The sequence below is a fragment of the Pseudomonas sp. A2 genome, assembly GCF_023100865.1.
In the GTDB taxonomy this organism is placed as follows: Bacteria; Pseudomonadota; Gammaproteobacteria; order Pseudomonadales; family Pseudomonadaceae; genus Aquipseudomonas; species Aquipseudomonas asiatica.
Genome location: NZ_CP039127.1, coordinates 5,930,309 through 5,987,979 on the forward strand (window position 1 = coordinate 5,930,309; position 57,671 = coordinate 5,987,979).

General features: G+C 60.9%; 49 protein-coding genes and 2 pseudogenes (2 of these 51 running past the window's edge). 27 read left to right on the forward strand and 24 right to left on the reverse strand.

The window, feature by feature from the left end; all coding sequences use genetic code 11:
* A protein-coding gene (locus E5221_RS27390) for a class I adenylate cyclase (protein ID WP_247846708.1) crosses the window boundary here: on the forward strand, positions 1-1,461 show its 3' portion. It extends 1,395 nt beyond the left edge of the window; only the last 1,461 of its 2,856 coding nucleotides appear in the window; the start codon falls outside the window, past its left edge; the stop codon is at positions 1,459-1,461.
* A gap of 117 nt (positions 1,462-1,578) precedes the next feature.
* Here E5221_RS27390 and rnk read toward each other — a convergent pair whose 3' ends face one another.
* The 3 genes from rnk to cyaY all read right to left on the reverse strand — a co-directional run bounded on the left by rnk (position 1,579) and on the right by cyaY (position 2,694).
* Positions 1,579-1,989, reverse strand: a complete 411-nt coding sequence (rnk, locus tag E5221_RS27395; protein WP_023661830.1) for a nucleoside diphosphate kinase regulator — start codon at positions 1,987-1,989, stop codon at positions 1,579-1,581.
* Positions 1,990-2,135: 146 nt separating this feature from the next.
* The gene (locus E5221_RS27400; protein WP_013974742.1) at positions 2,136-2,360 is read right to left on the reverse strand and encodes a DUF1289 domain-containing protein; all 225 of its coding nucleotides are present in this window, start codon (positions 2,358-2,360) and stop codon (positions 2,136-2,138) included.
* A 1-nt stretch (position 2,361) separates the two neighbouring features.
* A complete protein-coding gene (gene cyaY, locus E5221_RS27405; protein ID WP_004375540.1) occupies positions 2,362-2,694 on the reverse strand; it encodes an iron donor protein CyaY in 333 nt (110 codons plus the stop codon).
* 410 nt (positions 2,695-3,104) lie between these two features.
* Here cyaY and E5221_RS27410 point away from each other — a divergent pair, with 410 nt between their 5' ends.
* Genes E5221_RS27410 through E5221_RS27435 form a run of 6 tightly spaced genes read left to right on the forward strand, consistent with a single transcriptional unit; the run spans position 3,105 to position 7,727 of the window.
* Positions 3,105-3,320, forward strand: coding sequence for a lipoprotein (locus tag E5221_RS27410; RefSeq protein ID WP_004375542.1), 216 nt, complete (start codon positions 3,105-3,107; stop codon positions 3,318-3,320).
* 9 nt (positions 3,321-3,329) lie between these two features.
* Positions 3,330-4,577, forward strand: a complete 1,248-nt coding sequence (gene lysA / locus E5221_RS27415; RefSeq protein WP_015272250.1) for a diaminopimelate decarboxylase — start codon at positions 3,330-3,332, stop codon at positions 4,575-4,577.
* Positions 4,578-4,581: 4 nt separating this feature from the next.
* Entirely contained in the window at positions 4,582-5,412 is an 831-nt protein-coding gene (gene dapF, locus E5221_RS27420) for a diaminopimelate epimerase (RefSeq protein ID WP_013974744.1), read from the forward strand.
* A gap of 13 nt (positions 5,413-5,425) precedes the next feature.
* Positions 5,426-6,136: a DUF484 family protein gene (locus E5221_RS27425; RefSeq protein ID WP_013974745.1), complete on the forward strand. Its 711-nt coding sequence runs from the start codon at positions 5,426-5,428 to the stop codon at positions 6,134-6,136.
* Positions 6,136-7,035 (forward strand): tyrosine recombinase XerC, encoded by a 900-nt coding sequence (gene xerC, locus E5221_RS27430; protein WP_247846709.1) that lies wholly within the window; start codon positions 6,136-6,138, stop codon positions 7,033-7,035. Before E5221_RS27425 ends, xerC begins: the two co-directional genes overlap by 1 nt.
* Positions 7,032-7,727 (forward strand): HAD family hydrolase, encoded by a 696-nt coding sequence (locus tag E5221_RS27435; RefSeq protein WP_013974747.1) that lies wholly within the window; start codon positions 7,032-7,034, stop codon positions 7,725-7,727. Before xerC ends, E5221_RS27435 begins: the two co-directional genes overlap by 4 nt.
* 231 nt (positions 7,728-7,958) lie before the next feature.
* Here E5221_RS27435 and sutA read toward each other — a convergent pair whose 3' ends face one another.
* From sutA to glnK, 3 genes are all read right to left on the reverse strand, one after another.
* A complete protein-coding gene (gene sutA, locus E5221_RS27440; protein WP_013974748.1) occupies positions 7,959-8,288 on the reverse strand; it encodes a transcriptional regulator SutA in 330 nt (109 codons plus the stop codon).
* Between the two features lie 429 nt (positions 8,289-8,717).
* Entirely contained in the window at positions 8,718-10,049 is a 1,332-nt protein-coding gene (locus E5221_RS27445) for an ammonium transporter (protein WP_015272254.1), read from the reverse strand.
* A gap of 46 nt (positions 10,050-10,095) precedes the next feature.
* On the reverse strand, positions 10,096-10,434 hold the full coding sequence (gene glnK, locus E5221_RS27450; RefSeq protein WP_002555808.1) for a P-II family nitrogen regulator: 339 nt from the start codon (positions 10,432-10,434) through the stop codon (positions 10,096-10,098).
* A gap of 402 nt (positions 10,435-10,836) precedes the next feature.
* On the opposite strand from glnK, the gene E5221_RS27455 reads away from it, so the two are divergent.
* From E5221_RS27455 to E5221_RS27480, 6 genes and pseudogenes are all read left to right on the forward strand, one after another.
* Positions 10,837-11,103, forward strand: coding sequence for an accessory factor UbiK family protein (locus tag E5221_RS27455; RefSeq protein WP_015272255.1), 267 nt, complete (start codon positions 10,837-10,839; stop codon positions 11,101-11,103).
* Positions 11,104-11,457 carry a gamma-glutamylcyclotransferase family protein gene (locus tag E5221_RS27460; protein ID WP_023662910.1) on the forward strand — a complete coding sequence of 118 codons (354 nt, stop codon included), beginning with the start codon at positions 11,104-11,106 and terminating at the stop codon, positions 11,455-11,457.
* A gap of 162 nt (positions 11,458-11,619) precedes the next feature.
* Positions 11,620-12,528, forward strand: a pseudogene (locus tag E5221_RS27465) (YifB family Mg chelatase-like AAA ATPase); the annotation flags it as partial.
* Between the two features lie 175 nt (positions 12,529-12,703).
* Positions 12,704-13,507, forward strand: a complete 804-nt coding sequence (locus E5221_RS27470) for a hypothetical protein (protein ID WP_247846710.1) — start codon at positions 12,704-12,706, stop codon at positions 13,505-13,507.
* A gap of 117 nt (positions 13,508-13,624) precedes the next feature.
* A complete protein-coding gene (locus E5221_RS27475; RefSeq protein WP_247846711.1) occupies positions 13,625-14,761 on the forward strand; it encodes a hypothetical protein in 1,137 nt (378 codons plus the stop codon).
* Positions 14,762-14,764: 3 nt separating this feature from the next.
* Positions 14,765-15,901, forward strand: coding sequence for a hypothetical protein (locus E5221_RS27480; protein WP_247846712.1), 1,137 nt, complete (start codon positions 14,765-14,767; stop codon positions 15,899-15,901).
* Positions 15,902-15,967: 66 nt separating this feature from the next.
* On the opposite strand, the gene E5221_RS27485 is transcribed toward E5221_RS27480, so the two are convergent.
* Positions 15,968-16,534: a hypothetical protein gene (locus tag E5221_RS27485; RefSeq protein WP_247846713.1), complete on the reverse strand. Its 567-nt coding sequence runs from the start codon at positions 16,532-16,534 to the stop codon at positions 15,968-15,970.
* Positions 16,535-16,630: 96 nt separating this feature from the next.
* Between E5221_RS27485 and E5221_RS27490 the strand changes: the two genes are divergently transcribed.
* Positions 16,631-16,900 (forward strand): helix-turn-helix domain-containing protein, encoded by a 270-nt coding sequence (locus tag E5221_RS27490; protein ID WP_247846714.1) that lies wholly within the window; start codon positions 16,631-16,633, stop codon positions 16,898-16,900.
* On the opposite strand, the gene E5221_RS27495 is transcribed toward E5221_RS27490, so the two are convergent.
* Genes E5221_RS27495 through E5221_RS27510 form a run of 4 tightly spaced genes read right to left on the reverse strand, consistent with a single transcriptional unit; the run spans position 16,897 to position 21,879 of the window.
* A complete protein-coding gene (locus E5221_RS27495; protein ID WP_247846715.1) occupies positions 16,897-17,304 on the reverse strand; it encodes a helix-turn-helix transcriptional regulator in 408 nt (135 codons plus the stop codon). The genes E5221_RS27490 and E5221_RS27495 overlap by 4 nt on opposite strands.
* A 1-nt stretch (position 17,305) precedes the next feature.
* Positions 17,306-19,174: a hypothetical protein gene (locus E5221_RS27500; protein ID WP_247846716.1), complete on the reverse strand. Its 1,869-nt coding sequence runs from the start codon at positions 19,172-19,174 to the stop codon at positions 17,306-17,308.
* A complete protein-coding gene (locus tag E5221_RS27505) occupies positions 19,174-20,757 on the reverse strand; it encodes a hypothetical protein (RefSeq protein ID WP_247846717.1) in 1,584 nt (527 codons plus the stop codon). The genes E5221_RS27500 and E5221_RS27505 overlap by 1 nt, the downstream gene beginning before the upstream one ends.
* Positions 20,758-20,760: 3 nt before the next feature.
* The gene (locus E5221_RS27510) at positions 20,761-21,879 is read right to left on the reverse strand and encodes a tyrosine-type recombinase/integrase (RefSeq protein ID WP_247846718.1); all 1,119 of its coding nucleotides are present in this window, start codon (positions 21,877-21,879) and stop codon (positions 20,761-20,763) included.
* 38 nt (positions 21,880-21,917) lie between these two features.
* Between E5221_RS27510 and E5221_RS27515 the strand changes: the two are divergent.
* Positions 21,918-22,502, forward strand: a pseudogene (locus E5221_RS27515) (ATP-binding protein); the annotation flags it as partial.
* A 127-nt stretch (positions 22,503-22,629) separates the two neighbouring features.
* On the opposite strand, the gene E5221_RS27520 reads toward E5221_RS27515, so the two are convergent.
* Positions 22,630-22,998, reverse strand: coding sequence for a response regulator (locus E5221_RS27520; protein ID WP_170977510.1), 369 nt, complete (start codon positions 22,996-22,998; stop codon positions 22,630-22,632).
* Entirely contained in the window at positions 22,995-23,987 is a 993-nt protein-coding gene (locus tag E5221_RS27525; protein ID WP_085721337.1) for a response regulator, read from the reverse strand. The genes E5221_RS27520 and E5221_RS27525 overlap by 4 nt, the downstream gene beginning before the upstream one ends.
* 238 nt (positions 23,988-24,225) lie before the next feature.
* Here E5221_RS27525 and E5221_RS27530 point away from each other — a divergent pair, with 238 nt between their 5' ends.
* Positions 24,226-29,274 (forward strand): ATP-binding sensor histidine kinase, encoded by a 5,049-nt coding sequence (locus tag E5221_RS27530; protein WP_247846719.1) that lies wholly within the window; start codon positions 24,226-24,228, stop codon positions 29,272-29,274.
* 117 nt (positions 29,275-29,391) lie between these two features.
* On the opposite strand, the gene ycaC (E5221_RS27535) is transcribed toward E5221_RS27530, so the two are convergent.
* Positions 29,392-30,018: an isochorismate family cysteine hydrolase YcaC gene (ycaC, locus tag E5221_RS27535; protein WP_004375560.1), complete on the reverse strand. Its 627-nt coding sequence runs from the start codon at positions 30,016-30,018 to the stop codon at positions 29,392-29,394.
* A 73-nt stretch (positions 30,019-30,091) separates the two neighbouring features.
* Positions 30,092-30,454, reverse strand: a complete 363-nt coding sequence (locus E5221_RS27540) for an AraC family transcriptional regulator (protein ID WP_013974756.1) — start codon at positions 30,452-30,454, stop codon at positions 30,092-30,094.
* 180 nt (positions 30,455-30,634) lie between these two features.
* Here E5221_RS27540 and E5221_RS27545 point away from each other — a divergent pair, with 180 nt between their 5' ends.
* The 3 genes from E5221_RS27545 (at position 30,635) to E5221_RS27555 (ending at position 34,621) form a co-directional block, all read left to right on the forward strand.
* On the forward strand, positions 30,635-31,609 hold the full coding sequence (locus E5221_RS27545) for a GlxA family transcriptional regulator (RefSeq protein ID WP_182329546.1): 975 nt from the start codon (positions 30,635-30,637) through the stop codon (positions 31,607-31,609).
* A gap of 242 nt (positions 31,610-31,851) precedes the next feature.
* Positions 31,852-33,639 (forward strand): monovalent cation:proton antiporter-2 (CPA2) family protein, encoded by a 1,788-nt coding sequence (locus tag E5221_RS27550; RefSeq protein ID WP_025341083.1) that lies wholly within the window; start codon positions 31,852-31,854, stop codon positions 33,637-33,639.
* 688 nt (positions 33,640-34,327) lie between these two features.
* On the forward strand, positions 34,328-34,621 hold the full coding sequence (locus E5221_RS27555; RefSeq protein ID WP_015272306.1) for a hypothetical protein: 294 nt from the start codon (positions 34,328-34,330) through the stop codon (positions 34,619-34,621).
* Between the two features lie 177 nt (positions 34,622-34,798).
* Here the strand turns inward: E5221_RS27555 and ycaC (E5221_RS27560) are convergent, their stop codons facing one another.
* Entirely contained in the window at positions 34,799-35,428 is a 630-nt protein-coding gene (gene ycaC, locus E5221_RS27560) for an isochorismate family cysteine hydrolase YcaC (RefSeq protein WP_247846720.1), read from the reverse strand.
* A 280-nt stretch (positions 35,429-35,708) separates the two neighbouring features.
* Between ycaC (E5221_RS27560) and E5221_RS27565 the strand changes: the two genes are divergently transcribed.
* The 3 genes from E5221_RS27565 to E5221_RS27575 all read left to right on the forward strand — a co-directional run bounded on the left by E5221_RS27565 (position 35,709) and on the right by E5221_RS27575 (position 39,686).
* Positions 35,709-36,620 carry a LysR substrate-binding domain-containing protein gene (locus tag E5221_RS27565; protein WP_075046740.1) on the forward strand — a complete coding sequence of 304 codons (912 nt, stop codon included), beginning with the start codon at positions 35,709-35,711 and terminating at the stop codon, positions 36,618-36,620.
* 203 nt (positions 36,621-36,823) lie between these two features.
* Complete coding sequence (locus tag E5221_RS27570; RefSeq protein ID WP_061550258.1) at positions 36,824-38,086, forward strand: OprD family porin; 1,263 nt, start codon at positions 36,824-36,826, stop codon at positions 38,084-38,086.
* 1 nt (position 38,087) lies between these two features.
* The gene (locus E5221_RS27575) at positions 38,088-39,686 is read left to right on the forward strand and encodes an MFS transporter (protein WP_061550257.1); all 1,599 of its coding nucleotides are present in this window, start codon (positions 38,088-38,090) and stop codon (positions 39,684-39,686) included.
* Between the two features lie 87 nt (positions 39,687-39,773).
* Here E5221_RS27575 and E5221_RS27580 read toward each other — a convergent pair whose 3' ends face one another.
* The 4 genes from E5221_RS27580 to ycaC (E5221_RS27595) all read right to left on the reverse strand — a co-directional run bounded on the left by E5221_RS27580 (position 39,774) and on the right by ycaC (E5221_RS27595) (position 43,903).
* A complete protein-coding gene (locus E5221_RS27580; RefSeq protein WP_015272310.1) occupies positions 39,774-41,615 on the reverse strand; it encodes an amidohydrolase in 1,842 nt (613 codons plus the stop codon).
* Between the two features lie 377 nt (positions 41,616-41,992).
* Complete coding sequence (locus E5221_RS27585) at positions 41,993-42,811, reverse strand: alpha/beta hydrolase (protein ID WP_061550256.1); 819 nt, start codon at positions 42,809-42,811, stop codon at positions 41,993-41,995.
* A 39-nt stretch (positions 42,812-42,850) separates the two neighbouring features.
* The gene (locus E5221_RS27590; protein WP_247846721.1) at positions 42,851-43,159 is read right to left on the reverse strand and encodes a hypothetical protein; all 309 of its coding nucleotides are present in this window, start codon (positions 43,157-43,159) and stop codon (positions 42,851-42,853) included.
* Between the two features lie 114 nt (positions 43,160-43,273).
* Positions 43,274-43,903 carry an isochorismate family cysteine hydrolase YcaC gene (ycaC, locus tag E5221_RS27595; protein ID WP_015272313.1) on the reverse strand — a complete coding sequence of 210 codons (630 nt, stop codon included), beginning with the start codon at positions 43,901-43,903 and terminating at the stop codon, positions 43,274-43,276.
* A 320-nt stretch (positions 43,904-44,223) separates the two neighbouring features.
* Here ycaC (E5221_RS27595) and E5221_RS27600 point away from each other — a divergent pair, with 320 nt between their 5' ends.
* Positions 44,224-45,651 carry a mechanosensitive ion channel family protein gene (locus E5221_RS27600; protein ID WP_123085534.1) on the forward strand — a complete coding sequence of 476 codons (1,428 nt, stop codon included), beginning with the start codon at positions 44,224-44,226 and terminating at the stop codon, positions 45,649-45,651.
* A gap of 108 nt (positions 45,652-45,759) precedes the next feature.
* Here E5221_RS27600 and E5221_RS27605 read toward each other — a convergent pair whose 3' ends face one another.
* Both E5221_RS27605 and E5221_RS27610 read right to left on the reverse strand, forming a co-directional pair.
* The gene (locus E5221_RS27605) at positions 45,760-47,046 is read right to left on the reverse strand and encodes an FAD-binding oxidoreductase (protein WP_013974769.1); all 1,287 of its coding nucleotides are present in this window, start codon (positions 47,044-47,046) and stop codon (positions 45,760-45,762) included.
* Between the two features lie 167 nt (positions 47,047-47,213).
* Positions 47,214-48,704, reverse strand: a complete 1,491-nt coding sequence (locus E5221_RS27610; protein ID WP_003253547.1) for an aldehyde dehydrogenase family protein — start codon at positions 48,702-48,704, stop codon at positions 47,214-47,216.
* Between the two features lie 136 nt (positions 48,705-48,840).
* Here E5221_RS27610 and E5221_RS27615 point away from each other — a divergent pair, with 136 nt between their 5' ends.
* Together E5221_RS27615 and E5221_RS27620 are read left to right on the forward strand one after the other, a co-directional pair.
* Complete coding sequence (locus tag E5221_RS27615; protein WP_182329520.1) at positions 48,841-49,731, forward strand: LysR family transcriptional regulator; 891 nt, start codon at positions 48,841-48,843, stop codon at positions 49,729-49,731.
* A 221-nt stretch (positions 49,732-49,952) separates the two neighbouring features.
* A complete protein-coding gene (locus tag E5221_RS27620; protein ID WP_061550250.1) occupies positions 49,953-51,347 on the forward strand; it encodes a VOC family protein in 1,395 nt (464 codons plus the stop codon).
* 153 nt (positions 51,348-51,500) lie between these two features.
* Here E5221_RS27620 and E5221_RS27625 read toward each other — a convergent pair whose 3' ends face one another.
* The gene (locus E5221_RS27625; protein WP_015272317.1) at positions 51,501-52,427 is read right to left on the reverse strand and encodes a LysR substrate-binding domain-containing protein; all 927 of its coding nucleotides are present in this window, start codon (positions 52,425-52,427) and stop codon (positions 51,501-51,503) included.
* A 156-nt stretch (positions 52,428-52,583) separates the two neighbouring features.
* Between E5221_RS27625 and E5221_RS27630 the strand changes: the two genes are divergently transcribed.
* Positions 52,584-53,972 (forward strand): NorM family multidrug efflux MATE transporter, encoded by a 1,389-nt coding sequence (locus E5221_RS27630; protein WP_024087906.1) that lies wholly within the window; start codon positions 52,584-52,586, stop codon positions 53,970-53,972.
* A 100-nt stretch (positions 53,973-54,072) separates the two neighbouring features.
* Here E5221_RS27630 and E5221_RS27635 read toward each other — a convergent pair whose 3' ends face one another.
* Positions 54,073-55,740, reverse strand: coding sequence for a bifunctional diguanylate cyclase/phosphodiesterase (locus tag E5221_RS27635; protein WP_061550249.1), 1,668 nt, complete (start codon positions 55,738-55,740; stop codon positions 54,073-54,075).
* A 253-nt stretch (positions 55,741-55,993) separates the two neighbouring features.
* Here E5221_RS27635 and rep point away from each other — a divergent pair, with 253 nt between their 5' ends.
* Positions 55,994-57,671: the 5' portion of a DNA helicase Rep gene (gene rep, locus E5221_RS27640; protein WP_015272320.1), read on the forward strand. Its footprint extends 332 nt past the window's final position; 1,678 of the gene's 2,010 nt are visible here — the first part of the coding sequence; its start codon is at positions 55,994-55,996; its stop codon lies beyond the right edge, outside the window.

The window sequence follows — 57,671 nt, forward strand, 5'->3', positions numbered from 1 at the left end:
CTGGTACAAGCGCCTAATCGCAAGGAGCCCGGCAGCCATCACTGGGAGCTGTACACCGGCAACCTGAGCCCCCATGAGGTGGACCACTTCAGCCCGCTCAAACGCTGCCGCGAGGTGCTCGAGTTGCTGACCTGGGCTTATCGCAATGGAGTGATCGACAGCAGCACGCGCCTGGCGCTGCACCCAGGTGTCAGCGACCTCAGCGAATTCGAGCTATTCAACCTGATCGGCTGCCTGCAGCAGAGCATTCCCCTGCCCTTGCCGACCGTCAGCGAGGTGCGCTTGTTGCAGCCGAGCGTTGCCGACGAGGTGCTGTTGCTGGTCAACGTCGCCATCGACCCGCTGCGCCACCACCGCGACCTGAACATCCTGATGACCACCGAGCGCACCGACTCTTTGAGCTACGCAGGCGTGCGCGAAAACCTGGTCCTGACCCTGGACCAGGTCATCCTCAACAGCTGGAACGAAGTACTGGTCCAGCGCTATGACGGCGAGCACGCACTGGTGCGCTGCCTCCGCGACTTCCTCAACAGCCCCGTGCCGCGCGGACACCGGCCGAAGGTGCGGGTGCGTTGCTTCTGCCAGAGCCGCGCCCAGGCCATCGGCCAACGCGTGGAGGAAATATTCGACACCGTACAACTGCTGCTGGACCAGGGCCTGAACCACCGCTACCTGCTACAGGTGGCCCAGCACACCCATGTGCTGGAGCTGATGGCCGGGCATGTCGGCCTCACCACCTTGGCCGAGCATGAGGCACTGCTGAACCATCTGGGCGAAGAACGCAGCGCCTACAGCCCACTGTACCTGGACGCCAACGCCCTGCAGGACCACGACCTGCCCCTGGTGCTGGAGCAAGGCCGGCCGTCCTGCATCCAGGTGTTCTACCGCCTGCAGGGTGGCTGGGCCGAGTTGTATGTGCTGGATGAATACAATGCCCTGTGGCAGCAACGCCTGCCGCTGCACGACGAAGCTCACTTGCTGTTGCCGCTGCAGCGTTTTCTGCGCTCGGTGGTGATGCGCCGTGATGCCCGGCTACCGCTGGACACCCAGCGCGCGGCTTCACTGGACATCCACTACGCGCAACTGTTGCCTTCCGGGCCAGGCAAGGCGCGCAGCATCGAGCCGCGCCAGGCGCCGGTCGAGGGTAGCGACCAGCCTTACTATGAGGTGCAGGCGATCATCCAGGCCGGGGTGGCAGGCGCGGCGCACGTGACGCTGTATTGCGACCAGCAGGAGTTTTCCGAACTGGAGCATGGTGAGCAGTTGTATGCGGTGGTGGCCCGGCAGATCATCGGGCAGCGACGTGGTGCAGGGCAGTACCGCTGCTACATCACGGACCTGGATTTGTCCGAGTTGCTGGATGACCAGCTGGGGTCGACGCAGCTGTATCTGCGCTACAAGCGGGAGCTGGAGCAGGCTTTGAACGAGGGGTTGGAGCAGGTTTTGGCAGAAGGATCCTGAGTTGCCGGGGGACACATGTCGGAGCGGGTTCACCCGCGAACACCGGCGAAGCCGGTGCCATACACCGCGTCGCCTTCTTCGCGGGTAAACCCGCTCCCACAGCGGCCCCCCTGGCCCTTACAGGTCGAAATCCCCCGCCGCTTCCGGCTGGTATTCCACTTCCAGCAGCTTCAGCTTGAGGGTCTTGCCCCCCGGGGCCGGCCAGTCGATCTGTTCGCCCACCGACAACCCCAGCAAGGCGCAACCGATCGGTGCCAGGATCGAGACCTTGCCTTCCGGCCCGGCATCCTTCGGGTACACCAGGGTCAGGTGGTAGTCCTTGCCGCTGGCTTCCTCACGGCAGTGCACGCGCGAGTTCATGGTCACCACACCAGCCGGGACTTCCTCGTGACCGACCACCTGCTCGGCGCGGTCCAGCTCGCCCTGCAGGGCGAGCACACCCGGCGTACTCTCGTCGAGGCTGTCGATCAGACGCTCCAGACGTTGTACGTCCAATCGGGTGAGGATGAGGGAAGGCTTGGTGCTCATGATCCAGTCAGACTCCTTTGAACAGGCGGTTTTCATCGTGCAGATAAAGCAAAACCCCGCCCAAGGGCGGGGTTTGTGAAGGCTTTGGCGTCACCGACGCAGAACCCGACGTTACCACAGCCGGGTAAATACTCAAGCCCCTGCGATCAGTGTGCCTTAGCCTGGTCGCGCAGGGCCTGGGCCTCGCGGCAAATCTGCCGGCGCCGTTCGTCATCGGCCGAACGCCATTCACGGATATGCTCGACATGCCGGTGGCAACCTGTGCACACCCGCTGTTCGTCCAGCCGGCAAACGCTGATGCACGGCGACGGCACGGCGGGGCTGACGTTGCTGTAGAGCGGTTTGGGCGGCCGGGCCTGGGTACTGCTCATGTCAGATCTCGTCGAAGTCCAGCTTCTCGCCGGCCCGCTCCCAGACGATGCGCTCGAGCATTTCGCCCAGCAGCTCCTCGCTCTTCTCGCACACCCACTTGCCGCTTTCTTCGTCGTAGTCGAAGTGGAAACCGCCGGAACGGTCGGCCAGCCACAGCTGGCGCAGCGGCTCCTGGCGGCTGAAGATCAGCGTGCTGCCATTGTCGAACTTGATGGTCAGGACACCAGCGGAGTTCTCCATGTCCAGGTCCAGGCCGCTCTCGTCGAACAGGTCTTCCAGGGCCTGTTGGGTCGCGTCGACCAGATCATGGAAACGCGCTTCACTCAAACTCATTGCAGGAACCTCGAAATTGGCTGCGTTACAGGCAAGCCCGGCAAGATACGGGCGCTTGCCGCCGAATGCAAAGGTTTAGCCGCTACCTTCACTTGCCCCTTCGCGGCTAAAGCCGCTCCTACAGGGCCCGAGACCAGTGCAGTACTGTAGGAGCAGCCTTGTGCTGCGAAGAGGCCGGCAAGGCTGCGATATGTGTTGCCAGTACCGGCCTCTTCGCAGCACAAGGCTGCTCCTACGGTACTGCACATGGCGTGAGGCCAATGCGGTCGAGGTGGGAGCGGCTTCAGCCGCGAAAGGGCCCTTGCAGGCGGTAAGAATAGCCCGCCCGGCGGGCCGGCCCTTGCATAGGCAAGCCGTCGGTCGCTCGGTATACTCGGGCGCAATACTGCATATTTCTAAGGATTTCACCCATGAAGCGCCTGATTTCCTCCCTCGCGGCGCTGGTCGCTGTTGCCTGCCTCGTTTCGGCCTGCGGCCAGAAAGGCCCGCTGTACCTGCCTGAAGATGGCAAGGACGGCAAAGCCAGCCACAAGTCGCACCAGTACCAGCCAAAAGCCAAGCCGGCCCCGACGCAGGAGCAGCAACCCGAGCTGCAGTCCGAGCCCGAGCAGTCGCCAGCGCAGTAAGGAAACCAGATGAACGCTTTCAACTACCGCGACGGCGAGCTGTTCGCGGAAGGCGTGGGCCTGTCGGCCATCGCCGAACGCTACGGCACCCCGACCTACGTGTATTCGCGCGCCCACATCGAGGCCCAGTACCGTAGCTACGCCGATGCACTACAAGGCACCGAGCACCTGGTGTGCTTCGCGGTCAAGGCCAACTCCAACCTTGGCGTGCTCAACGTGCTGGCGCGCCTGGGCGCAGGCTTCGACATCGTCTCCGGCGGTGAGCTGGAGCGCGTGCTGGCCGCTGGCGGCCGTGCCGACCGCGTGGTGTTCTCCGGTGTCGGCAAGACCCGCGAGGACATGCGCCGTGCCCTGGAAGTCGGGGTGCACTGCTTCAACGTCGAATCCACCGACGAACTGGAGCGCCTGCAAGTGGTGGCCGCCGAGATGGGCAAGGTTGCCCCGGTCTCGCTGCGGGTCAACCCGGACGTCGACGCCGGCACCCACCCGTACATCTCCACCGGCCTGAAAGAGAACAAGTTCGGCATCGCCATCGCCGACGCCGAGGCCATCTACGTGCGGGCCGCGCAGTTGCCGAACCTGGAAGTGGTCGGCGTCGACTGCCACATCGGTTCGCAGCTGACCACCGTCGAGCCTTTCCTCGATGCCCTTGACCGCCTGCTGGTGCTGGTAGACCGCCTGGCCGAGTGCGGCATCCATCTGCGCCACCTGGACCTGGGTGGCGGCGTCGGCGTGCGTTACCGCGATGAGGAGCCGCCGCTGGTGGCCGACTACATCAAGGCGATCCGCGAGCGCGTCGGCGACCGCGACCTGGCCCTGGTGTTCGAGCCGGGCCGCTACATCGTGGCCAACGCCGGCGTCCTGCTGACCCGCGTGGAATACCTCAAGCACACCGAACACAAGGACTTCGCCATCATCGATGCGGCGATGAACGACCTGATCCGCCCGGCCCTGTACCAGGCCTGGATGGGTGTCAGCGCGGTCAAGCCACGCGCAGGCGAAGGCCGTGCCTACGACCTGGTCGGCCCGATCTGCGAGACTGGCGACTTCCTCGGCAAGGACCGCGTGCTGAACCTGGCCGAAGGTGACCTGCTGGCCGTACAGTCCGCGGGCGCCTATGGTTTTGTCATGAGCTCCAACTACAACACCCGTGGCCGTTGCGCTGAAATCCTGGTCGACGGCGACCAGGCCTTCGAAGTACGCCGCCGCGAGACCATCGCCGAATTGTACGCTGGCGAAAGCCTGCTGCCGGAGTAAGCCCATGCTGCTGCGTTTTACCAAGATGCATGGGCTGGGCAACGACTTCATGGTCCTCGACCTGGTCAGCCAGCACGCGCACATCCAGCCCAAGCACGCCAAGCAATGGGGTGACCGCCACACCGGCATCGGCTTCGATCAGTTGCTGATCGTCGAGGCGCCGAACAACCCGGAAGTGGACTTCCGCTACCGCATCTTCAATGCCGACGGCTCCGAGGTCGAGCAGTGCGGCAACGGTGCGCGCTGCTTCGCCCGCTTCGTGCTGGACAAGCGCCTGACCGCGAAAAAGCGCATTCGCGTGGAAACCAAGAGCGGCATCATCGAGCTGGACGTGCAGAACGACGGCCAGATCAGTGTCGACATGGGCCCACCGCGCTTCATCCCTGCCGAAATCCCCTTCGTCGCCGACGAGCAGGCGCTGAACTACCCACTGGAAGTCGACGGCCAGGTGCATTCGATTGCCGCCGTGTCCATGGGTAACCCGCATGCCGTGCTGCGTGTCGACGACGTGCGTACCGCCCCTGTGCATGAGCTGGGCCCGAAGATCGAAAACCACCCACGCTTCCCGCAGCGGGTAAATGCCGGCTTCCTCCAGGTCATCGACCGCCACCGCGCCAACCTGCGGGTGTGGGAACGTGGTGCGGGCGAAACCCAGGCCTGCGGCACCGGCGCCTGCGCCGCCGCCGTGGCGGCGATCAGCCAGGGCTGGATGGACTCCCCGGTATCCCTCGACCTGCCCGGTGGCCGCCTGCACATCGAATGGGCCGGCCCCGGCAAGCCCGTGCTGATGACTGGCCCAGCCGTACGCGTCTACGAAGGACAGGTTCGTCTCTAAGCGAGTAACCGCCATGACCGATCAGCCCCAGGTTGTACCCCAGCAGTCCGCCGAGCTCGATGCCGAAGCGGTGGTCGCCTACCTGCGCGCCCACCCCACCTTCTTCGCCGAGCACGACGAGTTGCTGATCGAACAGCGCATCCCTCACCAGCGTGGCGACAGCGTGTCGCTGGTGGAGCGCCAGCTCAGTTTGCTGCGCGACCGCAACATCGAGATGCGCCACCGCCTGTCGCAACTGATGGACGTGGCCCGCGACAACGATCGGCTTTTCGACAAGACCCGCCGGCTGATCCTCGACCTGCTCGACGCCGGCAGCCTGGAGGAAGTGGTGATGGCAGTCGAAGACAGCCTGCGCCAGGAATTCCAGGTGCCCTTCGTCAGCCTGATCCTGTTCGGCGAAAACGTCGCGCCGGTCGGGCGCTGGGTGAGTAACGCCGAAGCGCAGCAGGCCATCGGTGCCCTGCTGGGCGGCGGCAAGACGGTCAGCGGCAACCTGCGCGAGCACGAGCTGGCCTTCCTGTTCGGTGAAGAACAGCGCCGGGAAGTGGGCTCCAGCGCCGTGGCTGCCCTGGAATACCAGGGCCTGCACGGGGTGCTGGCGATCGGCAGCCGCGACCCCCAACACTACAAGAGCAGCGTCGGCACCTTGTTCCTTGGCTACATTGCCGAGGTGCTTGGCCGCGTTGTGCCACGCGTTACCCAGACCCTGCGCCCGGTACGCTGATGGAACGCCAGCTGGAGGCTTATTGCGCACACCTGCGCAACGAGCGCCAGGTGTCCGAGCACACCCTGCTGGGCTACCGTCGCGACCTGGACAAGGTGGTCGCCTACTGCAAAGAACATGGCATTACCGGTTGGCAGGCGCTGCAGATCCAGCAGCTGCGCCAGCTGATCGCCCGCCAGCACCACCACGGCCAGTCCTCGCGCAGCCTGGCCCGGCTGCTGTCGGCGGTGCGTGGCCTGTACCGCTATCTCAACCGCGAAGGCCTGTGCCAGCACGACCCGGCCAGCGGCCTGAGCGCGCCCAAGGGCGAACGCCGGCTGCCCAAGGTGCTGGACACCGACCGCGCCCTGCAACTGCTTGATGGCGGTGTCGACGATGACTTCATCGCCCGTCGTGACCAGGCCATCCTCGAACTGTTCTATTCGTCGGGCCTGCGCCTGTCCGAGCTGACCAACCTCGACCTCGATCACCTGGACCTCGCCGCCGGCCTGGTGCAGGTGCTGGGCAAGGGCGGCAAGGCCCGCGTGCTGCCGGTCGGCCGCAAGGCCCGCGAAGCCTTGCAGGCCTGGTACCGCCTGCGCGGCATCGGCAACCCGCGCGACCGCGCGGTTTTCATCACCCGCCAAGGCAACCGCATCAGCCCACGGGCCGTTCAGCAACGGGTGAAGGCGGCCGGTGAGCGCGAGCTGGGCCAGCACCTGCACCCACACATGCTTCGCCATTCCTTCGCCAGCCACGTGCTGGAATCGTCCCAGGACCTGCGCGCGGTGCAGGAGATGCTCGGCCATGCCGACATCGGCACCACGCAGATCTATACCCACCTGGACTTCCAGCACCTGGCCGCGGTGTACGACAGCGCCCACCCTCGGGCCAAACGCAGCAAAGGCACAGACTCATGAGCATCAAGCTGATCACCTTCGACCTCGACGACACCCTGTGGGATACCGCGCCGGTGATTGCCAGCGCGGAAGTCGTGCTGCGCGACTGGCTCGAAGCCAACGCCCCGATCCTTGGTGGCGTACCGGTGGAGCACCTGTTCGCCATTCGCGAGCGCCTGGTACAAGCCGAACCCGGCCTGAAGCACCGTATCAGCGCCCTGCGTCGACGGGTGCTGTTTCATGCCCTGGAAGAAGTCGGCTACAGCGAAAAACATGCGCAGGAGCTGGCCAACGAAGGTTTCGAAGTATTCCTGCATGCCCGCCACCAGGTGGAGATTTTCCCGGAGGTGCAGCCGGTGCTGGAGATCCTGCGCCATCACTACACCTTGGGCGTGGTCACCAACGGCAATGCCGACGTAAGCCGGCTGGGGCTGGCGGACTATTTCCGCTTTGCCCTGTGTGCCGAAGACCTCGGCATCGGCAAGCCGGACCCGGCGCCGTTCCTCGAAGCCCTGCGCCGCGGTGACGTGGAGGCCAGCGCAGCGGTGCACATCGGTGACCACCCGGGCGATGACATTGCCGGCGCCCAGCGCGCCGGGCTGCGGGCGGTGTGGTTCAACCCCCAGGGCAAGGCGTGGGTAGGCGAACAGGCGCCGGACGCCGAGATCCAGCGCCTGTCGCAGTTACCCGACATCCTTGCGCGCTGGCGCTGACAGGTACTGCACAGCCCTCGAGGCCTGCGCGGCCCTTTGTAGGAGCGGCCTTGTGTCGCGAAAGGGCTGCGAAGCAGCCCCAGGGTTTTCGCGTAGATGCACGAATTGCTGGGGCTGCTTCGCAGCCCTTTCGCGACACAAGGCCGCTCCTACAGGGACCGCGTCAACCTGGCCTGAACAGCAGGCACAAAAAAGCCCGCAGCGACGGCGGGCTTTTTTTCGATCAGCCACTCAGATAGGGCGGCTGCCGTACTTGTTATCCGGCTTCTTGGGCGGATCGGCGACCACGTTGGCCTCGACTTCCTGAACCTTGCCGCCGCGAGCGAGGAACTCTTCCATGGCCTTGGCCAGGGCGTCACGCTCCTTCTGCTTGGCTTCCATGCTCGGCATCTCGTCTACCGAGACCGCGGCCTTGGATTTGCCCTTGGCAGCGGGTGCCGGGCTGCTGTCGTCATCGCCAGCGTCTTCGGCGCCATCATCAGCTGCCGCTTCGAGGCCTTCATCGCCCTCGTCTTCGTCGCCTACTTCGAGGTCATCATTTTCCAGATCGTCGTCGCTCATGTTCTACCTCATGACTTGCGAAAAGCAGGTTAGTTATAGACCAGTGCAGCCGTAGACCGGCAGCCACCAGTGAAAATTCAACTGGCCGTGGGTTAGGCCACTGCCCTAGGGTCGGCGCTCCTGATGGGAGGCGGCACCCAGCAGACCCTGCTCCTGGCAGGACCTGACAAATCCTTTAGCCCCTGCTGGCCACACGCTATTGGCAAGCCTAGCAAAGGCTGGCGAAGCGTGTGGACTACTCGTCAAACACCCTTCGGCGCGCATTCTAGCGCGCCAGCAGAAAAAGCAAAGCACCATGAATGCTCTGCGTTTTGTAAGATTTCCGCCTACGTCGCGAACGTGTCGGATAAACCGTTTGCCGTGCGGGAAATGCTAAAAATCTGGCAAAAAAATGCCCGGCAAGCCGGGCAAGTTTTTACCGCGTCGCAGTTACAGGTTGTAGCCGCGCTCGTTGTGCTGAGCCAGGTCGAGGCCGACAGACTCTTCTTCTTCGCTTGCCCGCAGGCCCATCACCACATCAAGCACCTTGAGAATCACGTAGGTGACGATGGCGGTGTAGACCACGGTGAAGATCACGCCCTTGGCCTGGATCCAGACCTGCATGCCGATGTCGGTGACGGCACCGAAGCCGCCCAGCGCCGGAGCTGCGAACACACCGGTAAGGATGGCGCCGACGATACCGCCGATGCCGTGCACGCCGAAGGCGTCCAGGGAGTCGTCATAGCCCAGCTTGCGCTTGAGGCTGGTGGCGCAGAAGTAGCAGACCACACCCGAGACCAGGCCGATCACCAGGGCACCCATGGGGCCTACGGTACCGGCAGCCGGGGTGATGGCGACCAGGCCGGCGACCACACCCGAAGCGATGCCCAGGGCGCTCGGTTTACCGTGACCGATCCACTCGGCGAACATCCAGCCCAGGGCCGCGGCGGCGGTGGCGATCTGAGTCACCAGCATGGCCATGCCGGCGGTGCCGTTGGCAGCCGCGGCAGAGCCTGCGTTGAAGCCGAACCAGCCGACCCACAGCATGGCCGCGCCCATCAGGGTATAGCCCAGGTTGTGCGGAGCCATCGGGGTGGTCGGGTAGCCCTTGCGCTTGCCCAGCACCAGGCAGCAGACCAGGCCAGCGATACCGGCATTGATGTGCACTACGGTGCCGCCAGCGAAGTCCAGCACGCCCCAGTCCCACATCAGTGCACCGTCACCGCTCCAGACCATGTGCGCGATCGGCGCGTAGACCAGGGTGAACCAGATGCCCATGAACACCAGCATCGCGGAGAACTTCATGCGCTCGGCGAAGGCACCGACGATCAGCGCCGGGGTGATGATGGCGAAGGTCATCTGGAAGGTGATGAATACCGCTTCAGGGAACAGCGCGGCAGCCGAGGTCAGGTTCGAGGGCGTGACGCCGCTGAGGAACGCCTTGGAGAAGCCGCCGACGAAGGAATTGAAGTTGAGCACGCCCTTTTCCATACCAGTGGTATCGAAGGCCATGCTGTAGCCGTAGACGACCCAGAGAATGCTCATCAGGCCAGTGATTGCAAAGCACTGCATCATCACCGACAGCACGTTCTTGGATCGCACCATGCCGCCATAGAACAGGGCCAGGCCCGGAATGGTCATGAACAGCACCAGCGCCGTTGCGGTGAGCATCCAGGCGGTGTCGCCGGAGTTCAGCGCTGGGGCAGCTTCCTCTGCCAGGGCAAGCCCGGGCATTACGAGGGACAATAGGGCTCCTAGCCCTGCGATCTTACGCAGAGTCATGTTGTTTTCTCCTGGGGCGTTGGGTTTGGTGAGGCTTTGTTGCTGCTTAGATCGCGTCGGTATCGGTTTCGCCGGTACGGATACGGATCGCCTGCTCCAGATTCACCACGAAAATCTTGCCGTCACCGATCTTGCCGGTGTTGGCTGCCTTGGTGATGGCTTCGATTACCCGATCAAGGTCCTTGTCATCGATGGCGACATCGATCTTCACCTTGGGCAGGAAATCGACCACATATTCAGCACCGCGATACAGCTCGGTGTGGCCCTTCTGCCGACCGAAACCTTTGACTTCGGTGACGGTGATGCCCTGCACGCCGATTTCCGACAGCGACTCGCGCACGTCGTCCAGCTTGAACGGCTTGATGATGGCTGTGACTAGCTTCATGAAACTCTCTCCCGATTTGGTGGACTTGCCCCAGGAAAACAAACCCGTCTCAAGTCTAAGCGCAGCGGTTGGCTTTGTAACGCGTCGTCGGCATCCGGCTCCGCGTGCGCACTGCCTGGTCACAAGGAACTGCATCAGTGCATGGCTCGCACTGGTCTTTGCAGAAACCTTGCCAGTTCCGTCAAAGCTCGGGAAAACAGGGAGTTATGTGAATCAGTCGGGATTGGCCAGTCGCCAGCATGGGAAACATGCACAATTTCGGTGCACCTCGACCTGCTGCATCGCTCGAAAAATGTGCAGTTTCAGATGAGCGCTGCTTTCTGTAGGAGCCAGCGACGAGGCCGGATGCTCATGCATGCGTGTTACACTGCCGGCCATTTCCCAGTATCAGTGGACAGCCCCATGCTCGCGCCCAAAGCCCTTCTCGATGCCCTGAGCGACCAGGCATCGCGCCTGTTCAGCAGCGATACCGCCCAGCCCCGCGCCGAACTGGAAAGTCAGTTCAAGGTGCTGATGCAAGGTGCCTTCAGCAAGCTGGACCTGGTCAGCCGCGAAGAATTCGACAGCCAGATGGTCGTACTGGCGCGCACCCGCGCACGCCTGGAGGCTTTGGAAAAACAAGTGGCCGAGCTGGAAGCCCGGCTGAACCCGACCCCACAGGATGAGTGAATGCAACCCTCCAGCGCATACCCGGTACTGTTGTTTTCCTACGGCACCTTGCAGGACAAAGCCGTGCAGCTCGCCAACTTCGGCCGCGAACTGAGCGGCCAGGCCGACCGCATGCTGGGCTACCGCCAGGACTGGGTCGAGATCACCGACCCGGCCGTGCTGGCAGCCAGCGGCAAGTCCCATCACCCTATCGTCGCTCCCAGCAGCCAGGCAGACGACAGCGTGGCCGGCATGGTCTTCCAGATCAGCGAAGAAGAGCTGGCAGCGGCGGATCGCTATGAAGTCGCAGACTACAAGCGCGTGGCCGTAACGCTCGCATCGGGCCTGACCGCCTGGGTTTATGTACGCGCCTGAGCCCTTCCGGCGCACAGCAGGCACGAACCCGACGGGGTGACAATGCAGGGGAAAACCCTGCCTGAAAAACCAGGACGCACACTTCTTTCGCCGGTCCGGGCCGTGCTCGCTATTCTTGCAAAGCCGCAGGAAGCGGCCCTCTTCAGCGACAACGGAGCGTCCATGTCCCTAGCCCTCGTCCACAGCCGCGCCCAGGTGGGCGTGCAGGCACCGGCGGTCAGCGTCGAAACCCACCTGGCCAACGGTTTGCCCCATCTCACGCTGGTCGGTCTGCCGGAAACCACGGTCAAAGAGAGCAAGGACCGGGTACGCAGCGCCATCGTCAACTCCGGTTTGAACTACCCGCAGCGGCGCATCACCCAGAACCTCGCCCCCGCCGACCTGCCCAAGGATGGCGGGCGCTATGACCTGGCAATTGCCCTGGGTATCCTCGCCGCCGATGGCCAGGTACCAACGGCCACCCTTGCCGAGGTCGAATGCCTGGGCGAACTGGCGCTGTCTGGCAAGTTGCGCCCGGTGCAGGGCGTGTTGCCCGCAGCACTGGCGGCACGCGAAGCAGGCCGGGCGCTGGTGGTGCCGCGGGAGAATGCCGAGGAAGCCAGCCTGGCAGGCGGGCTGGTGGTGTATGCGGTGGGGCACCTGCTGGAACTGGTCGCCCACCTGAACGGCCAGGTGCCATTGCCACCGTATGCCGCCAACGGCCTGATCCTGCAGCAACGTCCGTACCCGGACCTGAGCGAAGTGCAGGGCCAACTGGCGGCCAAGCGTGCGCTGCTGCTAGCGGCGGCCGGGGCGCACAACCTTTTGTTCACCGGGCCTCCCGGTACCGGCAAGACCTTGCTTGCCAGCCGCTTGCCGGGGCTGCTGCCACCACTGGACGAGCACGAAGCACTGGAAGTGGCGGCGATACAGTCGGTCAGCGGCCATACGCCACTGAGCAGCTGGCCGCAGCGGCCCTTCCGCCATCCGCATCACTCCGCCTCCGGCCCGGCACTGGTCGGCGGCAGCAGCCGGCCGCAACCGGGCGAAATCACCCTCGCCCACCATGGCGTGCTGTTTCTGGATGAACTCAAGTTTAGGTTGACTTGTCAACACTGTAGATGCGAAAAATCATCTCGGCGTCGCGTCTCCGACATCCGTCTGTTCGCTTCCTTAAATTTGGCTGTTCAGAAATGCTCAACTTGGTTAGGGTAATCGCATATCGCCAGCAGTGGACGGCGGGGCACCTAGATCGAGAGAACGCGACATGATTAAAGGGACTGTAACAATGTCGGCGGTACCAGACCGCAAGCCGAAAACCGACTGTTTTATGCTGTTCAAAGTCGCCAGTTTGAAAAACATACAGAGCCTCCAAAAGGGTTTGCTCTACCTCAACAGCCTCGCTTACTTCTCTCAGAATCAAGAAAAAGATATTCAGAGCCTGCGATTCGACTCTCACGAACAAAGCTATCTTCGATTAAGCTCAGGATCCGATTTAAAAGGTAGACGCGAGTTAGCGATAGAGATTGATGGAAAAGAATATCCATTAGGCCCTGAGTCAATATTGCACCTGACCATGCCCAAGCCTGAAGAAACAATGATTTTTTCTATGGGATGTCTTGCAGAGTCTCAACCAGAGTTTCAAGCTTCTGGTGAATTCGGGACTATTAAGTTGAGCAATAGATTCATCGAGTTCGGCACACACGCATTAAAAATTGATGACCGTAGAGAATTTTTTCAAAGACTGGGCAATGCGTTATCCAGCCATCCACATCTCTACAACTCTGATTTTTTTGAGGGCGGACATGGTCAAGTTGAATATCTTGAAATGGACGACTATAACGGCCCGCTTGGTGCATTCAGAAAGCCAAAAAGCTATGATTGGCAAAGGGAATATCGCATCTGCATTGGCGCTGAGAAGATTGCTCAAAACTCGAAAGGCGCTCTCGAATTAAACATCGGAAGCCTCGAAGACATATCTACGATTTTGACAATCGACCAGCTAACCACGCCTATAAATTTTAAGCGCGGAACCATTACAGTCAAGGCTAAGAACCTTAATGAGTCATAACTGGTCGCGCATCAAACCTGCGACCCGAACCGAACATTTGAAATTTACGGAAAATACAAAGCAATGAAACGACCACTAGTTAGCCTTCAAGACAGAAAAAGTGGATGCTTATCTATCATGGCCACGATCCCCTTGGGGGCGTATCTGAACCTAGTGGAACAAGCATACAGCAATATGGGCGGCATTGAAGGCCAGCGGGCTCCTATAAGAAGCAAGACAGGACTCAAGATCAGATCCCGCTTAGTAGAAGATATCAGGCAAGGCGCGGTGATTCCGCCAATAGTCGTAGGCGTAGTCTGTTCACAAACTGACTATACCGACCTGGAATCTGTAACTGAGTCGGTAGACTTGATAGAAGAAATACAGAAACGTAATCTTGACGTAAGTATCATCGACGGAATGCAGCGTACGACAGCCCTTCTTGAATCTGAAATTGCAGATCAGCCGGGTTCCGAGATCAGAGTTGAAATTTGGCTCTCACACAAAGTAGAAAGCTTGATTTACCGCATGCTTGTCTTGAACACAGGCCAAGTACCGTGGGACTTGAAGCGGCAACTAGACACTCTTTATCGACCTCTACTAAAAAAAGTCAGTGCAGCTATTCCAGACGCTCGAATCATCTCCTTGGAGGAGACGTCACGACGCTCTGGCGCAGGAGACTATAAGAGCACCAGAATCGTTGAGCTTTTCCTTGCATTCACGTCGAGAAGCATTGACGTCGATGTTAAAGATAAAGTTGCCGAAGAGTTCGCTCGAGTCGACATAACAGAAGCTGCGGCCAATGACGAATACTTCCCTTTATTTGTAAGCTCATTGGAGCTTATGATAAACCTAGATCGACAATTTGACCGTATCGGAAGAAATACCATTGAACGCGATGAAACGACGCGAATTAAATCGGGGCGAGATATATTCACTTCCTCCCCTGGCTCTATCGGTTTCATCGTTGCTGTAGCTGAGCGACTGTTTGGCGGCCCCGGATTCGACTACACTCTTACTGAGGCTAAGCGACAGTTGGAAATTGTTAGTGAGACGATCAACAAAGTCGTCGGATACATGTCCAATCTTAGCGAAGATGAACTTTTTGACTTCCTTGAATTCGACACGCTAAACCGTATTCTGTCCACAGGAAAAACGAGCAGGATTGGTGAGCAAGAGAGGGCACGATACAAAAACGCTTTCGGCACACTGATAGAGCACTCGGATCGAGTTATTACTCAAGGCTCGATGGCTCCTTGCTGGTTGACGAGGTGAGCCGTGACGCAGAACATCGTTACATTTATCAACCGCGACCTTAGAGCTCTTGTCCAAGGTAATCTTGCGGAAGATGGTGACATAAGCAGGTTCTGGCTACAGCCATGCGACGCTGAGGACCCGAACTATGCTCAACTTTCCGAAGAAGGGCTCAATGCTTTTACAAACAGCAGCCTTGAAAACTATCTCGATATAGATGGAGTAAAAATAGGAACGCTAAACTATAATGGCACCGGAACGATAACTGCTTACAGCAATGACCGTTTGACCTACAACCTTGCTCCTGAAGATTTCGGGCTAGAGAATGCTGACCTTCATTTCATTCAGCTAGCTAAATTTGCAGCGACAGCACGCGTGCAATTCAATTCTCCGATCCCCCTAAGAGTGGCCAACGAAAAGATTTTCGACGAAGATCTTTTAGGTTACTTCCCGCCTATTTTGACATTTACTGTATCCGCGGATGAGGTTGGTGAGCACCCTTTAGCATCATACGTGAGAGTGATGCTATTCATCGAACAAGATAAGGCATTTGTTCGGGACCTGAAGGACGGCATAATAAGCCTTGCAAAAATAATCCCGAAAGAACAGCATGACTGGCTTTTCAATCAACTATACTCCGTGATCCGCTCACGAAAAGTAGAAAACGTTTTCCTGGGCTTGTACAAAATCCTAGAGTTTTTCTTTCCTCTACAAAACGTTCTTGAATTAAAAGAAAAAATATCATTTCAGGAATCAAATCTGAATTTGATCCGCCATTGCATTGAGACGCTCCAGTGGCATATAGGCCATTACAAAGGCGCGCAGTCATCGGTAAATTTTGCTAGCCACCGATTTGCCGAAATCGGCCTCGACAGAGCCTTTACTCACAAAAAATCCGAGGACGGCGATGACAACCCGAGAAAGGAGGCAGAGAGAAAATTCAAAATCAAGGCCATGGATTATCTTTCAAACATTCGCCATGATCTGACGCATCAGAATTTTAGCTATAAATCTTATGACTCTGATGAAATGATTCGTTGCTGCCAGGCACTAATTTCGTACTTAACCGAAGCCTTTTCTCAATACTCGGCAACCATCACTAAAGCTAGTTCACCTCCTGAACAGGTTCCATTAGCTGCCGAACAAGCCCCTCAAGATTAAGCTAACCTGGATGAGCCCTTTAGCAAAGCAAGAGGGCTCTAATAGTTTGATACAACCATGCTCGCATCAAAAATTTAAATTCCTCAATTCTTTACTGTTTTTGTAACTTCTGGCCACATCGGAAGATTGTGAAATCAAGCCATCAAGATGGGCGACGAGGTTTGTGGTAATCAATGCCTCTCCTCCCCATTCCGAAAACCATAAATCCAGCTCATGTAAGCTTTCAATTACCAAGATCTCTTTGCCACGCGCCCGGAATACATCCGCAAACCTAACACCGTTAACCACCCTTGGTACACGTACTTGTGAGCCATCGTTACCAACAATGCTCTTACTGTAATAATCCAAATAGCTGACACAATCAGTCATCAGGTTATTGTATTTATGGCAAGCTAGTGGGATACGATAGGTGCATATGAACCGCAGAACAGTGTTGCAAATATTTTTATCAGAAAAACAGATCCAGTCGTTTTGTATTTCGTGATCATCATTCAGAATTTCTAACAGGAGATCCTGCGCAACGGGCAAGACACGCGGCTTGCCTTCTGAAATGGCGACGTGATTCCTGATCAGCGTAATCATCTCTTGCCGAGATGGAGAGGCTTCAACTCTAGGCCTGCTTTCGATTTTCATACAATAAGATCTGAAGAAAACCGCAATCATACTCTATAGAGCATAGAAGAGTCACCATCAAGCGGGCTGAATGACCCATTTGAGCGGACTCGGCAAATGGAAATCAAATCAGCTATCGGAGAGGTAATAAAAGAAATTAGATTAGAGCAGGGCTTATCTCAAGAGCAACTAGGTGCAAGCCAAACCTACGTAAGTAATGTAGAGAGCGGTAAAAAGATGATTTCTCTGGACAAACTTGAGGAATTTGCCGCCTCCCTTGAAGTACACCCCCTGATCATTATAGTCCGCGCATATGCTAAAACCAGTAATGACGTTCTCGCTCAAGACCTGCTTATGGCGATCACAAAATCAATAAAGCATGATTAATCTTTGTCTACGGCCCTAAGGCTTGGACGCTTTGTCTTTTTCAATTCCCTTTCCAAAAAGGCAATTTTCATTTTTTGACCTTCAATTATGTCTTCGTAGCTCAACCTAATTTCTGATATTTCTGACAACTGAGAAGAGCACACGTTAGTTAGCGTTGTAACCAAACTCTCTAGATTCCGAACTTTTTGCGACAGTTTGCTGGCCTTGAGAGCAATACTTTCTTGCCCTCTGAAACTTGAGCGATGCTTTATCGAACGAACCCGATCCACGACATCCGGATAGTATTTATAAATTGTTGACCTGCTAATTCCGACAGCTGCTGAAAGTGACAAAATAGTAATATTTTTATCATTATCGTGCATCATCTTTTCTAGCGCGCACACCAACAACTCTCGAACATTCACGCTAGTTCTCCTTTGCAATTGAATCTAAGACTTTTAGCCCTTCTCTCAGACGCCCCTCAAGAATCACTTTAGTCTGGGCAGGAATATTCTTCTGCCTCAAAATTCTCTCACTATCAGCAACATAATTTTCCCACCAAACCCTGTTATTGCTAGTAGACATAAAATTACTACACCCCACACACACTGATGGACTTCTATTAACGGGACTGGGATATTCTTTAGTACCATTGCATGCGCTAGTTTCCTGCCTATAGATACAAACTCCCCACTCACATGGCACCAACACTGTTCCCTTGGCCAGAAGCCTTTTGACATCAGCTGAGCTCACTAACCTCCCGAGAAATCTTTTAACCTGGTTAACACGCTGGCCACTTCCTACCCCAGTGTAGACGTTCACAGGATCAGCGCCCTTCAAGGCTTGAGCAACCTCTTCAACTTCGTGAGATATTTGCTCAGCTACGATTCTACGGAATTCTCCATCTGGTCGAGCGTAGCTATAATCAATACTTTGGGGCGTAGCATGTGAAAACTGTATGGCTAAGTCAGCTAAGCTTCGCCTATCGCGTTTAGCGGCGAAGCGAGCGAAATGTTTTCGACCTTGATGAGTGTGGATTCTACCTTTCCAACCGGTGTTTCTTTCAAGCTTAATAAATTCTGCAAATTCGACCAACCGCGAGTTGAATTGGCTTGTAGATAAGATGCTCGGCTTAGTTTTAGGATCGAACGTCATCAGAGAGTTGCCAGCAGTAATCAACCACAAGCTATCAATTCCACACTGCTTTCGTAGACAAGCTGAAAGATCTTTCAATGTGCGAAATGCTGTAAGTGCGGCTGGCGGTATGACCCATGGAACCTCATCACTATCTTCATTGTCTCGCTGAGCAGGAATGCCAAACTTTCGTTTTGAACGAGCCGCACAATAGTAATGAAATATCTCACCCGAAGGATGGCGTTCACTTCGAACACTAACAGAGGTTGCTCGCCTGATCTCACTAACCCTAGCACCAACCGTATAAGAGATAACAATAAAACAGGCTGTCATTAGCTGTTTACGTAAATGAGCTACATGCAGGGGATTGTAAGCTGCAAAAGCCTCTAGTTCTGGAATACGTTGAGTTTTCTCGAAAGACTCGTTTGCAATAGCTCTTTTGCCATAGGGGGATATTCTTTTCCTGGTTTTATATCCTTCTGCCAAGGCATCTTGTATTCCTTCAAAGTATTTATTAAAAATCCTACAGATATCAGGCCCTAAATCCTCAACTATATTTATTGCACGCCTTAGTATATGAAGCGCTACAGGTTCAGGCGGAGCCTCCCAGAATGAAGCTTCACGTGCGTCTTGCCTGATCCGTCTGTGCAATTTGGGTGGAAATGGATCGAAGCTCAGTCCTGAGCCAGCCTTAGCCCTCAAAAAGTAAAGGACTCTTATTACATTCATCCTTGAAATCAAAGTACTAGCCGCAAGGTTCCCCCCCCGGGACAACCTGTTACACATGTTCAGAAATATTTGTTGCGCCCTCCGAACTGTGATCACGCTTAATTCATACTCACCTATACGCTGTGCTTCGGCCAAAAACGCGGCCAATATATATATCTTGGTTTTCACGGTGCTTGGTGAGTTTCTGTTCGTCCCGAGCCCTACCAATAGACAGCCCGCGGTCCGTTTAAGAATCAGTTGATATCTCTCATCAAGGAATTTCTCAGAATCGTATTTAGCATAAAATGCCCAATCGAAAATTACGGACTCATCTGCAACCGAAACTATCGTTGGTTTCAAGGACCAGACATCGGCGTCAAAATCAACACCATATAAGAGCATCAGCGCGGGGAGTACGTTGGCTTCCTTAGCTTTCTGAATTGTCTCAAGCATCAATACATCCTCGGCAAATCCGGGGTCGTAATCAATAAGCGCTCTGCTCGGTCAATGACAGCCTGCTTAATCTCTGGAATAATTTGCGACCTTATCACATCTAATGTCACCTTGTAGACATGATTGAATCTGGCAGCACTATCAACATGTACTACAGCAGCTCTTTCCATCTCTTCTAAATAAATCTTAGATTTCAAGATCCTGGCCACATAAACAGGATCATCAATTACAACCAGAGCATTTTTACATACCGCACAACTTGTAAACTCCAAACAGCTTCTCGCCTTATCTTCTCGATTACAAGAAATTCCAAAAACCGTCTGCTCTAGATTTCCAGTCTGCTCGGATGTGGCGACCCCTATCATTTCACCTTGTATTTCAGAAATCCTTTCAAAGGCCTTATAATTATTCTCCTTTGGATTTATATATCTTACTACCGTTGACAACCCCTTATGCTGTAGTACATTCGCCACATGAGCAGGGGATCTGTGCTTAACATTAACAAGCTCCGCTATGCTTCTACGTATGTCGACAAAGGTAAACTTAGGCAGTGCGTGCTCTGATCGGAATCGCACCAGTTGATTATGCATGCCTTGCACGCTTACTCTTTTTGCTTTACCTCCCGACCTGGTGATGAACAGCAAATCCTTATCTACGCCGGCAATATCACGAAGTTGCTCCGTACCATTCAAAACCAGCTCTACTAGATGCGCTATTGAAAACTGGCCTTGCTTTAGAAACGAAACCCTTTGCTCACTTTTTGATCTTGGCTTATTCCAAGATATGATTGAGAGCGATTCGTCTGTGGGATGAGGCTCAATACATTTCGCACCTATCTCAAGAAGCGAAATCGGATTTGCAGCAGTTTCAATCATGATAAGAATATAGATTGGTAAAATGCTTCTCGAGCTCAACTCACGATAAGCCGATAGCCGGCGAAGTCCAACATGTGAAAGCCTGCTGATCCCAGGTATTGCAAGATCTCGTTGAGACCAAACACCTTGGCCCTCTAGACTTATGAGGTCTTTAAGATTTCGCAGGTCATCAGCATTCAATTCTGAATCAAATATGTCCTCACCCTGCGAAATCATTCGCCTCAATTCCAGCTTCGACCTGATTTGTAAAATCTCCTTCTTACAAGCTTTAACTATATCTGACAAAGACTCAGCATTGATATGGTTGGCGCGAACAGACTTGGACTCTCTGGGAAACTTACGATACTCATATTGCTGACTAGCCCACACTTTATTGCTACCATTTTCTGATAGCCACGCCACCATTCGAGATATAAAATTGTAGTGCGACTGACATGTTTTCAGCATTAATTGCTGTATTTCTAATGACCTTCCAAATTCTCGAAGCAACTCAGGCGAGCTGTCATCATTGCAACTTAAGAAGTCAATGAATTTCTTGACTGATCTCCATGCTTGCCGTCTACTCCTATAATTATACGCCCCTGTCAATTCATAAAAAGCATTGCGAAGGTCAACAAGCACACCTCGCGACACACCTTGAAATTCAAAATTATATATATCCTCCCGACCCATACCTGGATCGTAAAAGCTTGCGTGGAGATCATCCATTGTTCATCCGCTCCGGAAAACGTCAGCATATGTCTCAATTAAACTAGTTACATCTATATGCCTACCCTTAATATTTTCTAAATAAATCTGCGTTGTCTCTGAGCTGGCGTGACCCAATAGGCCCTGTATGATTTTCAATGGGTCAACATTGTGTGTATTTTTCAGTGAGCCGAGTCGGCTTTCCAAATGGGTCGCAAACGTAGCTCTAGTTTGATGAGGGTTCGATTTAATTCTTTCTACGACACAGGCCCTTTTATACGCAGCGTAATAGCATTCTCTGCTAACGCTTTCGCCTCTATTATTGAGAAACAGCTTGGCTTCAGGCCCATCGCCTCTTTTGGCCGCGAGAGCTCGCTCAACTTGCTTGTACGCAAAAGTCTCCTCAACAATTAATCTTGGAATATACACGCTTTGCTTGCGCCCACCTTTTACAGTTACGTCTAAAAAACTGCCGCCGCTCAGTGCTTCAAACTGGGAAAGCTCAACACTCAACACACTGCTAATTCTCATTCCAGTGCATACACACCATAGGAAAATTAGCTTATGGGCGCCCTTGAGACGGCCATAGATTGCCGCACAACTTTCCAAGCTTAGTGCTCTCGCACCCTTTCTGTCCGTATTCACCTTAAACCTCACGGTGCGAGAGCGAGATTTATCATAATTCCTTTTTGCCTCGGTATCACCCTGAGTCCGCTCTAGCTCTTTCCACCAATATCTATAGAAATCGATAATTACATTTATACGTAAATTTATTGTGGCTGCGCTTAGTGTTTTTTTTGACACATCGCTGCTAGATTTCATTGAGTTCCGATAAGCAACTATTTGCCGCACGGTAACAGCCTCCCAAACTAACCCCGTGGCATTCAAATATGTAAACCAAGCTTTAATGCATTCGGCGTAAGTTCTTGCTGTATTAGCCGACTTATAGACACCCATATAAAAAGCCTTTTCATAGAGATATCTATGCACAGCGTTTATAGGTTTGTTTTCAGTATCCAAAAAGAATGGCAACCGTAACTCATCGACAATATAGTCCCGATAACTCAAAACACTTAGCCCAAGCGTCTGCAGATTTCCCTCCGCCTGAGCTAACTGTTGCGATTTGGGCTTAAGTAATTTCACAGCGGCCTCCTGGGTCTACACTGTAGCCCATGAGTCTAATACCTGAGTTCGAGCGTCGCGTGCTGGAAGTGTTGCGCGAACCGCTGGAGTCGGGCGAGATCGTGATTGCCCGGGCCCGCGACAAGGTGCGCTTCCCCGCACGTTTCCAGCTGGTGGCGGCAATGAACCCCTGCCCTTGCGGCTACCTGGGCGACCCCACCGGCCGCTGCCGCTGTAGCACCGAGCAAATCACGCGGTATCGCAACAAGCTGTCCGGGCCATTGCTGGACCGTATCGACCTGCACCTGACCGTGGCCCGGGAGAGCACCACGCTGAACAACCAGCCCTGCGGCGAGACCAGTGCCGATGTGGCGGCCAAGGTAGCCGAAGCACGTGAACTGCAACAGCGGCGGCAAGGGTGTGCGAATGCATTTCTCGACCTTGAGGGGTTGCGCTGCCATTGTGGGTTGGCGGCGGCGGACCAGGCCTGGTTGGAGGGGGCCTGTGAGCGGCTGACCCTGTCGTTACGTGCGGCTCACCGGTTACTGAAGGTGGCGCGGACGCTGGCGGACCTGGAAGGTAACCAGGCAATTGGCCGGGCGCATCTGGCCGAGGCCCTGCAGTACCGGCCGGGGAGCAGTTAGATTGCCGGGGCTGCTTTGCAGCCCATCGCGACACAAGGCCGCTCCCACAAGAGTGACCACAGTTTCAAGGGTTGTGGATCCCTTTGGGAGCGGGCAAGCCCGCGAAAGGGCCGGCACAGGCAAAGCATCACTGGCTGCCCACCAAAGCATCCTCAACCACCTTCAGCAGCACCTCTTCAGAAAATGGCTTGCCCAGGCAGACCAGCGCCCCAAGCGCCATCGCAGCCCGCACCGCCCCTTCATCCCAGTGCGCCGACATGCAGATCACCGGCAACCGCCACCCCAGCCTGGCCAGCTCGCGCTGCACCGCCAGCCCGCTCATTCCGGGCATCCTCAGGTCGAGCAGCACACACCCCGCTTGCCGCGCCAGTGCCGAGGCCAGGAACAGGTCCCCGGCAGCAAAAGACAAGGTCTCGAAACCTGCCGAACGCAGCAGGTTGGCCAGGCTTTTGCGCACCGAAGCATCGTCGTCAACGATGCACACAGTGCTGCTCATGCGCCGCCCAGGCCCTCAGGCTGCGCCCCGATAACGTTGTGCATGGCCACCAGTTCAAGCAGCGAGCGGGACTGCATCTTGTTCATGATGTTTTTCTTGTGCACCTTGGTCGTCACCTCGCTGGTGCCGATCTGCCTGGCGATCTGCTTGTGCGACAGGCCACCGACCACCAGCGAGAACACCTGGCGCTCGCGCTGGGTCAGGCGCTGGTACTTTTCCTCGACCTGCCGCGCATGGTGCCACTTGCGCCCTTCGGCCACGGCACGCGTGCGCACCGCCTGCAGCAGTGTCAGCAGTTGGTCTTCGTCGAACGGTTTGGTCAGGAACTCCACGGCTCCGGCACGCATGGCCTGGACGGTCATCGGGATGGTGCCGAAGCCGGTCATGAACACGATCGGCCAGGGCAGCGCAAGTCGGCGCAGCGCATCTTGGACTTCCAGGCCGCTGGTATCGGGCAGGTGCATGTCCAGCAACAGGCAGGCATAGGGGGTTTCCAGGCGGGCCTCGAACAACGCCTCGGCACTGGCGAACAAATGATGCGGAATGTCCTGCGAGCGCAGCAGGCGGCCCAACGCCGTGCGCACCGACGGGTCGTCATCCACCACCAGCACCGGCACGTTCAAGTGCTCATCGAACAACTCGACAGGTTCGGCCGCGGCGCACAGCGGCGATTTGCCCGCCGCCTTGCCAGGCAACTCGAGGCTGATCTCGGCGGCCAGGCGGTAGCCCCGGCGTGGCACGGTCTGGATCAGGCCACGGTCGCCAAAGGCCTTGCGCAGCAAGGACACCTGCACCTGCAGGTTGTTGTCCTCGACTACCGTGCCGGCCCACACCTGGCTGAACAGCTCGTCCTTGTCGACCACCCGCCCCTTGGCCTTGATCAGCGTCGCCAGCACTTCGAATGCCCGTCCCCCCAACAGGACAGGCTTACCGTCAATAAAGGCTTCGCGCCGCTCCAGCGACACCTGGGCATTACCTATTCGGATCATGGCTTCCTCGCGCGGGCACGGGCGTTTCCCAGCCCAGGGCAGCCTAGGCCAGCGTACGCCTTCAGACAATTATCCCGAGGGATAGGTTGGCCTGAGGACTATACAAAAGCCCGCCAGCCCCCAAGGGACGATAACGGACAACAGCGTACCCTTTCCTGCCAAGCAGCCTGCAGCCCGCATCCCTGCTGGGTCCGCTGCGTATACTCGTGCGTCAGGATGTCGCTAGCAGGGGTGCCTTATGCTCGATGAACGCCTTGCCCACAGGCCCATCGATTACGACCAGTCCGTCGACGAGGGTTGGCTGAACCGGTGTGACATCAACGCGCTGGGCCAGGAAGGTGAACTCAGTTACTTCCGCCTTCGCGATCCAGCCACCGACCAGGCATGGATCGCCGTGCGCGCCCCGCGCGAGGTCCCCGCCGCCTGCCAGCGCCTGGAACGCGACTACCGCCTGCAACTCGACCCGCAATGGGCGGTGATCCCCTCGGCGTTCGTGCGCTCGGCCGAAGGCCCCCTGCTGGTGTACCCGGCCGGCCGCTCCATCGCCGACCTTATCGCAGAGGGCCCTGCCGCCCTGGCGCCGTTTCTCGAGATTGCGGTGAATGCAGCCACTGCCTTGGCCCAGGCACACGAACGCAATGTGCTGCACGGCGCGCTGCAGCCCGAACATGTGTGCCTGCGCGCGGACCAGCGAGTGCGACTGGGCTGCTTTCGCGCCGACCCGGCGGAACTGATCAGCGAACAAGGCACCCCGCTCGGCAACTGGGCTTACCTGGCGCCTGAACAGGTCTGCCCGCACGGCAGCAGCAGCGACCGACGCACCGACATCTATGCCCTGGGCGCGATCCTTTACCAGCTACTGCTGGGCGAATTGCCTCTGGCCGGGCGCGACACCCAGCACTGGCGCCAGCTGCATGCCGGCGTGCAGCCACGAGCGGCCTGCGAAGTGGACAGCAATGTGCCGCAACCTCTCAGCCGGATCCTGGCCAAGGCCTTGGCCAAAGAGCCGGACGCCCGCTACCAGAGTGCTCGCGCCCTGGCGGTGGACTTGGCCTATTGCCAGCGACAGTGGGCCGCCAGCAAGTCCATGGAGGCCTTCGAACCAGGCTGTGCCGACCCGATGACGCCCGACCGCGCACGCCTGTATGGCCGCAGTGCCGAACAGAAGTCCATCGCCCTGCTGCTCAAGGCACAGCGCCGTGACAGCAAGCCACAAGCCCTGTTCATCAACGGGGCTACGGGCATGGGCAAGTCGAGCCTGGTCGAGGCAGCGCTCAGGGCCAACGCCCAGGGTTACTGGGCCATCGGCAAGTGCAACGGCGTTGCCCAGGCTTTGCCCTACGCGCCCTGGGTCGAAATTCTCGGCGCGCTGACCACCCAGTTGCTGGCCAAGAACAGCCGGGACCTCGACGCCTTGCGCTACGAGATTCTGCGCCGTATCAAAGGCCACGGCCGGCTGCTCGGCAAGCTGGCACCAGACCTGCAATTGATCCTCGGCCCCTTGCCCGAGTTGCCGGCCAAGCCCACGCGTCTGGCGCTGCAGAAGGAGTTGCGGGCGATCGTCGAATTCCTGCAGGTATTCAGCCGCCCCGACCAGCCGCTGGTGCTGTTCTTCGATGACATGCATTGGGTCGACGACTCCAGCCAGCAACTGCTGGCGCAACTTCTGGCTCACGCGCCCGGCAACCTGTTGCTGATCTTCGCCCGGCGCAGTGATGCGCCAGCCAGCAGTACACCCCTTGCCCTGCCCGCGGCGGTGCGCAGCACCACGCTGAACCTGCGGCCCCTGGCGGTGAGCGCGGTGACCGAGTTGATCGGCGAGCGCTACCACGTCGGCCCCGAGGACGCATTGCAGGTGGCCGAACTGGTACACGACAAGACTGCGGGCAATCCGTTCTTCATCAATCAGATCCTCCGGGCCATGGTCGAGGACCAGCTGTTCACCTTCGATACCCAGGCCATGCGCTGGTCATGGTGCCTGCAGGCCGTGGCCCGCCACCGCTATTCCGACAATGTTGCCGACCTGATGATCCACCGCCTGGCGCGCCTGCCAGAGCCGCAGCGCGACGTGCTGCGGGTGATCAGTGCGGCTGGCAGCCGCTGTGATGAACGCCTGCTTCACCAGGTACTCTCTCAAGCGCCCGGCGAGCCGTTGAAAGCCTTGATTGGCGCGGGTTTCCTGCAACCGGGCCAGAACGGCCTGGGCTTCGCCCATGAACGGGTGATGGAAGCTGCGTACGCTCTCACGCCAGCGCGCGCACGTGCCCAATTGCATGCACGTATTGCCCAGGCCATGCGCCAGGCCTGGCCGAGGCGCCTGCACGAGGTACTGTTCGAGCTTGCCAACCAGCTGCAACGCGCCAGTCCATGCGGGTTTGCAGCGGATGACTGCGAAGCTTTTCTGCAGCTTTTACGCGAGGCAGCAGCACGCGCACGCGATGGCGGCGCATTCGAACAATCGGCTGGCTACCTGCACACGGCCGAGCAGTTGCTGCAGCGCGGCGCAACGCTGGAAAGCCGCGCCACGCATGGCTTTGCCATCGCCTGCATGGCCACCGAGTGCGACATGCAACTGTCGCGAATGGTCGCGGCCGAGGCCCGCATCACTGAATGCCGCCTGCGCGCGCGCTCGGCGTTGGACCAGGCGCGGGTATGCCGCCTGCAGGCGCTGCTGTACACCTTGCGCGGCGACTATCAGGCGGCCATCGACAGCGCCATTTCCGGCCTGGACTTGCTGGGTATGAGCCCGGTGCGAGGTGGCGACTGGCAACAGGTCGAAGCCAGTCATGCCCATGTACAGACCTTGGTCGAACAGAAAGGACGACACTGCCTGGAATCGCTGCAGCGCACCGATTCGGAGGAAGTGACAGTTGCCATCAGCCTGCTGGCCACCCTGTCGTCATCGTTTTTCGTAAAGGACGACATCTGCTTCCTGCACCTGGCCAAGCTCATGGAGCTGTCACTGCTGCACGGCGTCGCCCCGGGCAGCACCTACGGCATGGCCTGGTACGGGGTGATGATTGCCGAGCGCTTCGGCGCCTACCATGATGGCCACGCTTGCTGCCTGGCTGCGCTCAAGCTGATAGAGCGGCACGGTTTCGACGCTGACTTGACCAGCGCGCTGCTGGCCCTGGACCAGGTCAGCGCCTGGACCTCGCCCATGGAGTTCGCCCGCCGTACCGCACTGGATGCGGTCGACTCGGGGCGCCTGAGCGGCGACCTGGCGATGAGCTGCTATGCCTGCAACCACCTGGTTTCCGATTCGCTGTTCATGGGCCGCTACCTGCCGGACGTGGTGGAGGAACTGGCGCAAGGCCTGGCCACCGTGCGTCGCTACGGTTACCGCGACATCGAGCAGATCCTGCAGGCCCAGCAAGCGTTCGTCGCCAACTTGAGCGGCACGCCCTGCCCGGCCTCGGCCACAGCCTCGAAATCGCCCACCACGCGGTTCTTCCAATACCTCATGGCCGGCATGGGCGACTTCTACCTGGGTAACATCCCGCAGGCCATGCGCAACCTGGCACTGGCCGGGGACAACACCTGGGCGGTACCAGCGCACATCAACCTGGCCGACTATCATCTGTTCCGCGGCCTGGCCCTGGGCAGCCCCGAGGCCATTGGCAGCCTTGCCGACAAGCTGCGCGAACTACACGCCCTTCGCGAGCGCTTCGGCCGCTGGGCCGACTTCAACCCGGCCACCTTCCGCAACAAGCTGTTGCTGATCGAAGGTGTGATCGCCAAGCTCGAAGGTGACGGCCTGGCCGCCATCCGCTGCTTCGACCAGGCACAGATAGCCGCCACCGCCGCCGGCTTCATCCACGAGCAGGCGCTGGCCCACGAACAGCTGGCCGAGGTATGCATCCCCAGCGGCCTGATCTCCGGCGCCAACCTGCACCTGCGCATCGCCCGCGACTGTTTCCATATCTGGGGCGCGACCGGCAAGGTGCACCAGCTGGAGGCGTTGCACCCGTTCCTGCGCACCCAGCCAATCCAGGAAAGCCAACGCGCAACCCACCAGGCCAAGCTCGACCTGGAAGCCGGCATCGAGGCAGCACGGGCGCTGTCCGAGGAAGTGCTGCTCGAAGGCCTTATCGAAACCCTGATGGGCCACCTGACCCAGCATTCCGGCGCCGACCACGGTGCGCTGCTGATCGTCAGCGGTGCCGAATTCCAGATGGCTGCCCTCGCCTACATCGACGACGCCGGGCTGCACGTGAGCATGGACGACTGCCAGAAGTTCATGACCCAGGCACCGCTGTCGATCATCAACGCCACCATGCGCACCAAGAAGCCCCTGGTGCTCAACGATGCCCAGAGCGATTGCCCCGAGGCCTTCCGCCAGCAGTTGCAGGCGCGCAAGGCCCGTTCGGTGCTGTGCCTGCCGCTGGTGATCCAGGGCGTGCTGATCGGCCTGGTGTACCTGGAAAACCGCCTGGTGCCGAACCTGTTCGGCAGCCAGCGCCTGGCCATGCTGGAAATACTCGCCTCACAGGCGGCGGTGTCGCTGCAAACCGCCAAGTTCTACACACGCCTGGCCGAAGACAACCAGACCCGCGCCCAGATGGAGGCCGAGTTGCGCCGCTCCCGCGCGGAATTGGCGCGCACGTCGCACTTGCAGGTGATGAACGAGCTGTCCGCGTCCATCGCCCATGAGATCAGCCAGCCGCTGCTGGGCATAGCCTCCAACGCCGCTGCCAGCCTGCGCTGGCTGAAGCGCGCCAAGCCCGACCTGGAAGAGGCGATTGCCGGCCTGGAAGATATACGCAACGACAGCGAACGGGCCGCCAACATCGTGCGTGCGCTACGCTCGCTGGCCAAACAGTCGCCGATGCAACTCAAGGTGGTGAAGCTGGACGAGTTGATCCGCGAAGTGGTGCGCCTTACATCGGCCGATGCCGCCAAGGGCCCGGTGGACGTGCAGATGCGCTTGCAGGCGGGGGTGAGCGTGATGGCCGACCCGGTGCAGTTGCAGCAGTTGGTGTTCAACCTGATTACCAATGGCCTGGAGGCGCTGGCGGGGTATCGCAGCGATGGGGTGCTGCGAATTGCGTCGGCGGTGGTCGGGAATGAGGTGGAAATCTGCGTAGACGACAACGGACCGGGGATTGCAGCGGATGAGCGCGAGCGAGTGTTCGATGCGTTTCATACCACCAAGATCGGCGGCATGGGGATGGGCTTGGCGATCTGCAACTCGGTGGTGCAGGCCCATGGAGGGCAGTTGCAGGCGCAGGTGTCGGAGCTGGGGGGGTGTCAGATTCGCTTTACGCTGCCTGTGAATCCCTCTTGAGCCTGTACCGGCCCTTTCGCGGGTAAACCCGCTCCCACAGGGATAGTGCACAGCCTGAGAACTGCACGGTTCCTGTGGGAGCGGGTTCACCCGCGAAAGGGCCGGTACAGGCTTACATCAACGGGCGCTCAGGGCCGCATAGCTGTTCATCAGGTTGCGGTAGTTGGGAATGCGCTGCGACAGCAGGTTACCCAGCCCTTCGATGTCGTTGCGCCAGTCGCGGTGCAGCTCACAGGCCACCGAGAACCAGTTCATCATCTGTGCACCCGCCTGGGTCATGCGCACCCAGGCCGCCTGCTGCACGGTTTCGTTGAAGGTGCCCGAAGCATCGGTCACCACGAACACTTCAAAACCTTCCGCCAGCGCCGACAGGGTCGGGAACGCCACGCAAACATCGGTCACCACGCCTGCGATGATCAGCTGCTTGCGACCAGTGGCCTTGATCGCCTTGACGAAGTCTTCGTTGTCCCAGGCGTTGATCTGGCCAGGGCGGGCAATGTACGGCGCATCCGGGAACATCTCTTTCAGCTCGGGCACCAGCGGGCCGTTCGGGCCTTGCTCGAAGCTGGTGGTGAGGATGGTCGGCAGGCCGAAGAACTTGGCCAGGTCGCCCAGGGCCAGCACGTTGTTCTTGAACTCGTTGGGCGAGAAGTCCTGCACCAGCGAAATCAGGCCGGTCTGGTGGTCGACCAGCAGCACCACGGCGTCGTCTTTGTTCAGGCGCTTGTAATCGGGTTGGCTCATCGGGGTGACTCCTTGGGTTGGGAAAACAGGCCGGCACTGTCCACAAGGGGCTATACCGGCGGATAGGTTCGGCTTAAGGATGGGCCTGCGCCTGGCGCCAGGCCTTGGGTGGCTGGCCGACCAGGCGGCTGAAGGCGCGGGTGAAATGGGCCTGGTCGCAGAAGCCGCATTCCAGGCTCACGTGGGTGATCGGCGCCTCGGTGGCGAGCAGGCGCTTGGCCTTTTCCATGCGTGCCAGCAGGCGCCACGCCTGGGGCGAGAGGCCGGTGTTGACCTTGAACGCGCGCGAGAAGTGGCTGCGGGTGAGATTGCATAACCCGGCGATTTCGATGATCGACAACGGGCTGTGCAACATCAGTTCCTTGGCCCGGCGCAAGCGCGCCGGCGTCAGTGCGCCGGGGGTTTGCAGCGGCGCTTGGGGCGTCCCGGGGTGCATGGCGGCTCTCCTGTTCAATGCAGAAAGTCTCGCCTCCAGCACATGACAAAGTCCTGAGCCAAACCTGAATTGTTGTTAATTGCGCGCTGCTGGCCCTGACGGTTTTGCCGATACCTTAAGATGCGTTTCGTATTCAGCTTCGGGCCGCTGGTGGCGGCCGGCATTCAAGGCATAAGAGCGATGCAGGAAAAACCCGCCCACCGCACCGTGGCCATGGTGTTGTTCAATGATGTGTTGTTGCTGGACGTGACCGGGCCCATGGACGCGTTTGCCATTGCTAACCGCTTCCTTCCTGCCGAGTGGAAGTACCGGCTGCTGACCCTGGCCGAAGGGCAGGCAGCGGTGCGCGGCTCCTGCGGGTTGAAAGTGGTAGCCGACCTGCGTCTGGAGGATTTGCCGGAAGCCGTCGACCTGTTGCTGGTGCCAGGCGGCCCGGGCGCCTATGACATCGCCCTGCCAGGCATCGAGCGCTGGCTGCCCCAGGCCGTGCGCCGGGCCAAACGCTTTGGTGCAATATGCACCGGGGTATTCCTGCTGGGCCGGGCCGGGCTGCTGGACGGCTATCGCTGCACCACCCACTGGAACTACGTGGAGCGCCTGGCACAAGCGTTCCCCGAGGCGAAGGTCGAGACCGAGCAGATCTACGTGATCGACCGCTGCCTGATTACCTCGGGCGGCATCACCGCTGGCATCGACCTGGCACTGGCGGTGGTGGCCGAAGACCACGGCAAGGCGCTGGCCCTGGAAGTGGCCAAGGTGCTGCTGGTCGCCCGCCATCGCCAGGGCGGGCAGACACCCTACGGGCCACTGCTGGCGGCTGTACCGCGTGATGATTCGCCGATTGCACGGGTGCAGGCGTATATCGTCGACCATATCGAGCAAGGCTTCACTGTGCAGAAGATGGCCGACCTGGTAGCCATGAGCGGGCGCAACTTCGCCCGCACCTTTCAGCGCGAGGTGGGCATCACGCCACTGCAATACTTGCAGAACGCACGCATCGACCGCGCGCGCAAGCTGCTGGAAAGCAGCGACCTGCCATTGAAAGTGGTGGCGACGCAGTGCGGTTTTGGCAGTGACCGGCATTTGCGCAAGGTTTTCTGCGAGCGGATTGGCATGACGCCGGCGCAGTATCGGGCGCAGTTTGGTGGCAGTTGAGTATGCAGATTTCCTGTGCCGGCCTCTTCGCGGGTGAACCCGCTCCCACAGGTGTTGCGCAGGCTTGAAGACACCGCTGTACCTGTGGGAGCGGGTTCACCCGCGAAGAGGCCAGCACGACTGTCACCTGATTCAGGACAATGTGTCTTCCTCACAGCAGATTGTCTGGCACCCCCACATTCCCCAGAATTGTCCGCCAAACTGATCTAACGCTGCCCCGGCAGCTCATGGAGTACGAGCCAATGCCACACGAAGGCAGCCTTCTGCAAACCGCGGTGATCTTCCTGCTCGCCGCTGTCCTCGCCGTCCCCCTGGCCAAGCGCCTGCACCTGGGGGCCGTGCTCGGTTACCTGCTCGCCGGCGTGATCATCGGCCCGCAGGCGCTGGGCCTGATCCGCGATACCGAAAGCGTGGCGCACATTTCCGAGCTGGGCGTGGTCCTGCTGCTGTTCATCATCGGCCTCGAGCTGTCGCCCAAGCGCCTGTGGCTGATGCGCAAGTCCGTATTCGGCGTCGGCACCGCCCAGGTGCTGCTGACCGGTGCGCTGATCGGCGCCATCGCCCTGTTCGGCTTCAGCCAGACGCTACCGGCGGCCATCGTGCTCGGTCTGGGCCTGGCGCTGTCGTCCACTGCCCTTGGCCTGCAGAGCCTGGCCGAAAGCAAGCAGCTCAACGCCCCGCACGGCCGCCTGGCGTTCGCCATCCTGCTGTTCCAGGACATCGCCGCCATCCCACTGATCGCATTGGTTCCGCTGCTGGCCGCCAGTGGCCCGGACACCAGCCACGGCGACAGCCTGGAGCATGGCCTGAAGGTGTTCGCCAGCATCGCCGTGGTCATCGTCGGTGGCCGCTACCTGCTGCGCCCGGTGTTCCGCACCGTGGCCCGCACCGGCCTGCCGGAAGTGTCCACCGCCACCGCGCTGCTGGTTGTGATCGGCACTGCCTGGCTGATGGAAGAAGCCGGCATTTCCATGGCCCTGGGTGCCTTCCTCGCCGGCCTGCTGCTGGCCGACTCGGAATACCGCCACGAGCTGGAATCGCAGATCGAACCGTTCAAGGGCCTGCTGCTGGGGCTGTTCTTCATCAGCGTCGGCATGGGCGCCAACCTGCGCCTGCTGCTGGAAATGCCTTTGGTGGTGCTGGGCCTGACCCTGCTGCTGGTGGCCGTGAAGCTGGTACTGCTGATCGGCGTCGGGCGCCTGGCCGGTGGTCTGAACAGCGCCAGCGCCCTGCGCCTGGGCATGGTGCTGGCTGCCGGTGGCGAATTTGCCTTCGTGGTGTTCAAGCTGGGCAAGGACCAAGGCTTGTTCGACACCCAGACTTACGACCTGCTGTTGATGACCATCACCCTGTCGATGGCCATTACCCCGCTGCTGATGATTGGCTGCGCCCACGCGCTCAAGCGCCCGCAACCGGCGCGTGAGGTGCCGGAGCATTACAAGCAGATTCAGGCTGACACGCCACGGGTGGTGATCGTCGGCATGGGTCGCATGGGCCAGATCGTCGCGCGCATCCTGCGGGCACAGAAGATTCCGTTCATTGCCCTGGAAACCTCGGTGGACACCATCGAGATGACCCGTATGTTCGAACAGGTACCCGTGTTCTACGGCGACCCACTGCGCCCCGAGGTGCTGCATGCCGCCAAGGTGGGCGAGGCGGAATACTTCATCATCACCATCGATGACCCGGAAGCTGCCATTCACACGGCGGAACGGGTGAAACGCCTGTACCCGCACCTGAAAGTGCTGGCCCGCGCGCGTAACCGCCAGCATGTGCACAAGTTGGCGGATGTCGGCGCCGAGCCGATTCGCGAGACGTTCTACTCCAGCCTGGAGATGACCCGACGGGCATTGGTGGGGTTGGGGTTGAGCGAGGCGCAGGCGGCGGACCGGATTGCGCGGTTTACCCAGCATGATGAAGAGGTGCTGGTGGCCCAGGGGCAGGTGCGTGATGACCGGGCCAAGGTGATGCAGACGGCCAAGGAGGCCCGGGCTGAGTTGGAGCGGTTGTTTGATTCGGATGCGGATTGAGGGTTTCGAGCGCATGGCTGTAGAGATGTAGCGGCCTTGAGATCGAGCGCCGCCCGCGCGGCGCTTCGCAGCACAAGGCTGCTCCTACATCTGTTTCGGGCCAATTATTCCTGGGGCAGACACGCGCGGCCTCTTGGTGTCCACCTAGAAATCGTGCCGGACCAACAAGGCGGTCGCGCGCGCAGATGCAGGCGTTACTGGCCCGAAACAGATGTAGGAGCAGCCTTGTGCTGCGAAGCGCCGCGCGGGCGGCGCTCGATTTCACAGGCGCCCATAACCTATCGCCAGGCACCTGAAGGCCATCGTGCCATCTCCTGTCGATCACCTCGCCGCCGTTATGCGAACACCAAAAACCGCCACAAAATCGTCCGATTCTCAGCTAGGTCCTACTTTCCTGCGAACCATTTCCTACGTTCAGGCCAATCCCAAGGATTTATCCTACGCACCGTATCGACGCCCGTCTGATTGTCCGGGGAAAGCCTGCTCTCTAGGCTTGCCGGGTCGCTGTCGGTTCAGCGATCGGGTGTGGAAACCCGTCTCGGTTTGAGGTTCTGTCGTCAATGGCAGTTGTGCGCGGGAGGCCGTATGGCCTACCGGGTTGCCTCTCACCGGTTTTCCACCCCGCGTACAACTGCCACCCTTCGCGTGGAAACGGATGGTTGCAGTACAACCTAGAGAGCTTACTGCAATGAAAAAAATTGTCCCCAATCCACCTCTTCCCGACACCAAAGAGCGCGCTTTCAGCCGCTGCGATGCCGGCCATCCACCTTTGTTTACAGTAAACCCGGGCGTCTCTGCCCACGACGCCCTGGTGCATGTCGCCCAGTACCTGCGCGGCGCCTACGACTGTGGCTACAAAGCCCTGGAACACCTGGATGAAACCGGCAAGAGCCTGTTCTGGAGCAACCTGAATGCGCTCGAAATGGCGGAAGGATTGGTTGAGGCATTGCTGGATGGGATTGAGTCGCAGCCCATGAATTGATGTTGTCCTTGCTGGCCTCTTCGCGGGTGAACCCGCTCCCACAAGGATCACCACAGGCGCTGAAACTGTGCAGTACCTGTGGGAGCGGGTTTACCCGCGAAAGGGCCAGCGCAGCAAACAAAAAAGGCCAGCTCCCTACAGAGGGAGCCGGCCTTTTTGCATTCAACTAACGGGCTGTTACTTACCCGCAGTCAACGCGCTGTAGCTGGTAATCAGGTTGCGATAATCCGGAATGTGGTTGGAGCACAGCGCCGCCAGCCCTTCGATGTCGTTGCGCCAGTCGCGGTGCAGCTCACAGGCCACGCCGAACCAGGTCATCATTTGCGCGCCGGCGCGGCTCATGCGGTCATGGGCAGCATCGCGGGTCATTTCGTTGAAGGTGCCGGAAGCATCGGTCACCACGAACACTTCGAACTCCTCTTCCAGGGCCGACAGCGCCGGGAACGCTACACAGACCTCAGTCACCACGCCAGCAATGATCAGCTGCTTCTTGCCGGTGGCCTTCACCGCCTTGACGAAGTCCTCGTTGTCCCAGGCGTTGATCTGGCCTGGGCGGGCGATGTACGGGGCGTCCGGGAACAGGGCTTTCAGCTCTGGTACCAGCGGGCCGTTGGGGCCTTGCTCGAAGCTGGTGGTGAGGATGGTCGGCAGGTTGAAGAACTTGGCCAGGTCGGCCAGGGCCAGCACGTTGTTCTTGAACTTGTCCGGCTCGATGTCACGGACCAGGGACAGCAGGCCAGCCTGGTGGTCGACTAGCAGGACAGCGGCGTCGTCTTTGTTCAGGCGGTTTAAGGTGAATTTGCTCATGGTCTGTGCTCCTAAGGGTTATGAATTTTTCAGCATTCGGGGGTGTTTCGCGTTGATGGGCACAGATTAAAATCATCACCTTTTTGGCGGTAGGTAGCAGAATTTGGCTTTAGCGTTCCGTTTTATGAACGATGGATTTGTAGGGGCTGTGCCGGCCTCTTCGCGGGTAAACCCGCTCCCACAGGGATGGCGCCGGGCTTGAGCCCTGTGCATTACCTGTAGGAGCGGGTTTACCCGCGAAAGGGCCGGCACAGGCAACCAAACACCCGGAGACCGATCATTGGAAGACCTCAACTCCCTCTACTACTTCACCCAGGTAGTCGAGCACGGCGGCTTCGCCCCGGCTGGCCGGGCACTGGACATGCCCAAGTCGAAGCTAAGCCGGCGTATCGCCGATCTCGAAGACCGACTGGGCGTGCGCCTGCTGCACCGCACCAGCCGCCATTGTTCGCTCACCGAGATCGGCCAGGCCTACTACAACCGCTGCCTGGCCATGCGCGTGGAGGCAGAGGGCGCGGCGGAGATCATCGAGCGCAACCGCAGCGAACCGCGCGGCCTGGTGCGTATCAGTTGCCCGACCACCCTGCTCAATTCCTGGGTCGGGCCGATGCTGACCCGCTACATGCTCAAGTACCCGCAGGTGGAGCTGTTCATCGAGAGCACCAACCGCCGCGTCGACCTGCTGCACGAGGGTTTCGACATCGCCCTACGGGTGCGCTTTCCGCCGCTGGAGAACACCGACATGGTGATGAAGGTGCTGAGCAACAGTACCCAGTGCCTGGTCGGCCAGCCGCAGTACCTGGAGCAGTTGCCCAAGGGCTTCGACCCGCAGCTGCTCGGCACGCTGCCGAGCCTGCATTGGGGCAGCGCCCAGCGTGAGTACCAGTGGGAGCTGTTCCAGGGTGAGGACAGCAGCCGCAGCATCGTCATCCCGCACACACCGCGCATGGTGACGGACGACCTGTTCGCCCTGCGCCATTTCGTGGTGGCCGGGGTGGGTATTGCGCACCTGCCGCGGGTGGCGGTGCGCGAAGACTTGGCGGCGGGTCGGCTGGTAGAGTTGTTGCCGGAATGGCACCCGCGTTGCGGCATCGTGCATGCGATCTTCCCGTCACGGCGGGGGTTGCTGCCATCGGTGCGGGCGCTGATCGATCATCTGGCCGAAGAATTCGCCATCAGCGACATGGCTTGAGCCGGTTGCCGCCTGTGCCGGCCTCTTCGCGGGTAAACCCGCTCCCACAGGGTCACCACTAGCCCCAAGGTTTGTGCAGTATCTGTAGGAGCGGGTTCACCCGCGAAGAGGCCGGCACAGGCAAGAACAGCCAGAGCACACGCATACAAGACCCCTGGCCTATCCTTCCTCCACAGTCTCGGATCATCCCTCCCGGAGCCCCCATGATCCGCGCCACCCACGGACCAGGCCGCGCCCTGCTCGCCACCCTCGCCCTGTGCCCGGCGCTCAGCCAGGCCGAAGAGCCCGGCTGGTCGCTGCTCAGCCGCAACTACTTCCTGCACAGCGACTTCCGCTCGCCCTCCGGCAGTAGCCAGAACTACCGCCAGGAATGGGCCCAGGGCTTCATTGGCGAAATCCGCTCCGGCTTCACCGAGGGCACACTCGGCGTCGGCATCGATGCCCATGGTTTTCTCGGCCTCAAGCTGGACGGCGGCCGCGGCCATGCCGGCACCGGCCTGCTGCCGCGCGACAGCGATGGCCGCGCCGAGTCCGACTACTCCAGCGCCGGCGCCGCACTCAAGCTGCGGATGGGCAATACCCAACTGCGCTACGGCGAAATGACCGTGGAAACCCCGGTGTTCGACACCAGCGACAAACGCCTGCACCCGGAGTACGCCACCGGCTGGTTCCTGGACAACACCGACCTGCCCGACTGGCGCCTGCAGGCCGGGCACTTCACCGCCTTCAACAACCAGGACAACAGCTCCAGCCATGATGACTTCAGCGGCTACGGCGCCACCACCGACAACCGTGCCATCAGCCTGGCCGGTGCCGCGTTCGCACCCGACGGGCCATTCGGCGGCGCACTGTACGCAGGCCAGCTGGAGGACACCTGGCGCCAGGCCTACCTCAACCTGAACCTGGCCGAGGGCAACTGGCGCCTGGACGGCAACCTGTACAAGACCCGCGACACCGGCAATGCCAGTGCCGGGGCCATCGACACCCTCGCCTACAGCCTGCTGGCCAGGTATAGCTTTGGCGCGCAGGCGCTGAGCCTGGCCTACCAGAAGGTCGAGGGCGATACCCCGTTCGACTTCGTCGGCGGCGACTCCATCTACCTGGCCAACTCGATCAAGTACGCCGACTTCAACGGCCCCGGCGAGCGCTCGTGGCAACTGCGCTACGACCTCGACTTCGCCACCCTCGGCGCCCCCGGCCTGAGCCTGATGGGCCGCTACGTCAGCGGCCGTGGGATCGACGGCAGCCATGCTCCGGCAGGCGGCGCCTATGTGGGCCAGTACGGCGACGGCGGCAAGCACTGGGAGCGCGACATCGACCTGAAATACGTGGTGCAGTCGGGCGCCGCCAAGGACCTGAGCCTGTCGTTTTCCCACGTCAGCCACCGCGCCAACCAGGCCCAGGCTGGCGATGACATCGACCGGATCTACCTGATCATCGAATACCCACTCAAAGGCAGCTTCTGATATGAGCACGTCCCCTTCAGGCGCCTGGAGCCCATTGCGCAACGCCACCTTCCGCATGCTGTGGATCGCCACCATCGCTTCCAACATCGGCACCTGGATGCATGAGGTGGGCGCCGGCTGGCTGATGACCACGCTGTCGGCCAGCCCGTTGCACGTGGCCCTGATCCAGGTAGCCGGCTCGCTACCAATGTTCTTCCTCGCCCTGCCGGCCGGCGCGGCGGCGGATATCGTCGACAAGCGCCGCTACCTGTTGCTGGTGCAACTGTGGATGTCTTCGGTGGCCGTGGTGCTGGCGGCCCTGACCCTGCTCGGGCTGATGAACGTCACCCTGCTGCTGGTGCTTACCCTGGCGTTGGGCATCGGCACGGCACTGATGATGCCGGCCTGGAGCGCGCTGACACCGGAGCTGGTAGGCAAGGACGACCTGGCCAACGCGGTGGCGCTTTCCAGTGTCGGTATCAACGTGTCGCGCGCCATCGGCCCGGCTTTGGCGGGCGTGGTGGTGAGCATGGTCGGCCCGTGGTTGACCTTCGCCTTGAATGCCATCTCGTTCGCCGGGGTGATCCTGGTGCTGTTCCTGTGGAAGCGCGAGGTGAAGGAGCCGCTGCTGCCGGCCGAGCGCTTCGTCGGCGCCATGCGCACCGGGCTGCGTTTCGCGCGCAGTGCCAAGCCCTTGCAGGCGGTGATATTGCGCGCCTTGGCATTCTTTTTCTGCGCCAGCGCCGGCACCTCGCTGCTGCCGTTGATCGTGCGTGGCGAGATGCATGGCAGCGCCGCCGATTTCGGCCTGCTGCTGGCGGCCATCGGCATCGGCGCGGTGGCCGGCGCCACCTTGCTGCCCCGCCTGCGCGAACGCATCAGCCGCGACCGCCTGGTGCTGCTCGCCAGCCTGCTGTATGCCCTGTTCCTGCTGGCCCTGGCGCTGGTACGCAACTTCTATGTGCTGCTGCCGGCAATGCTGCTTAGCGGCGCGGCGTGGATTGCCGTGCTGTCCAACCTGCAGGTGGCGGCGCAGACCTCGGTGCCGGCCTGGGTACGGGCGCGGGCGCTGTCGGTGTACATCCTGATCTTCTTTGGTGCCATGGCCAGTGGCGGTTTGCTGTGGGGCACGCTGGCCAGCCATGCAACGATCACCTTGAGCCTGCTGCTGGCCGCAGGAGGCCTGGCGCTGGGCACGCTGCTGACCTGCAAGGTGACGCTGCCGGAAACCGCAGCCGAGGAGCTGACGCCGTCACTGCATTGGCCGGTGCCGCTGCTGAGCGACGACATGGACAACGAAAGCGGGCCGGTGATGGTCACCGTGGAATACCACATCGACCCGGCCAAGGCCGAGGCCTTCCAGCAGGCAGCGCGGGAGCTGGAGGCGATGCGCAAGCGCAATGGCGCGTTGTCGTGGGGGTTGATGCGCGACAGTGCGGACCCGGCGTTGTGGCTGGAGTTCTTCTTCGAGGAATCGTGGCTGGAGCATTTGAGGCATCACCACCGGGTAACCCGGGGTGAGCTGAAGATCGAGGCCAGGGTGCGGATGCTGCAGACCGATGGGGTGGAAGTGCAGATTCGGCATCTGTTGGCTGGAGCTGAGCACAAGGCTCACCATTGATGTTGGCCTTGCCGGCGATAGGGCCAGCACTGAAGGAACAAAAAAGGGGGGCCAATAACTGGCCCCCCTTTTTCACATCAGCTCAGCTTAGAAAGCAAAGCACGAACAACCCAGCGCCCCCCAGAAGCCCTGGAAGTCATTCACCGGCACACTCGAATGCCGTGCCTTCTCATGGCTGTGCGCATGCACCCCGCAAGGCCCGACACACTGGTGCGCCACCGCTGCCAGCGACGGCGTGCCCACGCGCCAGTGGCCCGGCACCTTGGTCACCGGAGACCACTCCGGCAGCACCGGCACCTGGGGCGGGCCGAGCTTGTCGAATTCCGCCGCGCCATACACCACCTTGCCATCGACCACGGTCAGCACCGACTCGATGCCCTTGATCGCCTCTTCATCGACACTGAAGAAGTCCAGCGACAGCGCCGCCAGGTCAGCCAGCTGGCCCACCTTGATCTGGCCTTTCTTGCCCTGCTCGCTGGAGAACCAGGCGCTGCCCTGGGTGAACAGCTGCAGCGCGGTGTCACGGCTGAGGCCTTCCGGGTACAGCTCCATGCCACCGACGGTCTTGCCGCTGACCAGCCAGTACAGCGAGGTCCACGGGTTGTAGCTGGACACGCGGGTGGCGTCGGTACCGGCGCCCACCGGCACGCCCATGTCGAGCATGCGCTTGATCGGCGGGGTCTGCTCGGCAGCCTTGGCACCGTAGCGGTCGACGAAATACTCACCCTGGAAGGCCATGCGGTCCTGGATCGCGATACCGCCGCCCAGCGCACGCACACGCTCGATGTTCTGCGGGGTGATGGTTTCGGCGTGGTCGAAGAACCACGGCAGGCCATTGAACGGGATGTCCCGGTTGACCTTCTCGAACACGTCGAGCATGCGCGTGATCGATTCGTTGTAGGTGGCATGCAGGCGGAACGGCCAGCGCTGCTCGACCAGGTGGCGCACCACCGGCTCCAGCTCTTGCTCCATGGTTTGCGGCAGGTCCGGGCGCGGTTCGAGGAAGTCCTCGAAGTCGGCGGCGGAAAACACCAGCATCTCGCCGGCGCCATTGTGGCGCAGGAAGTCGGTACCGCTGTGCAGCTTCACGCTGGAGGTCCACTTGCGGAAGTCGTCCAGCTCTTCCTTGGGCTTCTGGGTGAACAGGTTGTAGGCAATGCGCACGGTCAGCTGGTTGTTGTCGGCCAGCTCCTGGATCACCTGATAGTCGTCCGGGTAGTTCTGGTAGCCACCACCGGCATCGATGGCACTGGTCAGGCCCAGGCGGTTGAGCTCGCGCATGAACTGGCGGGTGGAGTTGACCTGGTATTCCAGCGGCAGCTTCGGCCCCTTGGCCAGGGTGGCGTAGAGGATCATCGCGTTGGGGCGGGCGATGAGCATGCCGGTCGGGTTGCCGAACTTGTCACGCTGGATCTCGCCGCCCGGCGGGTTGGGCGTGTCCTTGGTGTAGCCGACTGCCTTGAGCGCAGCGCGGTTGAGCAGTGCGCGGTCATACAGGTGCAGCAGGAATACCGGGGTGTCAGGTGCGGCCTGGTTGATTTCCTCCAGGGTGGGCATGCGTTTTTCGGCGAACTGGAACTCGTTCCAGCCCCCGACCACGCGCACCCATTGCGGGGTCGGCGTGCGCGCGGCCTGGTCCTTGAGCATGCGCAGGGCATCGGCCACCGAAGGCACGCCTTCCCAGCGCAGCTCCAGGTTGTAGTTCAGGCCACCACGGATCAGGTGCAGGTGCGAGTCGTTCAGGCCAGGGATGACCGTACGCTGCTTGAGGTCGATGATCTGCGTGGTGGCGCCCTTGTGGGCCATGGCTTCGGCGTCGTTGCCCACGGCGATGAAACGGCCATCCTTGATGGCGACGGCGGTCGCGGTGGGCTTTTCACGATCAACGGTGTGCAGTTTGCCGTTGAACAGAATCAGATCGGCGGTCATGGAACCTCCTTGGGTGGATGCGTGAGCGGAACCGGCGGAACCGGTAAAGGGCAATGCGGACCAGAGCGCGCCAGCGGCACCGAGCACGGTACTGGTGGCGAGGAACTGGCGACGGGTCTTGTCGTTGCGGTCCTGGGACATGGGGTTCTCCGTCTGGTGCGGCAGCGGGCAGGCGCAACTGCGGAGCATGCCGGTTGGTGTAGGGGCAAGGCTTGGATGGATGTGCGGTGGGTTGTTGAAGGTTAGCCTTGTTCAGCATCTGCGCTGCCTGGGCTGGCCTCTTCGCGGGTGAACCCGCTCCCACAGGGACACCACCGGCCTTGAAGACTGTGGTGTCCCTTGTGGGAGCGGGTTTACCCGCGAATGCCCCAGCACAGTTACTTCTGAAGGAACGCCAGCAAGTCGTGATTGAGTTGCTGTGCATGAGTCACCGCAAACCCGTGCGGCGCCCCCGCGTACACCTTCAGCTCAGCCCCACGAATCAGCTCCGCCGCCCGCTTGCCGGTACTCTCGAACGGCACGATCTGGTCGTCGTCACCGTGGATCACCAGGGTCGGCACATCGATCTTGGCCATATCCGGGCGGAAGTCGGTTTCGGAGAACGCGGTCACGCAATCCAAGGTGCCCTTGATCGATGCCATCAGCGCAATGTTCAAGGTCTGGGTCTGCACACCCTGGGACACCTGCTGCCCATGGTTGATGCCATAGAACGGCGTGGCGAAATCGGCGATGAACTGCGCCCGGTCGGCACGCAGGCCGGCGCAGATACCCTCGAACACCGATAGGTCGACACCTTCAGGGTTGTCGTCACGCTTGCCGAACACCGGCGTCACCGCGCCCAGCAGCACCAGCCCGGCCACACGCTCGCTGCCGTGGCGGGCGATGTAGCGGCTGACGTCGCCGCCACCCATCGAGAAGCCCACCAAGGTCACGTCGCGCAGGTCGAGGTGTTCGATCAGCTGGGCGATGTCATCGGCGAAGGTGTCGTAGTCGTAGCCGTTCCATGGCTGGCTCGAACGTCCGAAACCACGGCGGTCGAAGGCGATGGCGCGGTAGCCGCGGCTGGCCAGGAATTCCATCTGCGAATCCCACATGTCGGCATCCAGTGGCCAGCCGTGGCTGAACAGCACAGGTTTGCCGCTGCCCCAGTCCTTGAAGTAGATCGAAGTGCCATCGCGGGTAACGAACGTGCTCATGTCGGTATCTCCTTGAAAATGTCGAGGTAAAGGCCGGGCTCAGCCACGCAGCCAGTTGGCGCAGCGGCGGGTTACCCAAGGCATGATGTAGAACACCACGGGCAGGATGACGAACAGGTTGACGATCAGGTTGCCGATGATCACGCCCCCCAGCTGCGGGAAGCGTGCGAACAGCGGCGCCAGCAGTTGTGGAATGATCATGGTCATCGGGCAGATCACCAGGTAGGTCAGCAGCGCCTGCTTCCAGCGCGGCGGTTGCGCCGGCGTGGTGCCCGTCGAACTGGCGATTACCTTGTGTTGCAGGCATACGGTCACTACGTCGCGGTTGTCTTGGGGTGCGGTGTTCATCGGCGTTCCTTGGGATGAGCTTGCCCGCATCCACTGTGCAACGGCGGACGGGCGCTGGATTGGACAGGTGTGCTGCCTTGGCGGGCACCGGCTGGCGGTGCCCGCGCATCTGGCTTATTTGCTGGCGTTGAAAGCGTTGTAACTGGTGATCAGGTTGCGGTAGTCCGGGATGTGGTTGGAGCACAGCGCGGCCAGGCCTTCGATGTCGTTGCGCCAGTCGCGGTGCAACTCACAGGCCACGCCGAACCAGGTCATCAGTTGTGCGCCGGCCTGGCTCATGCGGTCGTGGGCGGCGTCGCGGGTCATGGCGTTGAAGGTGCCGGAGGCATCGGTGACCACGAACACTTCAAACTCTTCTTCCAGGGCCGACAGCGCCGGGAAGGCTACGCACACTTCGGTCACCACGCCGGCGATGATCAGCTGCTTCTTGCCCGTGGCCTTCACCGCCTTGACGAAGTCCTCGTTGTCCCAGGCGTTGATCTGGCCTGGGCGGGCGATGTAGGGGGCGTCCGGGAACAGGGCTTTCAGCTCTGGTACCAGCGGGCCGTTGGGGCCTTGCTCGAAGCTGGTGGTGAGGATGGTCGGCAGGTTGAAGAACTTGGCCAGGTCGGCCAGGGCCAATACGTTGTTCTTGAACGCGTCCGGCTCGATGTCGCGGACCAGGGACAGCAGGCCAGCCTGGTGGTCGACCAGCAGGACAGCGGCGTCGTCTTTGTTCAGGCGGTTGTATTTGAAGTTGGTCATGGTCGTTGCTCCTAAGGGTTTTGATCTTTTCAGTAAGTTGGGTGTTTCGCGTTGATGGGAGAAGATTAAAACCATGACCTTTTGGGCGGTAGATAGCGATTTTTGGCTCTAGCGTTCTGTTTTATGAACGATGGTTTTGTATGGGCTCGACCGGCCCTTTCGCGGCTAAAGCCGCTCCTACAGGTACTGCGCACGATTCAGATCCAGCGCAATCCCTGTGGGAGCGGCTTTAGCCGCGAAGAGGCCGGCACAGGCCCCATTGCCTGCCCGGCCAACCTGCTCTATTACTACCCACAACCCTCCCCTCACCCGAGACCACCATGCTGGCGTTCATCCAGTCATACCCGTTGTTGCTCGGCACCGCCCTGGTCCTGCTCGACCTCGTGCTCTGGCAATTGATTCCTCTCCAGCAACGCGCCTGGCGCATCGGCGCGCGGCTGGTGCTGTTCCTGCTGTTCAGCTCGGTACTGGTGGCTGCCGGCATGAGCCCGATGCAACCACCACCCTGGCCCGATGATGTCTCGCGCAACCTGATCGCCACGGTACTGGCGATCGGCTGGTGGCTGTTCGGCGCACGCACGGTGACGGTGGTGTTCGGCCTGTTGCTGGGTGCCCGTGGCAGCCATGGCGGGCGTTTGCTGCAGGATGTGCTGGGGGCGCTGATCTTCCTGGCTGCGGTGGTCGCCGCCGCAGGTTATGTGTTGCAGTTGCCGGTGAAGGGCCTGCTGGCTACATCGGGGGTAATGGCCATCGTCATCGGCCTGGCGCTGCAGAGCACATTGGCCGACGTGTTCAGTGGCATCATCCTGAACACCACGCGGCCGTATCAGATTGGCGACTCGATCTCCATCGATAGCACCGAAGGCAAGGTGCTGGAAATCGACTGGCGTGCCACCCGCCTGCTCACCAGCACCGGCAGCCTGGCGGTGATCCCCAACTCGGTGGCGGCCAAGGCCCGGCTGCTCAACCACAGCCGCCCGGCCGATGTGCACGGGGTGTCGGTCAGCGTGGTGGTACCGGCCAAGGTGCGGCCCAAACGGGTGTTCGATGCTCTGGAAAAAGCCTTGCAAGGCGTCAGTGCCATCCTGGCTACACCAAGACCAAAGGTGACGGTGAAAGCCTCGACGCTGGAATCAGTGGAGTACGAAGCCAGCGGCTTCGTAGCCGACGCGGGCGCCAAGGGCGACGCGCGCAACCAGCTGTTCGACCTGGCCCACCGGCACCTGGAGGCCAGCGGGGTGATGTGGAACACCGACCTGGCCATGCCACCACGCAGCCGCCAGCGCGAGGTGCTGGACGAGGTGCGGGTGTTCCGCTCGCTGAGCGCGGAAGAGCGCGATGCGTTGAGCCAGCGTATGACGGCGGTGGAATACCTGGCCGACCAGGTAATCCTGGGCGTGGGCGAGCATTCCGATCACTTGCTGGTGATTGGCAGCGGGGTGGTTTCGGCGTCGATCCGCGATGGCGACAAGCTGGTCGAGGCCGGGCGCATGGGGCCGGGCGAGGTGCTCGGGATCGAGGGGATCATCGACGATGAGCAGTCGTTTGCCGAATTCCGCACATTGACCGGTTGCGTGCTGTACCGGATCGACAAGGAGCAGGTGAAGAGCTGCCTGGTGCAACGCGGCGATGTGCAAACGGCGTTGAGCAAGTTGCAGCGGTTTCGGCGGCAGAGCCGGGAGTCGTTGTTGCTGCAGAAGCCGGTTTCGATCAAGAAGGGCGGTTTTCTCAGCTGGTTGCACAAATAAGCCTGTGCCGGCCTCTTCGCGGGTAAACCCGCTCCCACAGGTACTGCGCAGCGTTCAGATTTTGCGCAGTTTCTGTGGGAGCGGGTTTACCCGCGAAGAGGCCAGTATTTACAACACAACTCTCAAACATTGCCCCGCGTGGTACAGCGAGAACCCGGACTCATAGAACGCAGTCCGCAGCGAGGGCGCACTCACGCCCTTCATCGGTGAGAACGGAATCGGCAGGCTGCCCGCCTCCCCCTTCAGCAGGAACTCGGCAAACGCCCGGCCAATCACGGTCCCAGTAGTATTGCCCCGCCCGTTGTACCCGGTCACCGCCACCAGCCCCGGCGCCGGTTCGAACAGGCGCATCAGGTGGTCCGGGGTGAAGTCGATGCAACCGGTCCAGTGCATTTCCCACTCGACCTTGCCCAGCTCCGGGTAATAGTGGCTCTGGATGCGGTCAGCCCAGCTGCGCACGAACCACGCCGGCTTGTTGTCGACCCGGCCCAGGCTGCCGAGCAGCAGGCGGCCCTGGTCGTCGCGACGGATGCTGCTGAGCACGGTGCGGGTGTCCCATGAGCCTTGGCCATGTGGCAGCACCTTGTCGGCTGCAGCACCCTGCAACGGCTTGGATGCCACCTGGTAGTAGTAGCCACGGAAGAACTGCTTCTGCAGGTTGCTCCAGTCGCCTTCGGTGTAGGCACCAGTGGAAATCACCACCTTGTCGGCGCGCACCGAACCACGTGCGGTCTTCACCCGCCAGGCATCGCCGTCACGCTCCAGGCCTTCGACCGAAGACTGCTGGAACAGCTTGCCACCCAGGCGTGCCACCGCTGCGGCCAGGCCCTGGGTGTAGCCCATGGGGTTGATGGTGCCGGCGCGGCGGTCGAGCAGCGCGGCGGAAATCTTGTCGGTGCCGCAGTATTCCTGGCACTGGGCGCCGGTCAGCAGCTCCACATCGGCACCACGGCGGCGCCATTGTTCGTGGCGGGCCTCCAGGTCGGCGATACCGGTGGCGTTGTGCGCCATGTGCAGCGTGCCTTTGTGCTGGGCCTGGCAGTCGATGCCAAGGCGTTCGATCATGGCGAACACTTCGGCCGGGGCTTCGCCGAGCACCTTGTTCAGGCGGCTGCCCTGCTGCAGGCCGAGGGTGGCCTCGACATCGTCGGGGCGGATCCAGGTGCCGGCGTTGACCAGGCCGACGTTGCGCCCGGAGCCACCGTGACCGATCTTCCAGGCCTCCAGCAGGATCACCGACTTGCCCTGTTCGAGCAGGTGGATGGCCGCCGACAGGCCGGTGATGCCGCCACCGATCACGCAGACATCGGCCTTGTGCTCACCGGCCAGGGCCTGGGCGGCGACGGTCGGTTTGCTGACGAATTCCCACAAGCATTCTTGACGCAGTTCGGACATGGCCCGGCTCCAGCAATTTGTTCTTGTTTGGGGCCGTTGTGCGGCCCATTCGCGGGTAAACCCGCTCCCACAGGTGCATCACAGGTTTCAAGAACTGTGTTGTACCTGTGGGAGCGGGTTTACCCGCGAACCGGGGGCCAGGCCCCCGGCCATGCAGCATCAGCCGATCAGTCGAACACGATACCCTGCGCCAGCGGCAGTTCGCGCGAGTAGTTCACGGTGTTGGTCTGGCGACGCATGTAGCCTTTCCAGGCGTCCGAACCGGACTCACGGCCACCACCAGTCTCCTTCTCGCCACCGAACGCACCGCCGATCTCGGCGCCGCTGGTACCGATGTTGACGTTGGCGATGCCGCAGTCGCTGCCCGAGGCGCTCTGGAAGCGTTCGGCCTCACGGATGTCGGTGGTAAAGATGCACGACGACAGGCCTTGTGGCACTTCGTTGTTCAGGCGCAGGGCCTCTTCGAAGTCGTCGTAGGCCAGCACGTACAGAATCGGGGCGAAGGTTTCGTGGCGCACCACGTCGCTCTGCGCCGGCATTTCGGCGATGGCAGGCGATACGTAGTAGGCGTTCGGGTACTGATCGGCCAGCTGACGCTCGCCACCAAATACCTGGCCACCTTCGTCGCGGGCCTTGGCCAGCGCGCCCTGCATGGCGTCGAACGACTGCTTGTCGATCAGCGGGCCCACCAGGTTGTCCTTGCGTGGATCACCGATGCGAACCTTGCCGTAGGCGGCTTTGACGCGGGCAACCACTTCGTCCTTGATCGAACGGTGCACGATCAGGCGGCGCAGGGTGGTGCAACGCTGGCCGGCGGTGCCGACTGCGGAGAACAGGATGCCACGCACGGCCAGGTCGAGGTCGGCGCTCGGGGCCAGGATCATGGCGTTGTTGCCACCCAGCTCGAGGATGCTGCGGCCGAAGCGGGCAGCCACACGTGGGCCGACTTCGCGACCCATGCGGGTGCTGCCGGTGGCGCTGACCAGCGGTACGCGCGGGTCGTCGACCATGGCTTCGCCGGCTTCACGGCCGCCGATCACCAGTTGTGCCAGGCCAGCCGGGGCATCACCAAAGGCTTTCAGGGCTTTTTCGAACAGCGCCTGGCAGGCCAGGGCGGTCAGCGGGGTCTTCTCGGACGGTTTCCATACCACCGAGTTACCGGCGACCAGGGCCAGGGCGGTGTTCCAGGCCCAGACTGCGACCGGGAAGTTGAAGGCGCTGATCACGCCGACCACGCCCAGCGGGTGCCAGGTTTCACGCATATGGTGGCCAGGGCGCTCGGAAGCGATGGTCAGGCCGTACAGCTGGCGCGACAGGCCAACGGCGAAGTCGCAGATGTCGATCATTTCCTGCACTTCGCCCAGGCCTTCCTGGGTGATCTTGCCGGCTTCGATCGAAACCAGCTCGCCGAGGTCGGCCTTGTGCTCACGCAGCACTTCGCCGAACAGGCGCACCAGCTCGCCACGGCGCGGGGCCGGCACGCTGCGCCAGGCTTCGAAGGCGCTCTGGGCCTGATCGATGCGGGCGATGGTCTCGGCCTTGCCGAGCAGTTTCACCGAGGCGATCTGGCTGCCGTCGATCGGCGTGTGAACAGGGTAGTCGCCCTGGGTGTAAGCCTCGGCAGCAACGCCAAGGCGCTCGAGCAGTCCAGCAACCATTTGTGCATCTCCTACATCGGGTGATGGGGTGGAAAAATGATGTGGATCAGTATTAATCCGATCACACCGGTGCAACAAACGACCTTTATTCCGCATATCATTCCGTCAGGTAATGATTTGAGCCGCAGAGACCGCTATGTCCAAACGCCTGGTGCCCTCCATGACCGCCCTGCAGTGCTTCGAAGCTGCAGCCCGCCATTTGAGCTTTACCCGTGCCGCCGAAGAGCTGCACCTGACCCAGAGCGCGGTCAGCAAGCAGGTGGCGCAGCTTGAAGACATGCTGCGCCACCACCTGTTCCTGCGTATCCGTCGCCGCCTGCAGCTGACACCGGCGGGCAGCCTGTACCTGGCCGAGGTCAACAAGATCCTCACCCAGGTGGATATGTCCAGCCGCTACGTGCTCACCTACGGCGAGCAGACCGAGATATTGAAGGTAGCCACTCAGCCGAGTTTTGGCGTGCGCTGGTTGATCCCGCACCTCAAGGGTTTTGGCAAGCGCCACAACAACATCCACCTGGACATCCGCAACGAAATGGAGCCTTTCGCCCTGCTGCAAGGCTCGGCGGACGTGGTGTTCTTCTATGGCCAGGGCACTTGGCCGGGGGCCACCTGCGTGGAGCTGTTCGGTGAAGAGGTGGTGCCGGTATGTGCGCCGGAGTTGCTGGCCGGGCGTGAACTGAACGATGCCGGGGAGCTGGCCGAACTGGTGTTGCTGCAGAGCACCTCGCGGCCAGAGGCCTGGCACGAGTGGTTCCTGGAGTTGGGCTTGCAGAGCGTCAGCGCCTACCACGGGCCGCGCTTCGATACCTTCTACATGGCCTTGAGCGCGGCGCAGGCCGGGTGCGGGGTGGCGTTGGTGCCGCGCTACCTGGCGGCGAAGGAGCTGGCCGAGGGGAGTTTGATGGTGCCGTGGAACCATGCGATGCGCAGTGCCGGGGCGCATTACCTGGCGTATGCCGAGCATGCGGCGGAGGTGCCTAAGGTAAGGGCGTTGGTGGAATGGATTCGCGAGCAGCTTCAGGCTTGAGATTGCCGGGGCCGCTTTGCGGCCCATCGCCGGCAAGCCAGCTCCCACAGGGAGCTCCACAATTGCTGAATCCTGTGTCCAACCTGTGGGTGCGGGCGTGCCCGCGAAAGGGCCCTTGAGGTCGATCAAAAAAGGAATGACACACTCACTTTTTTTCGCTTGTGAGCAAAGTGCATTCCCAGCTTTCATGTAAGCGTCCGAACCCAACCAGGAAGCTAGCGATGCCCGCCCACGATTTCGTCAGCCCCGACAGCATCCGCGCGCAGTTCTCTGCCGCCATGTCGCTCATGTACAAACAGGAAGTGCCCCTGTACGGCACGCTGCTGGAGCTGGTGAGCGAAATCAACCAGCAGGTCATGGCCCAGCAACCCGAGGTTGCCGAGGCCCTGCGCTGGACCGGCGAAATCGAGCGCCTGGATCAGGAGCGCCACGGAGCCATCCGTGTCGGCACCGCCGCAGAGCTGGCCACCATCGCCCGGTTGTTCGCGGTCATGGGCATGCAGCCAGTCGGCTACTACGACCTCAGTTCCGCCGGTGTGCCGGTGCATTCCACCGCCTTCCGCGCGGTGCACGAGCAGTCGCTGCACGTCAGCCCGTTCCGCGTATTCACTTCGCTGCTGCGCCTGGAGCTGATCGACAACCCGCAACTGCGCGAGCTGGCAGAGAGCATCCTGGCCAAGCGCCAGATCTTCACCGCCCGCGCCCTTGAGCTGATTGACCAATGCGAGCGCAATGGTGGCCTGAATGCCGCCGATGCCGAGGCGTTCGTGCAGGAAGCGCTGCACACCTTCCGCTGGCACCATGACGCCACCGTCACTGCCGAGCAGTACCAGCAGTTGCACGACCAGCACCGCCTGATCGCCGATGTGGTGGCCTTCAAGGGCCCGCACATCAACCATCTGACCCCGCGCACCCTGGACATCGATGCAATCCAGCTCGGCATGCCGGCCAAGGGCATCCCGCCAAAGGCCGTGGTCGAAGGCCCGCCCACTCGCCGCCACCCGATCCTGCTGCGCCAGACCAGCTTCAAGGCCCTGCAGGAAAAGGTTGCGTTCAGCGACCAGCAGGGCAGCGAAGGCAGCCACACCGCGCGCTTCGGCGAAATCGAGCAACGCGGCGCGGCGCTGACGCCGAAAGGCCGCCAGCTGTACGACAAGCTGCTCGACGCCACCCGCGCCGCCCTGGGTGGCGCCCCGGCCGAGGCCAATGCCGAACGCTACATGGCGTTGCTGAAGGACACCTTTGCCGAGTTCCCGGATGACCTGGCACAGATGCGTGAACAAGGGCTGGCCTACTTCCGCTACTTCGCCACCGAGAAAGGCCTGGCTGCGCGTGACCAGGACGACCGCCCAACCACGCTGGAAGGGTTGATCGAGGCAGGCCATGTGCACTTCGAGGCGCTGGTGTACGAGGACTTCCTGCCGGTGAGCGCGGCGGGGATCTTCCAGTCCAACCTGGGTGACGATGCGCAGGCCGAGTACGGCAGCAACGCCAACCGCGATGCGTTCGAAGCGGCGCTGGGGCTGCAGGTGCAGGATGAGCTGGCGCTGTATGCGCAGAGCGAGCGTCGGTCGCTGCAGGCGTGTGCACAGGCGTTGAACCTGGGCTCGATGTAAGGCATTGCGGCCTCTTCGCGGGTAAACCCGCTCCCACAGGCTCGGTGCAGTCCTTGAGGCCAGCGCTGTCCTGTGGAAGCTTCGGCGCAGGCCTTGAGGCCAGTACTGTACCGGTGGGAGCGGGTTTACCCGCGAAGAGGCCGGTACAGGCGATCAGAGGGGCGGCAGGATCTGCACATCCGGCAAATCCATCGCCGCCACCTCCTCTTCCAGAAACGCGCTCAAACGCCGCAACCGCTCGCCCCCCGGCCGAGTGCGCGGCCACACCAGGTAATAATCCATCCCGCTGGGCACCGCCGTCGGCCAAGGCAAGCTCAAGCGCCCCTGCGCCACATCTTCGGCCACCATCAGCAAATCACCCATGGAAATGCCATAGCCACGCGCAGCGGCAATCATGCCCAGCTCCAGGGTGTCGAACACCTGCCCGCCCTTGAGCGAAACCTTGTCACTCAACCCCATGCGCTCCAACCATTCCCGCCAGTCGCGCTTGTCCACCGTGGGGTGCAGCAGCTCTATGCAGGCCAGCCGACGCTCGTCCCAGGGTTCCTCGTCGAGCAGGTCTGGCGCACCCACGGGGATCAGCAGCTCCGGGAACAACCTGCGCACTTCCCATTCCGGCGGGAACACCCCGTCGCTGAGCAACACCGCGCAATCGAACGGCTCCTGGTTGAAGTCCACATGGTCGACATCCATCCAGGCGCTGGTCAGCTGCACTTCGTTGCCAGGCTGCAAGTGGCGAAAGCGGCTAAGGCGCGCCAGCAACCAGCGCATGGTCAGGGTCGAGGGAGCCTTCATGCGCAGGATGTCATCCTCACCGCGCAAGGTATCGCAAGCCCGTTCCAGCGCGGCAAAGCCTTCACGCACACCGGGCAGCAGCACCCGCGCCGCTTCGGTCAGTTGCAGGCTGCGGCCACTGCGCACGAACAGGCGGCAGGCAAAATGCTCCTCCAGCGTGCGGATATGCCGGCTGACCGCGCTCTGGGTAATCGACAGCTCTTCGCCGGCACGGGTGAAGGAGCTTAGCCGCGCGGCGGCTTCGAATGCGCGCAGGGCATACAGCGGGGGGAGCTGACGGGACATGAGGCACCTGCCATACGGGGCTGTGAAATGAATCACCGGGAAGCATATATACATGAGTCAGACTCATGCCAATGATCGCATTTATCCTTTTGTGCAAAGTTGACCAAAGCCTCAGAATCGCCCTTCGTTGATCACCCCAGGAAAAGGACTGCCTCCATGCATGTCGCGCCCACCACAGAACTCAAGGCTTTGCTGCGCCTGGCCGGGCCGCTGATCGCCTCGCAGTTGGCGCACATGCTGATGGTGCTGACCGATACCCTGATGATGGCCCGCATCAGCCCGCAAGCCCTGGCTGGTGGCGGCCTGGGCGCGGCGAGCTACTCGTTCGTGTCGATCTTCTGCCTTGGCGTGATCGCTGCGGTCGGCACCCTGGTGGCCATTCGCAAGGGCGCCAACGACATCGAGGGCGCCACCCGCCTGGCGCAGGGTGGCCTGTGGCTGGCCTGGGGCCTGGCGCTGTTCGCTGCGCTGGTGCTGTGGAACCTTGAACCGGTACTGCTGCTGTTCGGGCAAAAGCCCGAGAACGTTGCCTCGGCCGCCGAATTCCTCACCCTGCTGCCACTGGCGCTGCCCGGCTACCTGACTTTCATGGCGTTGCGCGGCTTTACCAGCGCGCTGGGCCGGTCTACGCCGGTGATGGTCATCAGCCTGGTTGGCACGGTGCTCAACTACCTGTTCAACGTGGCGCTGATCGAAGGCATGTTCGGCCTGCCCAAGCTGGGCCTGATGGGCATCGGCCTGGTCACCGCGGTGGTGTCGATGGGCATGGCCATTGCCTTGGCGCTGTATATCCGTTGGCACCCGGCCTATGCCGCCTACCCATTGCGCAAGGGCCTGTCGCGCCCTTCGCTGCCGGCCCTGCGCGAGCTGTGGCGGCTGGGCCTGCCGATTGGCGGCACCTACATGGTGGAAGTCGGCCTGTTCGCCTTTGCCGCGCTGTGCATGGGCGTGCTGGGCAGTACCGAGCTGGCGGCGCACCAGATCGCCCTGCAGATCGTCTCCACAGCGTTCATGGTGCCGACCGGGTTGTCGTATGCGGTGACCATGCGCGTGGGGCTGTACTACGGCGCCGGCAACCTGCTGGCGGCGCGCAGCGCCGGGCGGGTGGGCATCGGCTTCGGGGCGATGATCATGTTTGCCTTCGCCGCGCTGTTCTGGCTGCTGCCCGATGCGCTGGTGGGGCTGTTCATCGACCGTGACGACCCGGCATTTGCGGCGATCTTCCAGCTGGCGGTGCAGTTGCTGATGGTGGCTGCGTGGTTCGAGCTGTTCGATGGCATGCAGACGATCGCGATGGGCTCGATCCGTGGGCTGAAGGATGCCAAGACCACCTTCCTGATCGGGTTGGTGTGCTACTGGCTGGTGGGGGCGCCGAGCGCCTGGCTGTTCACCTTTACCCTGGGCGGTGGCGCGGTCGGGGTGTGGTGGGGGCTGGCGTTGGGGCTGGCGTGTGCGGCGGTGGCACTGACCTTTGGCTTTGAGTGGCGGATGAAGCGGCTTTTAGGCAAGGCCGGGATTGGTGGAGCGGCGACGGCTTCGGCCTGACTTGCGGGCCTCTTCGCGGGTAAACCCGCTCCCACAGGGACTGCGCAGGGTCTGAATCCTGTGCAAAGCCTGTGGGAGCGGGTTCACCCGCGAAAGGGCCCTAAAGGGCTGTGCCCAACTGGCAGCCGGTCGCCTGCAGCAAGAACTCCATCAACTCCCCCACCGGCAGCGGCTTGCTGACCAGGAAGCCCTGCACCTGGTCACAGCCAAACCCGCGCAGCAACGCCATCTGCTCTTCACTCTCTACCCCTTCGGCCACCACCTCGAGGTTGAGGTTGTGCGCCAGGTTGATCATGGCGTGCACAAGCTTGCGGTTCTCCTCGCGCATTTCCATCTCCGCGACAAAGCTGCGGTCCACCTTGAGCAAGGTGATCGGCAGGCTGTTTAGGTGCACGAACGAAGAGAACCCGGTACCGAAATCATCGAGCGAGAAGCGCACACCCAGGCGCCCCAGGGCGTCCATGGTCTGGCGTACCAGCTCGTTGCGGCGCATCACCGCCGTTTCGGTGAGCTCGAATTCGAGCCAGCGGGCATCCACACCATGTTCGAGAATCAGGCGGCTCAAGGTCGCCAGCAACTGGCTGTCCTGGAACTGGCGGAAGCTCAGGTTGACCGCCATGTGCAGCGGCTCCAGGCCGCGCTCGCACAGTGCCTGCATGTCGCGCAGGGCTCGGGAAATCACCCAGTAGCCCAGTGGCACGATCAGGCCGCTCTGCTCGGCCAGCGGCACGAACTCGCTGGGCGGCAACAGGCCACGCTCGGCATGCCGCCAGCGCACCAGCGCCTCGAGGCCGACGATGCGCCCGTCGGCCAGGTTCAACCGCGGCTGGTAATGCAGCTCCAGCTCGTCCCGGCGCAGGGCGCGGCGCAATTCGCTTTCCAGATCGGCAAGGCTACGGGCGTTGCGATTGATGCGCTCGTTGAACACATGGAAGGTGCAACCCTGGCTGCCCTTGGCCTGGCGCATGGCGATGTGCGCATGCCACATCAGCGGGTCGGCACCACCCTGGGCGCGGGCATGGGCCAGGCCCAGGCTGCAGCCCAGCAGCAGGCTTTCGCCGTCGATCCAGTAGGGTTCGGCCAACGCCTCGACAATCCGCTCGGCAATCCACTCGGCACGGTTGGGGTCGCGTCGGGTGTCGATCAGCAGGGCGAACTCGTCGCTGCCCAGGCGCGCCAGTTGGTCGCCCGCCTCCAGTTGCTGTTTCAGCCGCGCCACCACCTGCAGGATCAGGCGGTCGCCGCTCTGGTGGCCAAGGGCGTCGTTGACGTGGCGGAAGTTGTCCAGGTCCAGGTGGCCGAGGGCAAGGCCACGGCCGTCGTTCTCGGCCAGGCGCGCGGTCAGCAAGGCCTGGAAGCCCTGGCGGTTGGCGATGCCGGTCAGCGGGTCCTGCTCGGCCAGGCGCTGCAAGGTGGCCACCAGCACGCCGCGCTCGCGCACATGGCGCAGCGAGCGACGCAAGGTGTCAGCATTGAGCTGGTCACGCACCAGCCAGTCACTGACGGCGCTGGGCGCTAACTGAGGCTCGTGGTCGAGCAGCAGGATGGTCGGCAGCTCGCAGCGTCCAGGCGCGGGCTGCAGGGCCGGGGTTGCCAGCACGACAGCCTGGCGGTCCTGGTTGAACAGGCTGTCGACCGAGTCCCAGTTCGGCGCCGTCAGCAGCACGACGCTGCCACCCTGGGCAGGCATGCACTCGCGTAGCAGCGCGCCCCATTCCGGCTCATCGGCCAACAGCAGCAAACGCAATGGTTCGACAGGCGTGGACAAGCGGGCTCCTTAGGCTTCACGGTGCAACGGAAACTGCCAGGTATGCTACTGCATTAATGAAAATGGTTTTCAATTTAATACATGTTTCTACGGGTGTAGCATCCCGACGTATTTTGTCGTGCATCCTGCGCGAAACTGCGCCAGCCGGCAAATCCCGTTTACATATTTGACTCAGACGTCAGACGGTCGCGCCACAAACGCCCCATGCCTGTTAGAATGCGCGGCTATTTTCTGGCGACCCCCGGTTTCTAGCATGTCCCGACTCAATCCCCGGCAGCAGGAAGCCCGTGACTATGTCGGCGGCCCTCTTTTGGTGCTCGCCGGTGCAGGCTCGGGCAAGACCAGCGTGATTACGCGCAAGATTGCCCACCTCATCCAGAACTGCGGCATCCGTGCGCAGTACATCGTGGCGATGACCTTCACCAACAAGGCCGCCCGCGAGATGAAGGAACGGGTCGCCACCCTGCTGCGCCCGGGGGAAGGCCGCGGCCTGACTGTGTGCACATTCCACAACCTGGGCCTGAACATCATCCGCAGGGAGCACGAGCGCCTGGGCTACAAGCCGGGTTTCTCGATCTTCGACGAGTCCGACATCAAGGCGTTGCTGTCGGACATCATGCAGAAGGAATACTCCGGCGACGACGGCATCGACGAGATCAAGAACATGATCGGTGCCTGGAAGAACGACCTGATCCTGCCCGCCGAAGCCCTGGAGAAGGCGCGCAACCCGCGCGAGCAGACTGCCGCCATCGTCTACACCCACTACCAGCGCACGCTCAAGGCGTTCAACGCGGTGGACTTCGACGACCTGATCCTGCTGCCGGTCAAGCTGTTCCAGGAACACCCCGATGTGCTGGAGCGCTGGCAGAACCGCGTGCGCTACCTGCTGGTGGACGAATACCAGGACACCAACGCCAGCCAGTACCTGCTGGTGAAGATGCTGATCGGCATGCGCAACCAGTTCACCGTGGTGGGCGACGACGACCAGTCGATCTATGCCTGGCGTGGCGCCCGGCCGGAAAACCTGATGCTGCTCAAGGAGGACTACCCCTCCCTGAAGGTGGTGATGCTGGAGCAGAACTACCGCTCCACCAGCCGCATCCTGCGCTGCGCCAACGTGCTGATTGCCAACAACCCGCACGCGTTCGAGAAGCAGCTGTGGAGCGAGATGGGCGTGGGCGACGAGATCCGCGTCATCCGCTGCAAGAACGAGGAAGCCGAGGCCGAACGCGTGGCCATGGAAATCCTCACCCTGCACCTGCGCACCAACCGCCCGTACAGCGACTTTGCCATCCTCTACCGCGGCAACTACCAGGCCAAGCTGATCGAACTGAAGCTGCAGCACCACCAGGTGCCGTATCGCCTGTCGGGCGGCAACAGCTTCTTCGGCCGCCAGGAGGTCAAGGACCTGATGGCCTACCTGCGTCTGCTGGTGAACCCGGACGATGACAACGCCTACCTGCGGGTGATCAACGTACCGCGCCGCGAAATCGGCTCCACCACCCTGGAAAAGCTCGGCAACTACGCCACCGAGCGCGGTATTTCGATGTACGCCGCCAGCGAGGAGCTTGGCCTGGGCGAGCATCTGGACGCCCGCTACACCGAGCGTTTGCAGCGCTTCAAGCATTGGCTGGACGGGGTGCGCCACAAGGTTGCCCTGGAAGACCCGATTGCCGCGCTGCACGAGATGATCCGCGATATCGACTACGAGAACTGGATCCGTCAGCAGACCGCCAGCGACAAGGCTGCCGAGTTCCGCATCAGCAACGTCTGGTTCCTGGTCGAAGCGCTGAAGAACACCCTCGAGAAGGACGAAGAGGGTGACATGACCATCGAGGACGCCATCGGCAAGCTGGTGCTGCGCGACATGCTCGAGCGCCAGCAGGAAGAGGAAGAGAACGCCGAAGGTGTGCAGATGATGACCCTGCATG

Bases quoted from the DNA above. Each gene is read 5' to 3' on its own strand.
- E5221_RS27505 (WP_247846717.1), bottom strand. From the start codon at position 20,757: ATGGATGATCTCCACGCAAGCTTTTACGATCCAGGTATGGGTCGGGAG.
- glnK (WP_002555808.1), bottom strand. From the start codon at position 10,434: ATGAAGCTAGTCACAGCCATCATCAAGCCGTTCAAGCTGGACGACGTG.
- E5221_RS27605 (WP_013974769.1), bottom strand. From the start codon at position 47,046: ATGTCCGAACTGCGTCAAGAATGCTTGTGGGAATTCGTCAGCAAACCG.
- E5221_RS27545 (WP_182329546.1), top strand. From the start codon at position 30,635: ATGCAGGAAAAACCCGCCCACCGCACCGTGGCCATGGTGTTGTTCAAT.
- E5221_RS27630 (WP_024087906.1), top strand. From the start codon at position 52,584: ATGCATGTCGCGCCCACCACAGAACTCAAGGCTTTGCTGCGCCTGGCC.
- E5221_RS27400 (WP_013974742.1), bottom strand. From the start codon at position 2,360: ATGAGCAGTACCCAGGCCCGGCCGCCCAAACCGCTCTACAGCAACGTC.
- E5221_RS27550 (WP_025341083.1), top strand. From the start codon at position 31,852: ATGCCACACGAAGGCAGCCTTCTGCAAACCGCGGTGATCTTCCTGCTC.
- E5221_RS27610 (WP_003253547.1), bottom strand. From the start codon at position 48,704: ATGGTTGCTGGACTGCTCGAGCGCCTTGGCGTTGCTGCCGAGGCTTAC.
- E5221_RS27520 (WP_170977510.1), bottom strand. From the start codon at position 22,998: ATGAGCAGCACTGTGTGCATCGTTGACGACGATGCTTCGGTGCGCAAA.
- xerC (WP_247846709.1), top strand. From the start codon at position 6,136: ATGGAACGCCAGCTGGAGGCTTATTGCGCACACCTGCGCAACGAGCGC.
- E5221_RS27555 (WP_015272306.1), top strand. From the start codon at position 34,328: ATGAAAAAAATTGTCCCCAATCCACCTCTTCCCGACACCAAAGAGCGC.
- E5221_RS27530 (WP_247846719.1), top strand. From the start codon at position 24,226: ATGCTCGATGAACGCCTTGCCCACAGGCCCATCGATTACGACCAGTCC.
- E5221_RS27455 (WP_015272255.1), top strand. From the start codon at position 10,837: ATGCTCGCGCCCAAAGCCCTTCTCGATGCCCTGAGCGACCAGGCATCG.
- E5221_RS27460 (WP_023662910.1), top strand. From the start codon at position 11,104: ATGCAACCCTCCAGCGCATACCCGGTACTGTTGTTTTCCTACGGCACC.
- dapF (WP_013974744.1), top strand. From the start codon at position 4,582: ATGCTGCTGCGTTTTACCAAGATGCATGGGCTGGGCAACGACTTCATG.
- E5221_RS27575 (WP_061550257.1), top strand. From the start codon at position 38,088: ATGAGCACGTCCCCTTCAGGCGCCTGGAGCCCATTGCGCAACGCCACC.
- E5221_RS27570 (WP_061550258.1), top strand. From the start codon at position 36,824: ATGATCCGCGCCACCCACGGACCAGGCCGCGCCCTGCTCGCCACCCTC.
- E5221_RS27600 (WP_123085534.1), top strand. From the start codon at position 44,224: ATGCTGGCGTTCATCCAGTCATACCCGTTGTTGCTCGGCACCGCCCTG.
- E5221_RS27490 (WP_247846714.1), top strand. From the start codon at position 16,631: ATGGAAATCAAATCAGCTATCGGAGAGGTAATAAAAGAAATTAGATTA.
- E5221_RS27615 (WP_182329520.1), top strand. From the start codon at position 48,841: ATGTCCAAACGCCTGGTGCCCTCCATGACCGCCCTGCAGTGCTTCGAA.
- E5221_RS27485 (WP_247846713.1), bottom strand. From the start codon at position 16,534: ATGAAAATCGAAAGCAGGCCTAGAGTTGAAGCCTCTCCATCTCGGCAA.
- E5221_RS27475 (WP_247846711.1), top strand. From the start codon at position 13,625: ATGGCCACGATCCCCTTGGGGGCGTATCTGAACCTAGTGGAACAAGCA.
- ycaC (WP_015272313.1), bottom strand. From the start codon at position 43,903: ATGACCAACTTCAAATACAACCGCCTGAACAAAGACGACGCCGCTGTC.
- E5221_RS27590 (WP_247846721.1), bottom strand. From the start codon at position 43,159: ATGAACACCGCACCCCAAGACAACCGCGACGTAGTGACCGTATGCCTG.
- E5221_RS27435 (WP_013974747.1), top strand. From the start codon at position 7,032: ATGAGCATCAAGCTGATCACCTTCGACCTCGACGACACCCTGTGGGAT.
- E5221_RS27425 (WP_013974745.1), top strand. From the start codon at position 5,426: ATGACCGATCAGCCCCAGGTTGTACCCCAGCAGTCCGCCGAGCTCGAT.
- lysA (WP_015272250.1), top strand. From the start codon at position 3,330: ATGAACGCTTTCAACTACCGCGACGGCGAGCTGTTCGCGGAAGGCGTG.
- E5221_RS27470 (WP_247846710.1), top strand. From the start codon at position 12,704: ATGATTAAAGGGACTGTAACAATGTCGGCGGTACCAGACCGCAAGCCG.
- E5221_RS27525 (WP_085721337.1), bottom strand. From the start codon at position 23,987: ATGATCCGAATAGGTAATGCCCAGGTGTCGCTGGAGCGGCGCGAAGCC.
- E5221_RS27625 (WP_015272317.1), bottom strand. From the start codon at position 52,427: ATGTCCCGTCAGCTCCCCCCGCTGTATGCCCTGCGCGCATTCGAAGCC.
- E5221_RS27580 (WP_015272310.1), bottom strand. From the start codon at position 41,615: ATGACCGCCGATCTGATTCTGTTCAACGGCAAACTGCACACCGTTGAT.
- E5221_RS27500 (WP_247846716.1), bottom strand. From the start codon at position 19,174: ATGCTTGAGACAATTCAGAAAGCTAAGGAAGCCAACGTACTCCCCGCG.
- E5221_RS27540 (WP_013974756.1), bottom strand. From the start codon at position 30,454: ATGCACCCCGGGACGCCCCAAGCGCCGCTGCAAACCCCCGGCGCACTG.
- sutA (WP_013974748.1), bottom strand. From the start codon at position 8,288: ATGAGCGACGACGATCTGGAAAATGATGACCTCGAAGTAGGCGACGAA.
- E5221_RS27410 (WP_004375542.1), top strand. From the start codon at position 3,105: ATGAAGCGCCTGATTTCCTCCCTCGCGGCGCTGGTCGCTGTTGCCTGC.
- rnk (WP_023661830.1), bottom strand. From the start codon at position 1,989: ATGAGCACCAAGCCTTCCCTCATCCTCACCCGATTGGACGTACAACGT.
- ycaC (WP_247846720.1), bottom strand. From the start codon at position 35,428: ATGAGCAAATTCACCTTAAACCGCCTGAACAAAGACGACGCCGCTGTC.
- E5221_RS27445 (WP_015272254.1), bottom strand. From the start codon at position 10,049: ATGACTCTGCGTAAGATCGCAGGGCTAGGAGCCCTATTGTCCCTCGTA.
- ycaC (WP_004375560.1), bottom strand. From the start codon at position 30,018: ATGAGCCAACCCGATTACAAGCGCCTGAACAAAGACGACGCCGTGGTG.
- E5221_RS27585 (WP_061550256.1), bottom strand. From the start codon at position 42,811: ATGAGCACGTTCGTTACCCGCGATGGCACTTCGATCTACTTCAAGGAC.
- E5221_RS27620 (WP_061550250.1), top strand. From the start codon at position 49,953: ATGCCCGCCCACGATTTCGTCAGCCCCGACAGCATCCGCGCGCAGTTC.
- cyaY (WP_004375540.1), bottom strand. From the start codon at position 2,694: ATGAGTTTGAGTGAAGCGCGTTTCCATGATCTGGTCGACGCGACCCAA.